The 55,439-nt window shown below is 72.0% G+C and carries 52 protein-coding genes and 2 pseudogenes; 23 read left to right on the forward strand and 31 right to left on the reverse strand.

Annotation, left to right across the window (positions count from 1 at the left end; translation table 11 throughout):
* The 4 genes from ACEPPI_RS13420 to ACEPPI_RS13435 form a co-directional block, all read left to right on the forward strand.
* A partial coding sequence (locus tag ACEPPI_RS13420) for a hypothetical protein (RefSeq protein WP_373915460.1) occupies nt 1-417 on the forward strand: 417 nt, incomplete at its 5' end.
* 179 nt (nt 418-596) lie between these two features.
* Entirely contained in the window at nt 597-1,337 is a 741-nt protein-coding gene (locus ACEPPI_RS13425; protein ID WP_030225711.1) for a response regulator transcription factor, read from the forward strand.
* A complete protein-coding gene (locus tag ACEPPI_RS13430; protein ID WP_373915461.1) occupies nt 1,334-2,413 on the forward strand; it encodes an ATP-binding protein in 1,080 nt (359 codons plus the stop codon). The genes ACEPPI_RS13425 and ACEPPI_RS13430 overlap by 4 nt, the downstream gene beginning before the upstream one ends.
* A gap of 258 nt (nt 2,414-2,671) precedes the next feature.
* Nucleotides 2,672-6,562: a multifunctional oxoglutarate decarboxylase/oxoglutarate dehydrogenase thiamine pyrophosphate-binding subunit/dihydrolipoyllysine-residue succinyltransferase subunit gene (locus tag ACEPPI_RS13435; protein WP_373915462.1), complete on the forward strand. Its 3,891-nt coding sequence runs from the start codon at nt 2,672-2,674 to the stop codon at nt 6,560-6,562.
* A 227-nt stretch (nt 6,563-6,789) separates the two neighbouring features.
* On the opposite strand, the gene ACEPPI_RS13440 is transcribed toward ACEPPI_RS13435, so the two are convergent.
* The 7 genes from ACEPPI_RS13440 to ACEPPI_RS13470 form a co-directional block, all read right to left on the reverse strand.
* Nucleotides 6,790-7,365, reverse strand: a complete 576-nt coding sequence (locus tag ACEPPI_RS13440; protein ID WP_373915463.1) for a hypothetical protein — start codon at nt 7,363-7,365, stop codon at nt 6,790-6,792.
* Nucleotides 7,362-8,615: a hypothetical protein gene (locus tag ACEPPI_RS13445; RefSeq protein ID WP_373915464.1), complete on the reverse strand. Its 1,254-nt coding sequence runs from the start codon at nt 8,613-8,615 to the stop codon at nt 7,362-7,364. Before ACEPPI_RS13445 ends, ACEPPI_RS13440 begins: the two co-directional genes overlap by 4 nt.
* Nucleotides 8,612-9,358, reverse strand: coding sequence for an ABC transporter ATP-binding protein (locus tag ACEPPI_RS13450; protein WP_373915465.1), 747 nt, complete (start codon nt 9,356-9,358; stop codon nt 8,612-8,614). Before ACEPPI_RS13450 ends, ACEPPI_RS13445 begins: the two co-directional genes overlap by 4 nt.
* Nucleotides 9,359-9,452: 94 nt before the next feature.
* A complete protein-coding gene (locus tag ACEPPI_RS13455; protein WP_373915466.1) occupies nt 9,453-9,881 on the reverse strand; it encodes a hypothetical protein in 429 nt (142 codons plus the stop codon).
* 1,019 nt (nt 9,882-10,900) lie between these two features.
* Nucleotides 10,901-11,086, reverse strand: coding sequence for a hypothetical protein (locus ACEPPI_RS13460; RefSeq protein ID WP_373915467.1), 186 nt, complete (start codon nt 11,084-11,086; stop codon nt 10,901-10,903).
* Nucleotides 11,086-11,307 (reverse strand): hypothetical protein, encoded by a 222-nt coding sequence (locus ACEPPI_RS13465; RefSeq protein WP_373915468.1) that lies wholly within the window; start codon nt 11,305-11,307, stop codon nt 11,086-11,088. The genes ACEPPI_RS13460 and ACEPPI_RS13465 overlap by 1 nt, the downstream gene beginning before the upstream one ends.
* A 94-nt stretch (nt 11,308-11,401) precedes the next feature.
* The gene (locus tag ACEPPI_RS13470) at nt 11,402-12,646 is read right to left on the reverse strand and encodes a helix-turn-helix domain-containing protein (protein ID WP_373915469.1); all 1,245 of its coding nucleotides are present in this window, start codon (nt 12,644-12,646) and stop codon (nt 11,402-11,404) included.
* 259 nt (nt 12,647-12,905) lie between these two features.
* Between ACEPPI_RS13470 and ACEPPI_RS13475 the strand changes: the two are divergent.
* Nucleotides 12,906-13,424, forward strand: a pseudogene (locus tag ACEPPI_RS13475) (DUF6879 family protein).
* 101 nt (nt 13,425-13,525) lie between these two features.
* Here the strand turns inward: ACEPPI_RS13475 and fxsT are convergent.
* The 7 genes from fxsT to ACEPPI_RS13510 all read right to left on the reverse strand — a co-directional run bounded on the left by fxsT (nt 13,526) and on the right by ACEPPI_RS13510 (nt 26,504).
* The gene (gene fxsT, locus ACEPPI_RS13480) at nt 13,526-16,528 is read right to left on the reverse strand and encodes an FxSxx-COOH system tetratricopeptide repeat protein (protein ID WP_373915470.1); all 3,003 of its coding nucleotides are present in this window, start codon (nt 16,526-16,528) and stop codon (nt 13,526-13,528) included.
* A gap of 136 nt (nt 16,529-16,664) precedes the next feature.
* The gene (locus ACEPPI_RS13485; protein ID WP_373915471.1) at nt 16,665-18,281 is read right to left on the reverse strand and encodes an HEXXH motif-containing putative peptide modification protein; all 1,617 of its coding nucleotides are present in this window, start codon (nt 18,279-18,281) and stop codon (nt 16,665-16,667) included.
* Complete coding sequence (locus ACEPPI_RS13490; protein ID WP_373915472.1) at nt 18,278-19,543, reverse strand: FxsB family cyclophane-forming radical SAM/SPASM peptide maturase; 1,266 nt, start codon at nt 19,541-19,543, stop codon at nt 18,278-18,280. Before ACEPPI_RS13490 ends, ACEPPI_RS13485 begins: the two co-directional genes overlap by 4 nt.
* A 121-nt stretch (nt 19,544-19,664) precedes the next feature.
* Nucleotides 19,665-19,859, reverse strand: a complete 195-nt coding sequence (gene fxsA / locus ACEPPI_RS13495; RefSeq protein WP_373915473.1) for an FxSxx-COOH cyclophane-containing RiPP peptide — start codon at nt 19,857-19,859, stop codon at nt 19,665-19,667.
* A 74-nt stretch (nt 19,860-19,933) separates the two neighbouring features.
* On the reverse strand, nt 19,934-23,287 hold the full coding sequence (locus ACEPPI_RS13500; RefSeq protein ID WP_373915474.1) for an SAV_2336 N-terminal domain-related protein: 3,354 nt from the start codon (nt 23,285-23,287) through the stop codon (nt 19,934-19,936).
* Nucleotides 23,288-23,293: 6 nt separating this feature from the next.
* The gene (locus ACEPPI_RS13505) at nt 23,294-24,313 is read right to left on the reverse strand and encodes an AAA family ATPase (RefSeq protein WP_373915475.1); all 1,020 of its coding nucleotides are present in this window, start codon (nt 24,311-24,313) and stop codon (nt 23,294-23,296) included.
* An 85-nt stretch (nt 24,314-24,398) separates the two neighbouring features.
* Complete coding sequence (locus tag ACEPPI_RS13510) at nt 24,399-26,504, reverse strand: trypsin-like peptidase domain-containing protein (protein WP_373915476.1); 2,106 nt, start codon at nt 26,502-26,504, stop codon at nt 24,399-24,401.
* Nucleotides 26,505-26,640: 136 nt separating this feature from the next.
* Between ACEPPI_RS13510 and ACEPPI_RS13515 the strand changes: the two genes are divergently transcribed.
* Nucleotides 26,641-26,826, forward strand: a complete 186-nt coding sequence (locus tag ACEPPI_RS13515; protein WP_030190019.1) for a DUF6104 family protein — start codon at nt 26,641-26,643, stop codon at nt 26,824-26,826.
* A gap of 748 nt (nt 26,827-27,574) precedes the next feature.
* Here ACEPPI_RS13515 and ACEPPI_RS13520 read toward each other — a convergent pair.
* Both ACEPPI_RS13520 and ACEPPI_RS13525 read right to left on the reverse strand, forming a co-directional pair.
* Nucleotides 27,575-27,730 (reverse strand): annotated as a pseudogene (locus ACEPPI_RS13520) (methyltransferase); the annotation flags it as partial.
* Nucleotides 27,658-28,047, reverse strand: a complete 390-nt coding sequence (locus ACEPPI_RS13525; RefSeq protein ID WP_373915477.1) for a hypothetical protein — start codon at nt 28,045-28,047, stop codon at nt 27,658-27,660. The gene ACEPPI_RS13525 and the pseudogene ACEPPI_RS13520, both read right to left, overlap by 73 nt.
* A 491-nt stretch (nt 28,048-28,538) precedes the next feature.
* Between ACEPPI_RS13525 and ACEPPI_RS13530 the strand changes: the two genes are divergently transcribed.
* A complete protein-coding gene (locus ACEPPI_RS13530; RefSeq protein ID WP_373915478.1) occupies nt 28,539-29,321 on the forward strand; it encodes a hypothetical protein in 783 nt (260 codons plus the stop codon).
* Nucleotides 29,318-29,884: a GNAT family N-acetyltransferase gene (locus ACEPPI_RS13535; RefSeq protein ID WP_373915479.1), complete on the forward strand. Its 567-nt coding sequence runs from the start codon at nt 29,318-29,320 to the stop codon at nt 29,882-29,884. Before ACEPPI_RS13530 ends, ACEPPI_RS13535 begins: the two co-directional genes overlap by 4 nt.
* Before the next feature lie 220 nt (nt 29,885-30,104).
* Here ACEPPI_RS13535 and sodN read toward each other — a convergent pair whose 3' ends face one another.
* Nucleotides 30,105-30,500 carry a superoxide dismutase, Ni gene (sodN, locus tag ACEPPI_RS13540; protein ID WP_007266490.1) on the reverse strand — a complete coding sequence of 132 codons (396 nt, stop codon included), beginning with the start codon at nt 30,498-30,500 and terminating at the stop codon, nt 30,105-30,107.
* A gap of 173 nt (nt 30,501-30,673) precedes the next feature.
* Here sodN and sodX point away from each other — a divergent pair, with 173 nt between their 5' ends.
* Entirely contained in the window at nt 30,674-31,093 is a 420-nt protein-coding gene (sodX, locus tag ACEPPI_RS13545) for a nickel-type superoxide dismutase maturation protease (protein ID WP_280916342.1), read from the forward strand.
* Here sodX and ACEPPI_RS13550 read toward each other — a convergent pair.
* Nucleotides 30,997-31,626, reverse strand: coding sequence for a CGNR zinc finger domain-containing protein (locus ACEPPI_RS13550; RefSeq protein WP_280916343.1), 630 nt, complete (start codon nt 31,624-31,626; stop codon nt 30,997-30,999). The two genes, sodX and ACEPPI_RS13550, sit on opposite strands and share 97 nt — an antisense overlap.
* A gap of 91 nt (nt 31,627-31,717) precedes the next feature.
* Here ACEPPI_RS13550 and ACEPPI_RS13555 point away from each other — a divergent pair, with 91 nt between their 5' ends.
* Complete coding sequence (locus ACEPPI_RS13555) at nt 31,718-32,488, forward strand: methyltransferase domain-containing protein (RefSeq protein ID WP_373915480.1); 771 nt, start codon at nt 31,718-31,720, stop codon at nt 32,486-32,488.
* Between the two features lie 95 nt (nt 32,489-32,583).
* On the opposite strand, the gene ACEPPI_RS13560 is transcribed toward ACEPPI_RS13555, so the two are convergent.
* The 3 genes from ACEPPI_RS13560 to ACEPPI_RS13570 are packed head-to-tail and all read right to left on the reverse strand — an operon-like array spanning nt 32,584 to nt 35,282.
* Entirely contained in the window at nt 32,584-33,336 is a 753-nt protein-coding gene (locus tag ACEPPI_RS13560) for an amino acid ABC transporter ATP-binding protein (RefSeq protein WP_373915515.1), read from the reverse strand.
* An 11-nt stretch (nt 33,337-33,347) separates the two neighbouring features.
* On the reverse strand, nt 33,348-34,301 hold the full coding sequence (locus ACEPPI_RS13565; protein WP_373915481.1) for an amino acid ABC transporter permease: 954 nt from the start codon (nt 34,299-34,301) through the stop codon (nt 33,348-33,350).
* A 30-nt stretch (nt 34,302-34,331) separates the two neighbouring features.
* Nucleotides 34,332-35,282, reverse strand: a complete 951-nt coding sequence (locus tag ACEPPI_RS13570; protein ID WP_373915482.1) for an ABC transporter substrate-binding protein — start codon at nt 35,280-35,282, stop codon at nt 34,332-34,334.
* Nucleotides 35,283-35,808: 526 nt separating this feature from the next.
* Between ACEPPI_RS13570 and ACEPPI_RS13575 the strand changes: the two genes are divergently transcribed.
* From ACEPPI_RS13575 to ACEPPI_RS13590, 4 genes are all read left to right on the forward strand, one after another.
* Nucleotides 35,809-37,011 (forward strand): NADP-dependent malic enzyme, encoded by a 1,203-nt coding sequence (locus ACEPPI_RS13575; RefSeq protein ID WP_373915483.1) that lies wholly within the window; start codon nt 35,809-35,811, stop codon nt 37,009-37,011.
* Nucleotides 37,012-37,397: 386 nt separating this feature from the next.
* Complete coding sequence (locus ACEPPI_RS13580; RefSeq protein ID WP_373915484.1) at nt 37,398-38,360, forward strand: zinc-binding dehydrogenase; 963 nt, start codon at nt 37,398-37,400, stop codon at nt 38,358-38,360.
* 69 nt (nt 38,361-38,429) lie between these two features.
* The gene (locus tag ACEPPI_RS13585) at nt 38,430-38,639 is read left to right on the forward strand and encodes a helix-turn-helix domain-containing protein (RefSeq protein ID WP_030225748.1); all 210 of its coding nucleotides are present in this window, start codon (nt 38,430-38,432) and stop codon (nt 38,637-38,639) included.
* Nucleotides 38,639-39,187: a Clp protease N-terminal domain-containing protein gene (locus ACEPPI_RS13590; RefSeq protein WP_373915485.1), complete on the forward strand. Its 549-nt coding sequence runs from the start codon at nt 38,639-38,641 to the stop codon at nt 39,185-39,187. The genes ACEPPI_RS13585 and ACEPPI_RS13590 overlap by 1 nt, the downstream gene beginning before the upstream one ends.
* A 7-nt stretch (nt 39,188-39,194) precedes the next feature.
* Here the strand turns inward: ACEPPI_RS13590 and ACEPPI_RS13595 are convergent, their stop codons facing one another.
* From ACEPPI_RS13595 to ACEPPI_RS13605, 3 genes are all read right to left on the reverse strand, one after another.
* Nucleotides 39,195-40,088: a helix-turn-helix transcriptional regulator gene (locus tag ACEPPI_RS13595; protein WP_373915486.1), complete on the reverse strand. Its 894-nt coding sequence runs from the start codon at nt 40,086-40,088 to the stop codon at nt 39,195-39,197.
* A gap of 1 nt (nt 40,089) precedes the next feature.
* Nucleotides 40,090-41,010 (reverse strand): DUF4097 domain-containing protein, encoded by a 921-nt coding sequence (locus ACEPPI_RS13600; RefSeq protein WP_373915487.1) that lies wholly within the window; start codon nt 41,008-41,010, stop codon nt 40,090-40,092.
* Between the two features lie 154 nt (nt 41,011-41,164).
* Nucleotides 41,165-42,097, reverse strand: a complete 933-nt coding sequence (locus ACEPPI_RS13605; RefSeq protein ID WP_373915488.1) for a LysR substrate-binding domain-containing protein — start codon at nt 42,095-42,097, stop codon at nt 41,165-41,167.
* 214 nt (nt 42,098-42,311) lie between these two features.
* Here ACEPPI_RS13605 and snpA point away from each other — a divergent pair, with 214 nt between their 5' ends.
* Entirely contained in the window at nt 42,312-42,971 is a 660-nt protein-coding gene (gene snpA / locus ACEPPI_RS13610) for a snapalysin (protein WP_373915489.1), read from the forward strand.
* Here snpA and ACEPPI_RS13615 read toward each other — a convergent pair.
* The 5 genes from ACEPPI_RS13615 to ACEPPI_RS13635 all read right to left on the reverse strand — a co-directional run bounded on the left by ACEPPI_RS13615 (nt 42,968) and on the right by ACEPPI_RS13635 (nt 47,162).
* Entirely contained in the window at nt 42,968-43,165 is a 198-nt protein-coding gene (locus tag ACEPPI_RS13615; RefSeq protein WP_373915490.1) for a hypothetical protein, read from the reverse strand. The two genes, snpA and ACEPPI_RS13615, sit on opposite strands and share 4 nt — an antisense overlap.
* Nucleotides 43,166-43,203: 38 nt before the next feature.
* Nucleotides 43,204-43,788 (reverse strand): dihydrofolate reductase family protein, encoded by a 585-nt coding sequence (locus ACEPPI_RS13620; protein ID WP_373915491.1) that lies wholly within the window; start codon nt 43,786-43,788, stop codon nt 43,204-43,206.
* A gap of 150 nt (nt 43,789-43,938) precedes the next feature.
* The gene (locus tag ACEPPI_RS13625) at nt 43,939-44,541 is read right to left on the reverse strand and encodes a GNAT family N-acetyltransferase (protein ID WP_373915492.1); all 603 of its coding nucleotides are present in this window, start codon (nt 44,539-44,541) and stop codon (nt 43,939-43,941) included.
* A gap of 132 nt (nt 44,542-44,673) precedes the next feature.
* Nucleotides 44,674-45,756 (reverse strand): family 2 encapsulin nanocompartment cargo protein polyprenyl transferase, encoded by a 1,083-nt coding sequence (locus ACEPPI_RS13630; RefSeq protein ID WP_373915493.1) that lies wholly within the window; start codon nt 45,754-45,756, stop codon nt 44,674-44,676.
* Nucleotides 45,756-47,162: a family 2B encapsulin nanocompartment shell protein gene (locus ACEPPI_RS13635; RefSeq protein ID WP_373915494.1), complete on the reverse strand. Its 1,407-nt coding sequence runs from the start codon at nt 47,160-47,162 to the stop codon at nt 45,756-45,758. Before ACEPPI_RS13635 ends, ACEPPI_RS13630 begins: the two co-directional genes overlap by 1 nt.
* Before the next feature lie 225 nt (nt 47,163-47,387).
* On the opposite strand from ACEPPI_RS13635, the gene ACEPPI_RS13640 reads away from it, so the two are divergent.
* The 5 genes from ACEPPI_RS13640 to ACEPPI_RS13660 all read left to right on the forward strand — a co-directional run bounded on the left by ACEPPI_RS13640 (nt 47,388) and on the right by ACEPPI_RS13660 (nt 51,349).
* Nucleotides 47,388-47,867, forward strand: coding sequence for an Rrf2 family transcriptional regulator (locus tag ACEPPI_RS13640; RefSeq protein WP_373915495.1), 480 nt, complete (start codon nt 47,388-47,390; stop codon nt 47,865-47,867).
* 124 nt (nt 47,868-47,991) lie between these two features.
* A complete protein-coding gene (locus ACEPPI_RS13645; RefSeq protein WP_373915496.1) occupies nt 47,992-49,188 on the forward strand; it encodes a globin domain-containing protein in 1,197 nt (398 codons plus the stop codon).
* A 132-nt stretch (nt 49,189-49,320) separates the two neighbouring features.
* Entirely contained in the window at nt 49,321-49,911 is a 591-nt protein-coding gene (locus ACEPPI_RS13650; protein WP_373915497.1) for an N-acetylmuramoyl-L-alanine amidase, read from the forward strand.
* Nucleotides 49,912-49,957: 46 nt separating this feature from the next.
* Complete coding sequence (locus tag ACEPPI_RS13655) at nt 49,958-50,410, forward strand: GNAT family N-acetyltransferase (protein ID WP_373915498.1); 453 nt, start codon at nt 49,958-49,960, stop codon at nt 50,408-50,410.
* Between the two features lie 15 nt (nt 50,411-50,425).
* A complete protein-coding gene (locus ACEPPI_RS13660; RefSeq protein WP_373915499.1) occupies nt 50,426-51,349 on the forward strand; it encodes a 1-aminocyclopropane-1-carboxylate deaminase/D-cysteine desulfhydrase in 924 nt (307 codons plus the stop codon).
* On the opposite strand, the gene ACEPPI_RS13665 is transcribed toward ACEPPI_RS13660, so the two are convergent.
* Complete coding sequence (locus ACEPPI_RS13665) at nt 51,331-52,911, reverse strand: Na+/H+ antiporter (protein ID WP_373915500.1); 1,581 nt, start codon at nt 52,909-52,911, stop codon at nt 51,331-51,333. The genes ACEPPI_RS13660 and ACEPPI_RS13665 overlap by 19 nt on opposite strands.
* Before the next feature lie 44 nt (nt 52,912-52,955).
* Between ACEPPI_RS13665 and ACEPPI_RS13670 the strand changes: the two genes are divergently transcribed.
* The 3 genes from ACEPPI_RS13670 to ACEPPI_RS13680 all read left to right on the forward strand — a co-directional run bounded on the left by ACEPPI_RS13670 (nt 52,956) and on the right by ACEPPI_RS13680 (nt 54,845).
* On the forward strand, nt 52,956-53,216 hold the full coding sequence (locus ACEPPI_RS13670) for a UBP-type zinc finger domain-containing protein (RefSeq protein WP_373915501.1): 261 nt from the start codon (nt 52,956-52,958) through the stop codon (nt 53,214-53,216).
* Between the two features lie 214 nt (nt 53,217-53,430).
* A complete protein-coding gene (locus ACEPPI_RS13675) occupies nt 53,431-53,844 on the forward strand; it encodes an anti-sigma regulatory factor (protein WP_266842211.1) in 414 nt (137 codons plus the stop codon).
* A 17-nt stretch (nt 53,845-53,861) separates the two neighbouring features.
* Nucleotides 53,862-54,845 carry an RNA polymerase sigma factor SigF gene (locus tag ACEPPI_RS13680; RefSeq protein ID WP_373915502.1) on the forward strand — a complete coding sequence of 328 codons (984 nt, stop codon included), beginning with the start codon at nt 53,862-53,864 and terminating at the stop codon, nt 54,843-54,845.
* Between the two features lie 52 nt (nt 54,846-54,897).
* Here ACEPPI_RS13680 and ACEPPI_RS13685 read toward each other — a convergent pair whose 3' ends face one another.
* On the reverse strand, nt 54,898-55,359 hold the full coding sequence (locus tag ACEPPI_RS13685) for a hypothetical protein (RefSeq protein ID WP_373915503.1): 462 nt from the start codon (nt 55,357-55,359) through the stop codon (nt 54,898-54,900).
* Nucleotides 55,360-55,439: the final 80 nt, after the last annotated feature.

The following is a 55,439-nucleotide window of genomic DNA, read 5'->3' on the forward strand; positions in this document are numbered from 1 at the left end:
TCGGCCGGGGCGACGGCCGGCGCCGGCGCGGGGACCCCCGCGTCCCCCGGCCGCCCGGCCCCGTCGGCGTCCCCGAGCCTGGATCCCGCCGCCGAGCGGCTGGTCACCGTCACCCGTACCGGCGGGTTCGCCGGCCGTACGGTCGTCCTCACCGTCCGGGGCGACGGCTCCTGGACCCGGACGGCGGGCACCGCGCGGCCGGAGGCCGGGCGGTGCCCGCCGTCCGGTCTGGAGGCGCTGCGCACCGCGCTGCGCGCCGCGGACCTGCCGCACCTGCCGGCCGACGCGACGACGGACCCGCCGGTCTACGACGGGTTCGCCTACACGTTCGTGTATGAGGGGTCCACGGTGAGCTCCGACCAGGGCTCGCTGACACCCGGACTGGAGCGGGTCCTGGAGGCCCTGCCGGGTTTCTAGGGCCGTGCCGGGCGGGTCCACCGGGCCGTCGGCCCTTTCCGGCCACCGCCCCGCGCGTTGTCCGGCAACACGGTGCACGGCCCGTTCACCCGTCCGTTCCCTGTCCGAACCGCACATAGCCGCAGGCCGGTGCCTCCTCTACGCTGCACCCCATCACGCGGGATCTTCAGGGGCGGGACATGGAACAGACACACACCACCCACAACGGCGCCGCGGCCACCCCGGGCGCCCAGCGGCGCGTGCTCGTGGTCGAGGACGACCGCACCATCGCCGACGCCATCGCGGCCCGGCTGCGGGCGGAGGGCTTCCAGGTGCAGACGGCCTACGACGGGCCGGCGGCCGTGGCCGCCTCCGAGAGCTGGCTGCCGGAGCTGCTGGTGCTCGACGTCATGCTGCCGGGCTTCGACGGGCTGGAGGTGTGCCGCCGGGTCCAGGCGCAGCGGCCCGTGCCGGTGCTGATGCTCACCGCCCGGGACGACGAGACCGACATGCTGGTCGGGCTCGGGGTCGGGGCGGACGACTACATGACGAAGCCGTTCTCCATGCGGGAGCTGGCCGCGCGGGTCCACGTCCTGCTGCGCCGGGTGGAGCGGGCCACGCTGGCCGCGACCGCCCCGCGCGGGGCCACGCTGCGCCTGGGCGACCTGGAGATCGACCACGCGCAGCGGCGGGTCCGGGTGCAGGCGGAGGACGTGCACCTGACGCCGACCGAGTTCGACCTGCTGGTGTGCCTGGCGGGGACGCCCCGCGCGGTGCTCTCGCGGGAGCAGCTGCTCGCGGAGGTCTGGGACTGGGCGGACGCCTCGGGCACCCGTACGGTCGACAGCCACATCAAGGCGCTGCGCCGGAAGATCGGCGCGGAGCGGATCCGGACGGTCCACGGCGTCGGGTACGCCCTGGAGACCCCGGCGCAGGCGTGAGCGACCGGCCCCCGGGACCGGGGTTGCGGCCCTACTCGCCGTTCTCGATCAAGACGAAGCTGGGCACGCTCGTCGTGGTGTCGGTGTTCATCACCACGGGGCTGCTGATGGTGGCGCTGCGCACGGCCACGGAGGTCCGGTTCATCACGGTCTTCTCGGTGATCGCCTCGATGCTGATCACCCAGTTCGTGGCGCACAGCCTGACGGCCCCGCTGGACGACATGACGACGGTCGCCCGCGCCATCTCCCACGGGGACTACACGCGCCGGGTGCGCGGCGCCGGACGCCGCGACGAGCTGGGCGATCTGGCCGCGACGATCAACCTGATGGCCGATGACCTGGAGGCCGTGGACAGGCACCGTAGAGAACTGGTCGCGAACGTCTCGCACGAGCTCCGCACGCCGATCGCGGCGCTGCGGGCGGTGCTGGAGAACGTCGTGGACGGGGTCTCACAGGCCGATCCGGAGACGATGCGCACGGCCCTGAAGCAGACGGAACGGCTCGGCCGGCTGGTGGAGACCCTGCTGGACCTGTCCCGGGTGGACAACGGGGTGGTGCCGTTGAAGGCGCGCCGTTTCGAGGTGTGGCCGTACCTGTCGGGGGTGCTGAAGGAGTCGGGGCTGGCGGCCGCGGGGCGGCCGGGGCTGACGTCCGGTTCGGGCGGGCACACCCGCAATGACGTGCACCTTCACCTGGACGTGTTCCCGCCGGAGCTGACGGCGCACGCCGATGCGGAGCGGCTGCACCAAGTGGTGGCGAACCTGATCGACAACGCGGTCAAGCACAGTCCGCCGCACGGCCGGGTGACGGTCCGCGCCCGGGCCGGCGACGCGCCCGGGAGTCTGGCCCTGGAGGTCGTCGACGAGGGTCCCGGAATTCCGGAGGCGGAGCGGCACCGGGTCTTCGAGCGGTTCAACCGGGGCGCGGCGCGCGGCGGCGACGGGGGCACCGGACTGGGTCTGGCGATCGCCCGCTGGGCCGTCGGCCTGCACGGCGGGCGCATCGGCGTGGCCGAATCGTCACGGGGTTGCCGAATCCTTGTCACTCTTCCGGGCAGCTCACCGGCATCGTCTTGACGTAGGGTTCTGGTGGGAAGGACATGATCTCGGCCACATGTGCCCGGGGTCGTCAGGGGTGCGAAGCCATGGAGGCCGCAACCTGGGTGCCCCCTACCCGAACCACGCTTGTTTCCCGCCATTCCACGTGGTGAAACCCGCCGTTCGATGTGACCTGCGCGACGGAAGTCCCGCCCGGCCTGCAAGGCACCGTCCGGGAGGCGTAGCCTTTATTCCCGCTGTCCATACCTTGTGAAGCGGAAGAGGGCGGTTGCCGCCGTGTCGCCACAGTCCCCCAGTAACCCGAGCACCACGACCGAAGCAGCAGAGGGCGGGAAGACCCCTGCCTCAGGCTTCGGCGCGAATGAGTGGCTCGTCGACGAGATCTATCAGCAGTACCTCCAGGACCCGAACTCGGTCGACCGGGCCTGGTGGGACTTCTTCGCCGACTACAAGCCGGGGGGCGCTGTCGCTCCGGTGAAGGCGGACGGTCCCGGGAAGTCCACGACGACGGATGGCGCCTCCGCACAGGCCGCCACCTCCGCCGCAGCCCCTCAGGCCCCTGTCGCCGCCGCCACGGGGGCGGCGCGCGCCGTGCCTCCCGTCGCCGGCAACGGCTCCCCCGGGGCGGCCGCTCCGGCCGCCCCGCCTGTGTCAGCTCCTGCCCCTGCTCCTGCCACCCCCTCTGGTGCCCCTGCTGTGACTGTCACCTCCCAGGCCCCGGCCGCCGCACCGGCCGCGCCCGCCCCCTCCGCCGTAGCCGCCCAGAAGGCCGCGCCCGCCACCGAGGCCCCCTCCGGCCCCGAACTGGTGACGCTCCGCGGCCCGGCCGCTGCCGTGGCCAAGAACATGAACGCCTCCCTCGACGTGCCGACGGCCACCTCCGTCCGCGCCGTCCCGGTGAAGCTGCTGTTCGACAACCGCATCGTCATCAACAACCACCTCAAGCGCGCCCGCGGTGGGAAGATCTCCTTCACCCACCTCATCGGCTACGCGATGGTCCAGGCGATCAAGGCCATGCCGGCCATGAACCACTCCTTCGCGGAGAAGGACGGCAAGCCGACCCTGGTCAAGCCGGAGCACATCAACTTCGGTCTCGCGATCGACCTGGTGAAGCCGAACGGCGACCGTCAGCTCGTCGTCGCCGGCATCAAGAAGGCCGAGACCCTCAACTTCTTCGAGTTCTGGCAGGCCTACGAGGACATCGTCCGCCGTGCCCGCGTCGGCAAGCTGACGATGGACGACTTCACCGGCGTCACCGTCTCGCTGACCAACCCCGGCGGCCTGGGCACCGTGCACTCCGTGCCCCGCCTGATGCCCGGACAGTCGGTCATCATGGGCGTCGGCTCCATGGACTACCCCGCCGAGTTCCAGGGCACCTCGCAGGACACCCTGAACAAGCTGGGCATCTCCAAGGTCATGACCCTGACCTCGACCTACGACCACCGGGTCATCCAGGGCGCGGCCTCCGGCGAGTTCCTGCGCATCGTCGCGAACCTGCTGCTCGGCCAGGACGGCTTCTACGACGCCGTCTTCGAGGCCCTGCGCATCCCGTACGAGCCGGTCCGCTGGAACCGTGACATCGACGCCTCCCACGACGACGACGTCACGAAGGCCGCCCGCGTCTTCGAGCTGATCCACTCCTACCGGGTCCGCGGCCACGTCATGGCCGACACCGACCCGCTGGAGTACAAGCAGCGCAAGCACCCCGACCTCGACATCACCGAGCACGGCCTCACCCTGTGGGACCTGGAGCGCGAGTTCGCGGTCGGCGGCTTCTCCGGCAAGTCGATGATGAAGCTCCGCGACATCCTCGGCGTGCTGCGCGACTCGTACTGCCGCACCACCGGCGTCGAGTTCATGCACATCCAGGACCCGAAGCAGCGCCGCTGGATCCAGGACCGCATCGAGCGTCCGCACTCCAAGCCGGAGCGCGAGGAGCAGCTGCGCATCCTGCGCCGCCTGAACGCCGCCGAGGCCTTCGAGACCTTCCTGCAGACGAAGTACGTCGGCCAGAAGCGCTTCTCCCTGGAGGGCGGCGAGTCCGTCATCCCGCTGCTCGACGCGGTCATCGACTCCGCGGCCGAGGCCCGCCTCGAAGAGGTCGCGATCGGCATGGCCCACCGCGGCCGCCTGAACGTCCTCGCCAACATCGTCGGCAAGTCGTACGCGCAGATCTTCCGCGAGTTCGAGGGCAACCTCGACCCGAAGTCGATGCACGGCTCCGGCGACGTCAAGTACCACCTGGGCGCCGAGGGCACCTTCACGGGCCTGGACGGCGAGCAGATCAAGGTCTCGCTCGTCGCGAACCCCTCGCACCTGGAGGCGGTGGACCCGGTCCTGGAGGGCGTGGTCCGCGCCAAGCAGGACGTCATCAACAAGGGCGGCACCGACTTCACGGTGCTCCCGCTCGCCCTGCACGGCGACGCGGCCTTCGCCGGCCAGGGTGTGGTCGCCGAGACGCTGAACATGTCGCAGCTGCGCGGCTACCGCACCGGCGGCACCGTGCACGTGGTCATCAACAACCAGGTCGGCTTCACCGCCGCCCCGGAGTCCTCGCGTTCGTCGATGTACGCGACCGACGTGGCCCGCATGATCGAGGCGCCGATCTTCCACGTGAACGGTGACGACCCGGAGGCCGTGGTCCGCATCGCGCGGCTCGCCTTCGAGTTCCGCCAGGCGTTCAACAAGGACGTGGTCATCGACCTCATCTGCTACCGCCGCCGCGGTCACAACGAGTCCGACAACCCGGCGTTCACCCAGCCGCTGATGTACGACCTGATCGACAAGAAGCGCTCGGTGCGCAAGCTGTACACCGAGTCCCTCATCGGTCGCGGCGACATCACGCTGGAAGAGGCCGAGCAGGCGCTCCAGGACTTCCAGGGCCAGCTGGAGAAGGTCTTCGCGGAGGTCCGCGAGGCCGCCACGCAGCCCCCCGTCAGCGTGCCGGCCCCGGCGCAGGCCGCGGCCGAGTTCCCGGTGACCGTGAACACCGCGATCTCCCAGGACGTCGTCAAGCGGATCGCCGAGTCCCAGGTCAACATCCCCGAGAACGTCACCGTCCACCCGCGCCTGCTGCCGCAGCTGCAGCGCCGCGCGGCGATGATCGACGACGGCACCATCGACTGGGGCATGGGCGAGACCCTGGCCTTCGGTTCGCTGCTGATGGAGGGCACCCCGGTCCGGCTGTCCGGCCAGGACTCCCGCCGCGGCACCTTCGGCCAGCGTCACGCGGTCCTCATCGACCGGGAGACCGGCGAGGACTACACGCCGATGCTGTACCTCTCGGACGAGCAGGCCCGCTTCAACGTCTACGACTCGCTGCTCTCCGAGTACGCGGCCATGGGCTTCGAGTACGGCTACTCGCTGGCCCGCCCGGACGCGCTGGTGCTGTGGGAGGCGCAGTTCGGTGACTTCGTCAACGGCGCGCAGACCGTCGTCGACGAGTTCATCTCCTCGGCCGAGCAGAAGTGGGGCCAGACCTCCGGCGTCACGCTGCTGCTGCCGCACGGCTACGAGGGCCAGGGCCCGGACCACTCGTCCGCGCGTCCCGAGCGCTTCCTCCAGATGTGCGCGCAGGACAACATGACGGTCGCGATGCCGACCCTGCCGTCGAACTACTTCCACCTGCTGCGCTGGCAGGTCCACAACCCGCACCACAAGCCGCTCATCGTCTTCACCCCGAAGTCGATGCTGCGTCTGAAGGCGGCGGCGTCGAAGGCGGAGGAGTTCACGACCGGTTCGTTCCGTCCGGTCATCGGCGACTCGACCGTGGACCCGAACGCGGTCCGCAAGGTCGTCTTCTGCGCGGGCAAGGTCTACTACGACCTGGAGGCCGAGCGGGAGAAGCGCGGCATCACCGACACCGCGATCGTCCGCATCGAGCGGCTGTACCCGCTGGCCGGCGCGGAACTCCAGGCGGAGATCGCCAAGTTCCCGAACGCGGCGAAGTACATCTGGGCCCAGGAGGAGCCGGCGAACCAGGGCGCGTGGCCGTTCATCGCGCTGAACCTGATCGACCACCTCGACCTGGCCGTCGGCGCCGACATCCCGGCCGGCGAGCGCCTGCGCCGCGTCTCGCGTCCGCACGGCTCGTCCCCGGCGGTGGGCTCCGCGAAGCGCCACCAGGCGGAGCAGCAGCTCCTGCTGAACGAGGTCTTCGAGGCGTAAGCACTGCGCTGAGTTGAGCTGAGCAGTTGGAAGGCCCGGCCCCGATGGGGGCCGGGCCTTCCGGCTGTCCGGGGGGCGGGGTCTTTGCCGCCTGCCTGCTGGACGTTTCGCCTCCTCTCCCCACCGGCGGCGAGTTAGACGGGGCGGGCCGCCCTGTCAAGGGCGCTCACTACCGTCACGTCGCTACGCGCTGGCCTTCAGCCACCCGGACACAGAGGGCTATCGGGTCACTGTGTTCTGAGGCGGGGGCGTACGCCGAAGGCTAGGGCCAGTGCGAAGGCGACGGCAGTCGCCACAGCGGCCGGTATGTCCTGTGTCGGGTAGAGAGGGAGAGCCCACCAAGATCCCTGGAAATGTCCTTGCGGGTCGAATTGTCGGCCGAGCATCAGGCATGTGGTGATGTAGAGGAACCCGACGGCGATGGCCGTCGACTCATTGGTCAGCCGGCGGACGGCGAGGGTGAGGGCCATGACGAAGATGATGTTGCGTGCGACGTCGAAGCCGGTGAAGGGACTGCACGCCAGTGTCAGAATCGCCGTTGCCAACAGAGACAGACGGTCCCAGATGTGCACGGGAGTGACGGCAGTCAGCTCGACCTGGGAAAGCCGCCGATCCATGCAATAGATCATGGCAGCGGTGATGACGACCGGCAGGAAGTACGACAGCTTCCCGGCACCGGCTCCTATGACCAGTTGCGGCAGAGGGACCACGCTGCGCCCCGCGATCACACAGAGGACGGCCGCCAGGAGGACGGCCGGTGGCATTAGCCACCAGCGGCGGACAGTCAGGGCGTAGAGCTTCATTGCGGTGCCTGGCAGTGCTTCTGAGAGCGTGCCTGTGCGCGGAACCAGTCAGCTTGGTCGCCTACCGAACGCTTGCGCACGGCGTCGAGTTCGGCCGACATCTCTGGGGGCACCATCTGCCGCATCTGGGTGGTGTCCGCTCCCATGACGAGCATGGCCCACGCACTGGCTGCGGACCCGGGCATATTGCACGGCTTGGCCACTCCCTGGTCTCTGGCGGTGCCCGCCAGGACGGTCTCGGCCAGATCGCTCACGGTGTCGCCGCGGGTGACGACGGTGCCCCTGCGAGGGAGGTACCACTCGTAGGGCCAGATACCAGGTGTCACCGGGACGCGTGCAGACTGGAGCCGCAGTTCGTCGGGGAGTGCGATCCCGGCCCTGGCCAGTGCCGCCAAAGGCGGGCGTATGTCATCGCTGGCCTTTCCGACGTAGTCCGCGTACTCGACGGGAAAGCACACCTTCGGTGAGGCGCCGGCGCAAGTGTATTGGAGGGCGCGGGGTTCGTCGGGACGGACGTAACCCCAGTCGATGACGGCGCCCCGGCCCACGACGAGGGAAGCCGCCAGAACTGCGAGACCGACGAGCACCCCGGCGACACGGGGCTTGAGCGTGATGGCGATCCAGACGGCGAGGGCCATCACAGTGGTGAAGGCCCAGGGAATGAGGTAGGCGGCGGGAGCACGCACGTCGGTGACTGTCGAATTCTCGATGATCGTTCCGAACAGGTGGCGGTACCAGGGAGTGGCCAGGCTGGCGGGGAAGAGGAGGAGGATCCAGCCCAGGATTCCCGCCAGGGGCGCAGCGATGCTTCGAGGCGCAACGGTGCCGATGGCCCAGCCGATCGCCATCCATCCGAGCGGGATGACCACCAAGTGGGCAACGGCGAGCCATCCTGCCCCCGACGGCGGTACGCCCTGAAGCTGCCAGCCGAGGGCCACCATGGTGGTGACGAGCACGACGTGCAGGGCCACCGTGGGAAGGAGTGCGTACAGGACACGTTGGAGAGGGCTGCGTACCGAGCTCTTGACAAATTCGGTGAGGGCGCGCTGCCGACCCGCCTCCCAGGCTGCCGACGCGGCTACGGCCGCTGTCACGATGGGGAGGGACTGGCCAGCGTATTCACCACTCAACACCCCGAAGTCGGTGCCAGCGGTGACCGCATTGGCCTGGACGACGACACCGGCATAAAAGAGGGCCGGAAGCACCAGCCAGGGTGCCGCCGAGGAGCGGAGGTTCGCTGTTTTGATCACGACCCGCCCCCGAGGATGGTGGTGTAGGCGCTCTCGAGCTGCCGACCGGGGACCGATCCGGGAGTGGCATGCGCTGCGAACTCCTCGACTGCTCCCTGGAACCTGGGTCGGCCGGCCTCGAAGACGACAACCTCGTCGAAGGCTTCGTGGAGATCTCCGATGTCGTGTGTGGAGACGATGACGTGCACGCTTCCTCGCAGGGACACCAGCAGGTCGAGGAACCGCCGTCGCTGCTGAGGGTCGAGCCCGACCGTGGGCTCGTCGAGCAGCAGGACCTCAGCGTCGTGGCCCAGGGCCCCGGCGATCGCCACACGCTGCTGCTGGCCGCCGGAGAGTGACTTGATCCGGTGGTCTCGGTGCTTGCTCAGTCCGACGCGATCCAAGGCGGCCGGGGCTGCGGTCCATGCGGCCCGCTCGTTCATCCCCTTGAGCCACCCGATGTAGGCCACGTGCTCACGACAGGTCAACCCCGGCAGAAAGCCAGGGCGCTGGGGAAGCCAGGAGACTTGCTTCCGATAGTCCCTCGCCCGACGCCCCCTCGCCGAATCCAGGCGATTCAAGCAAACCCGACCACGCTCCGGTCGCCAAGCCCCCGAGCCGAGAGTGAGGAGAGTGCTCTTCCCCGCTCCGTTCGGGCCGAGCAGAACAGTGTGCCCCGAAGAGAAATTGAGATTCAGTCCGTTAATGACGGGCTGGTTTCGTCGACCGTACCGAAAGGTGCAATCATGGAATTGCAGGGGCATATCGTCCTCGCGTGCATGACGGGGTGCCACCCCCGATGGAGGAAAGGATCCTCCATCGGGGGTGAAAATTGTCTTCAGGGTTACACGTTCAGGGTCAGTACGTCACGGTCAGGGACCTGACGCTGAGCCTGGCCCAACCGCCATTGTTGACGACGAAATAGAAGTCTCCGGCTCCCTTGTTGCCCCAGTTGCCGGTAGAGACGGCGTTCGAACCGGAGAGGCAGTTGGTGAACGCGGCAGTCGAGTAGTACGGGTCCGGCTGCAGCTTGATGTCCTGGGCCAGGGTGACATTTACCACCGAACTATCACTGGTGCAACCCGTGAACTGGATGGTGTGGGTCCCGCCGCTGGTGTACCAGCGAGAGGACTCGAAGTTCGGGCCCACGTTGGTCATGTAGCTGGACCAACTGGCAGCCTGGGCCGGGCCCATGGTGACCGCGAGGATCGAGGCCGCACCCACAGAAGCGAGTCCCGCTCGACGTACGAGCGCCTGAACCGTGCCAGCGTTTCTCCTGATGCTCACTGAAAACTTCCTTCGTTTTGCATAGTTGAGGCAGAAGTGTTGCAATGGCGCTTCAGAGCGCTCCCCCCAAATATCGGAATGGCTCCGCTACAGACCAGAAACCCCGCACCTGATAGGCCGGCTACCCGAGAGGGGGTTTACCCCTCCTCGGAAGTCATTGAACTGCGCGGAGGAATAAATGACTTCAGGCCGTTCAGTGCACCCTGTACGCGTGCGCAGTGCTGGGCCGTCTCTCATCTCACGCCAACATCCGTGAACCGAATGCTTCTCCCACCTTCATCCCACCTGCGGGACTCCGAGGTCGGAGAGACAGGGCTCTGATTCATGAAGCAGCTCGCGCCCGGCAGGTCGTACTCACGGCACTGCGGCTGGACTCATCTGGGCCAGGGTTTGCGACTTTAGCCCGTTGACTTTGGGATGCCAGTCATTTCCCTGCCCCCCTGCTGGCTGTCCATGACCGTACCGCCCAAGATCCCTAGGTGCATCGACTTTTTTGGCCACAGCGAAGTGGTCGATCTTGGAGTGCCCAGGTGGCCAGTTCAGCCGTATTAAGGACCTTTACGCGCCCACTGGCTGAAAACAGCCGAATGAGGCCCGGATCAGTCGAGTCAGGCTGATTATTTATTGGCTGGTTAGAGTCTGTTCAGGAGGTCTGAGGACATCGTGGTCGACTTCTGCGCGCTGCCCGACGCCGGCCGGATCGCTACGCGACTGCGGCAGTCTGGCGGCGATCCGGCCGTCGTGGCTCAGGTCTCAGGCTTGGAGCATGCCGCGCACGCGACGTTCCGGGAGGCGCCCGTTGCAGGGTCCACCATGACGGTCATGCCGGACCCGTGGGGGCAGACTCGGCGGGGCCGCCTCCCGGGTCGGTGCTCGACCCGGGTCGTGGCAAAGGTTGCCACCACCGCCTGGAACCTTGGGTCGACCCACACCCTCGGACGGGCCTCGTCAGGATCTTCACTCACCGCAACTCCCTTTGGGCGGAACGTAGTCACCCGGCTGTAGAGGAGCGGCCATGGTCAGCCGAGCAGTGCGCGCCGGGCTCGCAGTTCGGGGTGGTGGCGCATGATCAGGACGTTCATGTCGCTGACGCGCGAGCGGTCACGCTCCACGTGGGCCTGGAAGCGGACCAAGACGTGGGCGGCGCACTCGGCGCAGGAGTCCGGGGGAACCGGCAGCCGCGGGAACAGGTCGGGGGCCTCCATCAGACGGCCTCGATGTTGGCCACGGCCGTGGAGATCTCCCGGCCGGACGGGCCGCGGACGTACGCCAGCCTCACCCAGCGCTCACGGACCGGTGTGTCGGAGACGTCCTCCCGGACCACGGCCATGAGCACCCCCTCGACGCCGGACGCGATGTCCCGCACCCGCTTGTGGAGCAGCGCGTGAGGGACGTCCTCGAAGGATCGGGGTACTGCTTCATGCATCACGCGGTCTCGCTCCCTGCCGTCGTCATCGGGTGGTGTGACGACGGTAGGGGTGGACCGGTATGGGCAGGGGCACAGTCCGTGCCCGTTCTCTTCAGGCCGTCAGCAGCCCCAGCCGGGATGCAAGTTCAGACGCTCGTCGACGGCGTGCAGGGCTCTTCGACTCGGCCTCCTCCAGAACGATCCGCTTCGCGTACCCGTTGTACTGCACGGTCTCCGGCGCAGTCTCGTGAGCCTGCGCCAGCGTCGCCAGCGCCACGCCCGGCTGCGCGTCGAGGTGGTATGCGCGGGCCTGCTCGATCCGGTGCCGGGCCCGCCGCGGGCGCGATGGAATCGCCTCCGCCTCCGCCCGTGCGGCCTGGCGCGCCGACTCCCCTCCGGCGTGCAGCTCGACGGCCACGGTGACCGCGTGCGCGCCGATGACAGCCCTGGAGAAGCTCGTCACGGGGTGGAAATACCCACGGGGCAGGGACTCGGCCAGGGCCCGGGCGTCGTCCCAGCACCGCCACGCGGTGCCGGTCTCCCCGCGGCGGGCGGCCGTCAGCCCTGCCTCGACGGTGAGGGCCCCGGCGACCGCGCGGACGTCCATGCTGGCTTCGGGGAGGAGGGGCTCCAGGTAGCGGAGGGTCTCCAGGGTGACGGCGTCGGCCGCGTCGAGGTGCGCGCGCTCGCGGTGAGCCTGCGTGGTGAGCCACGCGGCGAGGCCGATCGCGTGCGGGTCCTCGGAGTCCCGCGCGGCCATCATGCCGCGCTCCGCCACCCGCCATACCAAGGGGGCGTCCGGCTGGTAGGCGCAGAAGAACTGCGCGAGGAAGTACACCTCGGCGAGGCGCGCCTGGGCTGCTTTGCGGTCGGCCACGGTCTCGGCCTGCCGGACCGCGGACTGCGCGTCCCGGACCAGATCCGGCAGCAGGGCCCCCACGACGTCGCGGTGGTTCGGCGCGGAATGCCGGGCCGACCACGCACGGGCGAGGCGCGCGGTCAGGTGCGCGGCAGGCGGTGCCTCTCGACTGTCGCCGAGCTGGAGCGTGTTGAGGGCCTCGCGGACCGCGGCAAACCGCGGGTGCCCGGGGCCGGTGAACAGACTGACCTGCATGGACTGGTCCCCCGTGAGGTCGGACAGGTCCCGGACACGCAGCACCTCGGCGATACGGAGGACGACGGGCAGGTGCGGAGTACGCAGACGGCCGGTCTCGACGGCCTTGACCCATGACCCGGATCGCGCGAGAAGGCCGCCGAGTTGGTCGCGAGTGAGGCCACGGCGCTGGCGGAGGATCTGCATTCTCTGCCCGAAGACCAGCGGGTCCGTGTACGGGTCCGGGAAAGCATCAGGTGACATCGCGGCCTTGCCCCTCTCCTAGCAGCTCGACACTGACAGGGTATGGGGCAGGGCCGGTTCCGTGTGATCCAGAACGCACGAAAGCGTTGCTCCCGGGCTATGGCGTCCCCGCACGGGCTCGCCTTGAGGCGCTCTTGTGCCGGTCACTGGAAAGGACAAGGCTCGTGCACGTCGGTGCAATCCGCTCGGTAGAGGAGCGATCAATGGCCCTGGAGTTCCTGGGAATTTGGCCGTCCTGGACCGGACAGTGAGGTCACCGGTGGCAACAGCGGTACGTGAGGCACTCGCCAAGGCGCAGCGCTCTGCGATGCACCTTGAAATGCGGGACTGCTACATGCGGGACGACCCGGAGTTCATCCGGTGACAGCAAGGGCACCGGTACGACCCGGACGACCGCGCGTCGTGGTGGCGGTCGTGGCTGGACGTCGTGGCCGAGGCGACGGGTCGGGGCGTGGTCATGCGTCGTCTGCGCGTCGTTTCCGAGCCGCTGAGCGACTACGTGCGGTACGAGTACGACGGGACGTTCTCGAACGTCGCGGCGGGCGAGGACGTGCGGTGGCTGCCGCGGTCCCGTGCGCGCGGCCTGCCGCTGCCCGTGTTGGACGGATGGGTCACGGACGAGGAAACCGTGATCCTCCACCACTTCAGCGGCGAGGGCCAGTGGACCGGTCCGCGTATGGAGGTCCACCACGCCCCGGCGCTGGCCGCGCAGTACGCGACGGCGTACGAGGCGGCGTGGGAGCGGGCCGTCCCGCACACGGAGTACCGGCCGGTCTGACGCGTACCCGCCATGGCCCTCTCTGCATCCTCCAGCGCCCAGAGCGCCCAGCGCTGCGGGTGGCACCCGTCCAAGTGGCAGGCGGCGGGCCCGCCGCCGGGCTACGGCTGGGGCTCGAAGTCCCAGTACGGGCGGGCCTGCTGGCGGGCCGAGACGGTGTGGACGTGCTGGGGCCCCAGGGTGCGGGTGAGGGCCTTGATGCCCGCTTCCTCGTGCTTGGAGGCCTCCGCGTCCTCCCGTACCGAGCGCAGGTCCGCGGCGAGGGCGATCTGGGCGCTGAGCGCCATCGGGTGGTCGGGGCCGAGGATCCGTTCGGCCCCGCGCAGGGTCTCGCGGCTGAGGTCGAGCGCGTCCTCCAGGCGGCCGGTGATGTTGCGGTGCCCGGTGGTGTTCAGGGCGCAGCCCAGGGTCCAGGGGTGGCGGTCGCCGAGCGCGGCCCGCATGCCGACCAGGGCCTGTTCGGCGAGGTTGAGGGCCTCCGCCCGTTCGCCCTGGGCGCGCAGTACGAGGGCGAGGTTGCCGACGGTGCCGATGCTGTACGGGTGGGCGAGGCCGAGCTGGGACTGGTAGCCGCGGACGACCTCCTCGGAGATCCGGCGGGCCTCCTCGATGTCCCCGTACTCGCGCAGGTAGGTGGCGTAGTCGGAGGCGACCATCAGCGTCCAGGGGAACTCGGCCCCGAACACCCGGGTGGAGCGTTCCAGAACGCCGCGCAGCCGGGCGCCGGCGCCGGGGATGTCACCGGAGCGGCGCAGGCACATGCCGAGGTTGTGCTCGGCGCGCAGGGTCTGCGGGTGGTTGACGCCGAGGACCTGGGTGTTGAGCTTGAGGCCCTGTTCCTGGCGGGCGAGGGCCTCGCGGTAGCGGCCCATCAGGCGCAGGCCCATCGCGCAGCCGATGCCGGAGGAGAGGGTGGCGATGTGGCGGACCCGAAGGACCCGTTCGCGGCGGCGCAGGGTGTCCAGGTCGGTGTCGTAGGCCTCCTGGTAGCGGCCGAGCAGGCGCAGGACGACGGCGACGTTGTTCTGGGCGTTGAGGGTGGTGGAGTCGTCCTCGCCGAGGAGTTCGCGGTAGGTGCCGAAGGCGTGCTCCAGCAGGGTCCGGGCCTGGTCGAACTTGGCGGTGCCGAGCAGGACCCCGGCGTAGGTGCTGGTGGCGCGCAGGGTCTCCAGGTCGCGGTCGCCGCGTTCGGTGACGAGCCGGTCGGCGACCGAGCGGGCGAGGGTCTCGGCCTGCCGGAAGCGGCCGAGCATCCGCAGGGCGCCGCCGTAGTGGTAGCTGAGTTCGCGGACCTGGTCGTGGTCGTCGCCGAGCATGGCCCGCCAGACGCCGTCGGTCTGCTCGGACAGGCGCAGGCAGGTGCGGTACTCGCCGGCGAGGATCAGGTAGCGCAGACAGTGCAGCAGGAAGGTCTGGATGCGGGGGTTGCTGCTGGTCAGGACGCCGGCGGAGTCGAGGTGCGGGATGAGTTCGGCGTAGCGGGGCCAGAGCCTGGAGTCGGTGGGGCGGCCGGGGTCGGCGGCGGCGAGGACCTGGCGGACGGCGCGGGAGAGCTGGTCGGCCTCGTCCTCGGCGAGGTTCTCGCGGACGATGTTGTGGACCATGCGGTGCAGTTGCACGGTCTCCAGGCCACCGCCCTCCTCCACGGAGAGGTCGGAGTACTCCAGGCGGACGACGGAGAACTGGACGAGCTTGTTGAGGGCCGCGTTCCAGCGGATCTGGTCGTTGATCAGGCCGGCGAGGTGTTCGGGCACGTCGTCGGCGGGGAACTCGCGCAGCAGCCGCAGCGGGACCCTGCCGGGGGCGAAGAAGACGAACAGCCGCAGGAGGGCGAGGGCGTCGGGGAAGTTCTCCCGGACGTTGTTGAGGAGTATGGCCAGCGCGGTCGGGAAGGGCAGCGGGTAGTCGTCGGAGAGGGTGACGGCCTCGTGGGAGTCGAGCCTGCGCTGGAGGAGGTTCAGGTAGTCGCCCACGCCGATCGGCGAGTCGGCGAGCCAGCCGGCGGTCTGGTCGAGGGCGAGGGGGTAGTCCTCCAGGGCCTCGGCGAGCTGGTCGGCCTCCTCGCTGGTGAGGCGGCGGGCCCGGCGGCGGATGAAGGTGATGGACTCGGGGCGGGCGTAGAGGGGGACTTCGACGAGGCTGGTGTGGCGGGCGGCCCATTCGCGGTTGCGCGAGGTGATGATCACGTCGCCGGCGCCGGAGGGCAGCAGGTCGGTGAGGTCGTCGGGGCTGTCGCAGCCGTCGAAGACCATCAGCCAGCGGTGGAACGGCGCTCCGCGCCGCAGCGCCTCCAGTACGGCCCGGATCTGCTCGCCGTAGCTGCCGGCGCCGCGCGGCAGGCCGAGGGCGGGGGCCAGGTCGGCGAGGCGTTCGCGCAGGGTGGGGCGGTCCTCGGCGGGCACCCACCAGACGACGTCGTACTCGGAGGCGAAGCGGTAGGCGTACTCGGTGGCCACCTGGGTCTTGCCCACGCCGGACAGCCCGAGCAGGGTCACGGTGGACGCGCCGGGCGGGGCCTCGGTGAGGGCTTCGCGGAGCCGGCCGATGACGTCGTTGCGGCCGGTGAAGCGCGGGTTGCGGCGCGGGACCCGGCCCCAGATCTCGGGCGGGTCGTTGGGGAAGCGGGGCCCGCGGCGGCCGCTCTCGGTGCCGATCCGGTCGGTGGGCAGCTCCAGGCGGCGCAGCACCCGGTACTCGGCCTCGTAGGAGTCCAGGCCCCACAGGTCGGTCTTCTCCAGCGCGGCCACGGCGCTCGGCAGCGGGGCGTCGGTGAGGCAGACGGCGGCGAACCGGTCCGGGTGGGCCTCGGTGACGGCGCGCAGGGCGGTGTTCCACTCCTCGTCGGTGTGGGTGCCGGCGGAGAAGTAACGCTCGCTGAGGACGAGGAGGACCTTGCCTCCCGCCCGGGGGAGGTCGTCCAGGGCCTCGGCGAGTCCGGGACTGGTCTGGGGGTCCCAGCGTTGGAGCGCGACGCGGTGGCCGTGCTCCTCCAGGCGGTGGGCGATCCACACCGCCCAGGGGCGGTTGAAGCCCGCGAAGCTGATGACGAAGCGCTGCGGCTGGGCGGCTCCGTCACGGTCGAGTCGCGTACCGGTACCGGTCATGCGGCCGTCTCCCTGGGGTCCGGGCGGTGGACGGGACGTGAGGCGGTGCGAGGGGCGGTGCGGGGGTGTTGCGGGGGTGTTGCGGGGGCTGTGCGAGCGGCTGTGCGGGCTTGAAAGGTACCGCAGCCCGGGGCCCTCAGACCTGTACGAATGCCGCGAGTTCGGGGTGGGCCTCGCACCAGGCGCGCCGCTCGCGCTCCAGCGCGCGCCGGGCGGTCGCGTGCTGGTCTCCGGGGGGCGGCAGTTCGTCCATGGTCCGCTCGGCGGCCGCCATTCCGTCGACGAACTCCCGCCCGGTGAGGGTCAGTTGTGGCTGTGCCCGCAGTACGGGGAGGACCGCGGCGACCTGTGCGCGCACCCGGGCGTGCTGGGCCCAGGCGCCCCGGGCCCCGTACAGCGCGGCCCGCTGCCAGTACCCGGCCAGCGCCAGGTGCGCGTACGCCCCGTGCAGCAGCCCCTCCAGCGGCCTCGGGTCGCTGCGCCAGGGGGCCCAGAGCCGGGGCGTGCGGTCGGCGGTGTGCAGGGTGAGGATGTCGGCGAGGGCGGCCAGCTTGCCGTGCTGCACCTCGTGGACCAGGGTCGCCGCCAGCGCGGGCGGGGCCTGGGCGCGGGCCAGGACGGAACCGGCGGCCGCGGGGAGGGTGGCACCGCTGGAGCGGGTGCCGCCGGCGAGGGGGACCACGGAGCGCAGCAGCCTGCCGATCTCGTCCGCGCGGGTGGAGTCGTAGCGCTCCAGCAGGGTGAGGGCGCCGGACCACTGGGTGTCCCAGCGCTTGTGGCCCCTTGGGGTGAGCCGCCGGGCCGGGCGTACGGATGCCGGGTGCGCGGCGGGCGGGGCACGGTAGGGGTCGAGGTCGTCGAGGGCGGTCCGGCCGCCGGGCAGGGCGTGCAGCGGGAGGGTGGCGCAGGCGTCCCAGGAGCGTTCGGTGAGGGCGAGCGGGCCGGGCCGGTCGGGGCGCAGCAGCCCGAGGGTGGGCAGTGCGAGCCGGCCGCCGACGGGCCTCAGGGTGGCTTTGAAGCCGATCCCGGCGCGCAGCGCGGCGGCGACGGCGAGCGCCCCGAGGTGGGCGAGGTCGGGCGGGGGTCCCTGGGGCGCGTGCAGGCGGCGCAGGGTCTCCTCGGCCCAGACGCCGGTGGCGGGGTAGTGCAGGACGTCGCGCACGGCCTCGGGGTCCTGCCGTTCGGCCTCCTCCAGGAGCGCCCACCGCTCGGCGGCCTCCGCGCCGGGCGCGGCGTCGAGGACGGCGCGCAGCAGCAGGAGCCGCTTGGAGCGGCGCACGTCGCGCACCAGGCGGGTGCCCTCGGCCGAGGGCTCGGTGGAGGCGAGGGCGCGCAGCGTGTGGGAGCTGACGGTGAAGCGCGCGAGCCCGCCGCCGGGCTCCGCACGGGCGCCGCCGTCCCCAGGGGCCACGCCCGGATCCCGGCCCTGCCCCCGGTCCTGGTCCTGGTCCCGGCCCCGGTCCTCGTCCCGGCCTTGGCCCCGGCCCGGACCCTGACCCTGCCCCTGGTCCCGGGCCTGGTCCCCGAGGCCGCCCTGGACCCGGCCGTGGCCCCCCGCCTGCGCGGGCACCTGCCCCCGGGACGACTCCCGGTCGGGGGGATCCTGGGTGCGGCCGAGCACCCGGGGCGGGGCCTGGGCCTGGGCCCGGTCCTCGGGGAGGATGTCGTTCGGAGGGGTTCGGGAGGCCGTTCGGGCCCGGGAACGGGCGTCGGCATCGGTTTCGGTTTCGGCCGCTCCCGTGTGGTGGGTCATGAGGCGGCCCGTCCCGTCGTCGCGGCCAGGTGCAGGGCCCCGGCGATGTGCCGGATGACGGCCTGGAGGTCGGTGCAGTACACGGACGGCTGGCGGAAGCCCTCCCCCGCGCGGTAGCGGTGCGGGTAGTGGCCGCCCCCGCACACCTCGACGAGTTCGCAGGAGCGGCAGCCGGGTGCGAGGGCCTCCCGGCCCAGCTGGCGGGCGGCGAAGCCGGGGTGGTCGAGCAGTTGGTCGAAGCTGTGGGTGTCGACGGTCATGCCGGTCGCGGCGGCCCCTTCGTAGGCGGACTTCAGCGAGTCGGCCTGCTCGATGGCGCCGTCGGTCTCGACGACGGCGGTGGCGGCCGGGGCCAGGCCGAGCGTCTCGGTGGCGGTGGGCAGGCCCAGCAGCAGCGCGATGACCTCCTCGAAGATCCGGATCCGGGTCCGCCGCACCCCGTCGTGCCACCAGCGGTCGAAGACGGCCAGCAGCCAGTCGCCGTACGGGGTCCCGGGCCCCGGACGGCCCGGTGGCGGGGTGCTCCAGTTGGCCAGCGGCAGCAGCAGGCCGATGGCGGGCGGCGCGAAGTCGAGCAGGGACTCGTACGTCTCCACCGGGTCCTGCGCCAGGTCCACCACGCACAGCACCCCGGCATAGCCCTCGGGGTGCCGTGCGAGCAGCCGCAGCCCGCGCGCGGCGGCGCCGAAGCCGGGCCGCCCGCCGTGGTCCACGCGGCGGGTGTTGTGCGCGGGCAGTCCTCCGTCGAGGCTGACGCCGACCCGGATCCCGGCGGCGGCCAGGGCGGTGATCCGGCCCCGGGTCAGGAGGGTGCCGTTGGTCTGCACGCTCGCGGTGACGCGGGTGCGGGGTGCGTGCCGGGCCACGGCCGCCCGTACCGCGTCGACGGGCGCCGCGAGGGCGGCGGGCGCCGCCAGGAGGGGCTCTCCGCCGTGCAGGACCAGGTCGACGCGGGGCAGGTCGTGGGCGGCGGCGTGCTCGGCGATCCGTTCGGCGGCGCGCAGGGCGGTGGCCCGGGTCATGACGGCGGGGCGGGTGCGCCAGCTCTGGTCGGCCATCTCGTAGACGTAGCAGTAGGTGCACGCGAGGTTGCAGCGGCTGTGGGTCTTGAGGACGAACTGCCTGATCGGCTGGGGACGGTGGCCGGCGGCGCGCAGGGCCGGCACGTCGAGGCGGGTGTACGGCCAGGGGGCGTGGCGCGCGTGCCGGTCGAGGGCCCGGTGCGCGGGCAGCACGGGACCGCTCGTGATCGCTTGGCTCATCCGCCCGCACCTCCCTCCCCCGGCTCATGCCGGGGGGACCCCCGGGACGGTCCATCCCTGCCCCTCGGACGGGCCCGGCTAACGGCGGAAAGTGGTCAACCCGCGTGGGCGGGACGTGCGGTCAGGCGACGCCGGAGTCGAAGGCGTTGAGGATCTCGGCGGGGTGGGTGACCCGCTCGACCATGCTCTCGATGACCTCGGCGAGCACGGGATGGCCGATCCCGCGCAGGGCGGCCAGGTCGAGCCCGGAGAGGTCCGGGAGCCGCCCGGGACACGGGCGGGTCGGTGCTGCCGCTTCCTGACGTCCGGTCACCATGGGCTGCCCGTCCCCCTGTCGTCCCGCTCTTCCGGTCCACTGCCTCTTCCCGCCGCCCGGCGGGGGGAAACGGTTCACAGGCCCTCCTCCAGGGCGCGGATCCGCGCCGTGAGCGCCTCGGCGGACCACGGCACCCGGGATGGTGCGGCCTCCACCGCTCCGGCCGCCGCCTCGCACTCCACCGTTTCCGGTTCGGGCGCCCCGTCCCGCGCCGGGTCGAGGCGTCGGCGCAGTTCCAGGGCGGCCCGGTAGGCGTCGAGTGCGGCCCGCGGGCGGGCGAGGCGTTCCAGTACCTCGCCGCGCAGTTCCTGGACGCGGACCGCCAGCCGGAGCGCGGTGTCCCGCCGTTCGTCCTGGTCGGCCTCCAGCGCGGCGCGCCAGGCCCGGCGGTAGGAGTCCGCGGCCCGGTCGAGGCGGTCGACGGTGCGGGTGTGGGCGTGGATCTCCTGCTGGACGTCGCCGTGGTCGCGCCAGGCTCGGGCCCGTTCCAGGGGGCGGTGGCTCTGCCGGACGGCGAGTTCCAGCAGGTACTCCGCTTCCCGGAGGTCGACCAGGTCCCCCTCGTAGGCGTGCCGCAGCCGCAGCCCGGTGGCCAGTCGCAGCAGCCGGGGGGCGGCGCCCGGGTCGGACTGGGGCACCGCCGAGCGGCTCTCGCGCAGGACCCGTACGGCGGTGGAGGCGAAGCGGCGCCCGCCCTCGGCGCGCGTGCGGTCCAGGAGTACGTCGCCCCACTCGGGCAGCAGCTCCGCGAAGGCCTCCCCGTCCCGGGGGATCAGCCTACGGGCGCGCCCGTACGCCTCCGAGGCCTCCTCCAGGTCCGCCGGATCCGCGTCACGGGCGTACCGGGCCCGGTGCACCCGGGCCAGGCACAACAGGGCGGCGAGCCGCGCGTCGGGCTCGACGGCGGCCTCACCCAGGGCGCGGGCCAGCTGCCCGGCCGCCTCCTCCAGCCGGGCGGGCAGGTACCGCAGGGCCTCGGCCAGCTCCACCCGGACGTGGGCGGTGCGCGCGGCGGCGGTTTCGGCGGGGGACACTTCCCCGGCGGCAGGAGCCCCGGCGGTGCCCGTGCCGGTGTCCGGGGCGGTGGCGGCGGCCCGCTCGGCGACGAGCGCGGTGAGGCCCCGTGACAGGTGCGCGGCGGCCTGCTCGGCCAGGGCGGCTCGCTCGGTGGGGTCCGGGGTGCGGGGCAGCAGGGCCAGCAGGACGCGCCCCAGCGCCAGGGCCAGGGCGGGTTGCGGCCCCGTGCCGGGGGCGGTGTCCGGGCCGGTGAGGGCCTCCAGTGCGGACCGGGCCTCGTGCAGCGGGCCCGGGTCGTCGCGCAGCGCGCCCAGCCGGATCAGGGTCTGCGCCCGGCGCACGGCGCAGTCGCGGCGCAGGGCGGGGCCGGCGGCGGCGCCCGCCGCGGCGAACTCCCGGTCGGCGGCGGCCAGCAGCTCCGGGTCGGGCCCGGCCGCCAGGGCCCGCTCGTACAGCACCCGGCCCCGGGCCGCCCGGGCGGGCGGGGAGCCCAGCCCGGCCACCGCCCGCTCGGCCTCGTCGAGGAGTTCGGGGTCCCGCTGGACGGCCCACAGCCGCAGCAGTGCCCCCGCCAGCTCGGTCTCCGCCTCCTCCGGCGGGTCCTCGGGCCCGGCCGGGGCCGCCACGGCCCGCCGCAGCAGGGCGGCGGCCTCGTACAGGGCCCGGGCGTCGCCGTCCGCGAGGCGGTCCCGGGCGGCCAGGAGCCCGGGGGCCCGGCCCGCGGGGGCGGGTGGGGCGGGCTCGGGCAGAGGGGCGTCCGGGTCGTCTTCGGGGGGACCGGGCAGGTAGCGGCGTACGACCTTGGCCGAGACGTGCGCGAAGGCCTGCGGGAGCCGCCCGGCGGGCACCCGGCCGGGGTCGTCGGCGGGGGCGTCCGGGGGGACGCCGGTGAGCTGGGAGACGGCGAGCGCGGGGAAGTCGCGCACGCCGCGGCCGAAGTGCGCCCGTACGTACTCGGAGCAGTGCTTGAGCACCAGGGCGGCCTCGTCGCGTCCCAGCGGCCCCAGCAGCACGTCCTGCACCCCGGGGACGAACTCGTACCAGTTCCCCGGGGGTTCGCCGCTGCGCCGCAGCAGCCCGCCGAGCAGCACCTCGGCCAGGTCGGAGGGTTCCGAGTCCGGCAGCATCGTGCGCTGGACCAGACGCATCACGGGCAGCGTCAACGGCGCCGCCGCCAGGTACACGGCGAGCTGTACGGCACCGGGCGAGGCGGAGGCGCGGAAGCGGCGGACAAGCTCGTGGGGCGGCCGGGCGGTGCGGGGCAGCGGGACGGGGGCGGCGGGGTGCCGGGCGAGGACCCGGCCGACCTCGGCGGGCACCGGGCCCGTGCCGAGTCCGGCGACGAGCCGGGCCCAGGCGCCGAGGGCGGCGGCGTGCGGCGGCAGCACGGGGACGGTGAGCCCGCCCGTGGGCTGTCCGGGCCGTGGCGGCCGGTCGGGGCGGAACCTCAGCTTCAGCCCGCCGCCGACGGCTCCGCCACCACCCTCGGCGTGCTCCAGCACCCCGCGCTCGGTCGGCAGCCAGCTACGGTTCCACAGCCGCTGCGGCAGGGGCTGCACGATCACGCAGGGCGTGCACTCGGCCCAGCGGTGGAGCAGCCGCTGGGCCTCACCCTCCCGCCACACCGGGCCGGTGCAGTCGGAGACGACCATGGTCAGTGCCCGCCCGGTGGGGTCGCGCAGCTGGTCGCCCGAGCGCAGGGCGGCGGCGGGCGAGGGGCCGCGTCCGACGGCGGCCGTACCGTCCGCGAGGCGGTGCAGGTAGTGCGCCTGGACGTCCCGGAAGGCGCCCAGCCGCTCGCAGACCGACCGGAGTTCCTCGAACATCTCCTGCCAGACCGCCATGGAGGGGGAGGCGTCCATCACCAGCCTGACGGTGGCCTCGCGCCGGGTCTCCGGCCGGAGCACCGGGATGACCAGGCCCGGGGCGCGGGCGCTGGCCTCGGCGGTGGCGGCCTCGTCGAGGACCGTACGGACGGGCAGGCCGGGGGGCCGGTGGCGCTGGAGGGCGCGCAGGGCCCGCTGGATGTCGAGGATGCGGGGCAGCGCGGCGGCGCCGGGCACCCGGACCGGCACCCCGCCCCCGAGCGGGATCTCCGCGTCCGGGTCTCCGTCGGCGGCGTGCCGCGCCCCGGCGGCGTAGAGCCTGACCGGATCCTCGGTTTCCGGTTCCTCCCGGCGCGGCGGCGGGGGCGGCCGCTCCCCCGGGTCCTCCCGTCCCCGCCGGTCCGGATCCGCCGGGACCGGATCCGGACCGGCGGGGACGGGCCGGGCACGGGTGCGGGTACGCCCGGCCAGCCAGAGGGCGTCGGACAGTTCCCCGGCGGACGGATCGAGCCCGGCGGCCCGCAGCAACCCGGCCAGGGCGCGGATGTCGGGCTCCACGGGCCCTTGGTCAGCGGAGGCGGCCACGGGCCCTCACCTCGGACGGTCGAGGCGCTGGATGAGCAGGTCCGCGAGGTCCTCCCGGGTGGGCGGGGCGGCGTAGTGCGTCAGGTAGATGGCGTTGAGCAGCTGGTCGGCGGCGACGAGCTCGGAGCGCGAGCGGCTGAGGAACTCCCGGATCAGGTCGGCGCCCAGCCGGGCGGCGTCCTCCCCCAGGTGCGCCCGGACCATGGTGGCCAGCCGCTTCTCCCCGGGCTGCCCCAGCTTGAGCTGGATGCACCGGCGCAGCAGCGCCGCCGGGAAGTCCCGTTCGCCGTTGCTGGTCAGGATGATGAACGGGAAGGCCCGGCAGCGCACCCGCCCGTCCCGGACGGTCACCCTCGCCCCGTCGTCGGTGAGCACCCGCACCTCCGGCTCGGAGTCGGCGACCCGCTCCAGTTCCGGGAGGGTGAACTCGCCTTCCTCCAGTACGTTCAGGAGGTCGTTCGGCAGGTCGATGTCGCTCTTGTCGAGCTCGTCGATCAGCAGGACGCGCGGCCGCTCGGTGGGCAGCAGCGCCGTCCCCAGCGGCCCCAGCCGGATGTACTTCCCGATCCCCCCGGCCCCGATCCCCCCGGCCCCGCCGCCCCCGCTCGCGGCGATCTGCACGTCCTGGAGCCGGGCCAGCGCGTCGTAGCGGTACAGCCCCTCCTGGAGCACGGTCCGCGACACCACGGGCCAGCGCAGCACCCGGCCGAGCTTCAGCTCGTGGGCGACGGCGTGCGCGAGGGTGGACTTCCCGGTGCCGGGGTAGCCGGTGACCAGCAGCGGCCTGCGCAGGTAGAGCGCCGCGTTGACGGCCTCCAGCTCCTCCGGCTCGGGCCGGTGCAGTTCGGCGGCCTGCCGGTGGGCGCCGAGGCGGCGCGCCACGTTGTCGGCGGCGGTGGCGGCCGCCCCGCCGGGCGGTTCGACGGGGCCGCCGTCGAAGTCCCGCCACGGCGGCGGATCGGGCAGCGCCCCGATCCCGTCGTGGGGTTCGCCCACTCCCCGGTAGATGAGCCATTCGTCGTTCACGGCCGTCCCCTCCCACGCAACGCGACTCGCCCGCACCGGCTCCCGCTCCGCCGGCGCCCCTCCCGCCGGCCACCTGCCCGCCGGTTCACAGATCCCCCTGCAGCGGCTCGTCCTCGGGCAGGGCCCGCGCCGGGTCCTCCCATACGAGGGCCAGCCCGGCCGCCCAGTAGGCGTCGGGATCCGCCCCGTACGCCCGCCCGCGCAGCGCCTGGACGCGCAGCGGCAGCACCGCGCCCCGGCCCGCCTCGGCCAGTTCCTCCCGAACGCCCCGGTGGTAGGGCGCGCAGGACACCCCGGGGTCGGCCGGGGGCCGCCGGCACACCACCACCCCGTAGCCCGCGTCCCGCAGGACGTGCAGCGCGCCCAGGGTCGGTTCGGCGCCGGGCGCCCGGCAGAGCACCGGCACGGTGTTGTCGGCCAGCCCCGCGAGCCACTCCGGCGAGGGGCTGCGGGGTCGCCCCCGCGCGCAGTCGGCGCGCTGGTCCAGGAGCGGCCCGGCCTGCACGCGGGCCCAGCGCGGGCCGGCCGCCTCCCCGGCCCGTCCCGGGGGCAGGCGGAAGACCACCGGCCGCTGGACGCCGACCGGCACCCCGCCGGAGACCGTCCAGGCGTCCACGGCGAGCCCGAACAGGTCGGGCGCCACCGCCACTTCGAGGAGCGCGGCCGACTCGTGCGTGTCGCACCGGCGGAAGCCCTCGGCGAGCGGGGCCCGCAGTGCCTCGGGCAGCGCGGCGAGGGTCTCGCGTACGCCCGCTTCCACCGGGGTGACCCGGCCGGGGCGGGCCGGTCCGGCGAGCACCGAGACCCGCCAGTCGTAGACGTCCTCCCAGCCGTGCGCCCACACCTCCAGCAGCACCGAGGGCCCGGAGGGCAGTCGCCGGTCCCGCCGGACCGGTCCGTGCGCCGCCCGGCCCACGGCGGCGCGCCGGCGCCGTTCACGCTCGGCGAGGCCGCGCTCGTGGCGCTCGGCGAGCTCGCGCCGCAGCGGGCGCCACAGCCGTTCCGCGGTGGCGCGGACCCAGTCCCACAGTTCCTCGTCGGCCCCGGGCGCCGGGGGTTCTCGGTGGTCGGCCACGCTCACGTCGGTGGCGTACCGGAGCATCGCGGCGGCCTCCCCGCCCGCGCCGGGCGGGTCGTGGAGCAGCCCGAGCCCGTCGCGCCAGCTGAGCGGGGCCGGCAGGGCGGTGTCGGGCTCCTCGCCGCGGGCCCGCTCGGCCAGCTCGCGTACGGCCTCCGAGGAGCCGGGCGGCGGCAGTTCGGCGAGCAGCCCGCACAGGGTGGTGCGTTCGCCGGGGGTGAGCCGCGCGCGCCCGCCGTACGGGTCCCCGTCCGCGGCGGCGAGCTCGTCGTGCACGTCGGTCCAGGTCCGGCGGCTGTCGAGGTCGCTGACGTGGCGGTCGTAGTGGTAGAGGTCGTGGGCCTGCATGACCCTGCGGTACAGGCCGGTCTGTCCGGTCGCGGCCATCGGCAGGGTCCGCAGCCGGTCCACGGACACGGCGAGTCCGCCCCCGCCGCCGTGCCGCCGGGCCTTGACCACGCCGATGACCTCTCCGCGCGCCAGGTCCACCACGGGCCCGCCGGACATGCCGGCCTCGATCTCGTCCTCGTCTCCGAGGCGGATCGCGGCGCCGCCCGCGGCGGTGCCGCGCAGCCGGGTGGTGCGGCCGGTGATCTCGCGGATGCCGAGTTCCTCGGTGCAGCCGAAGTACGCGGCCTCCTCCAGCCGGGGTCCGGCCCGGTCGGTCAGCCACACGCAGGCGTGGGAGATCGGCGAGAGCACCCGGACGAGCGCCAGGTCGGGCAGGTCCCACAGGGCGCGCCGGCCGGGCCGCCGATCCTCCAGCCGTTCGGGCAGGACGCACTCCACGCGCCCGGTGACCGTCCCGATGCCCGCGTCGGCCCGGGAGCCCGGGGGGCCGGAGCCCGTTCCCGCCGGTCCCGAGAAGAAGCTGATGCCGACCTCACGCCCCGCCAGACGCACCGCAGCACCCCCTTCACCGACCACGTGCGCACACGTCAGGACCCAGCCGGGGGCGATGAAGAAGCCGCTCCCCCACGTGGGTCCGGTCCAGTCGTTGCCGGGGTTGTCATACCCGCCCGGGGGCGCGTGGACGCGTACCGTGGCGGCCCGGACCAAGGGCTCCAGGAGCTCGAAGGCGCGTACGGGGCCGGCCGTGCGCCCATCAGGCATCCCTCGACCCCCGTCCCCCGCTCACCCCACCGGGACCTCCACGCTAGCGCCGTGGCGGGGACGGCGGGAGATGTCGCCGGGGCCCGGCTTATCCTGGCGGGAAACACCCCCATCACCACACGGCACGGAGCCCGACTTGTACTTCACCGATCGCGGCATCGAGGAGCTGGAGAAGCGGCGCGGCGAGGAGGAGGTCACCTTCGAGTGGCTGGCCGAGCAGCTGCGCACCTTCGTCGACCTGAACCCGGACTTCGAGGTCCCGGTGGAACGCCTGGCGACCTGGCTGGCCCGCCTGGACGACGAGGACGAGGACGAGGAGTAGCCACGGGGAGCGGCGCGGACCCGCAACGGTCTGCGTCGCCCGTACGTCCGAGGGGCCCGACGGCAAGCCCTTCCCCGGCTCCCCCGTGACCGGCAATCACACGGAACGGAGCGCTCCGCCCCGAGTTCGAGCCGCTCTCTGGCCGGAACAGACGGGTAGCCCCTGCCGGAGAGCGTCCGGCAGGGGCTTGGGTCAGGACCCGACGAGCTGGGCAGGGTCGTCCAGCCACACGTATTGGCCGGACCGGTCGACCGTGACGCCGAAGCGGGTGATGCGGTCGGCCTTGCAGCTCGTACCAGGTGTACGCGGCTGTCACTTCCGCCCAGAGGTCGCGCGGTCCCCACGAGCGGACCGCGTCCTCCTCCCACCAGTCGCCGTAGCGGACGATCGTGGCCGAGGTGCCGGCCTCGTCCACGAACTGGACCTGCCGGTCACCGCCATTTCCACGGTGCGAGAAGGAGACGTCCGGGACCTGGAGGCCGATGGCGAAGTCCTGGAGGTGTCCGGATCCCAGAACCTGTGCGGGATCGATCGGCGACTGCCGGCCGATCGACTCGTCGGGGGCCCGGAGGTCGACGGTCGGCCGCTCGGAGCGGATCCACATGTACGAGGATTCGCCGACGAACGCGCCGTCCGCCTTCGTGCCCGGAGCATCGACGCGGAGCCGCAGGAGTCCCGCGTTGCTGTAGGCCGTCCCGAACGGGGTGAGGATCACGCCGTTCCGCCCGGACTGCTCGATCCAGGCGTACGGAACGCGCCGGAGCGCCGCTGTACTGATGATCCGGCCGAACGGCTCCGCGTCGGGCGCGCCCGCGAGGCCGTCGCCCACGATCAGCTCGGGGTCATAGCCGGCCGCCTTGAGGTTCTCGGCGCCCGTGCGGGCGAGCTCCTGGTCCACCTCGATGGCGACCACCCGCGCGGAGCCGACTCGCTCACACAGCAAGGCCGTGTGGTAACCGGATCCTCGACGAGCGCGTAGTGGTTCCGGCCGCGCGAGTCGTGGATGAGGGGCCCCTCGAAGGCGAGGGCCAGGGCCATGTCCACGACGCGGTGCTCGGAGCTCTCGGTGGCCGCGTAGGCGAGGGCGTCGGGAATGCGTACGGCCTCGAAGCGGGCGCCGAGCGGCAGTACGGCGATGCCGTGGTCCTGCCATTCGGCATGGGCGTCCGCAGGCTCGGGCAGACAGCTCGCGTACCAGTCGGCCGTTCTCTTGGAAGACATGGCGGTTCCCTAGCTTCGTCAGCGGGCGAACGGTCGGCGGGCGTTGCCCGCCGCCTCCCACACCTACGAGTCAACGGCTCCCGGACTGCCGCCGCCGGACCTTCAGCCGGACTTTCGGCCGGACTTTTCGCGTCGAGCGGACTTTCACGGACCCCCGAAGCCGCTACGGTCAGAAACCTCAAGCTCACCGGAGGTGACGGTGCAACCCGATCTGACAGCCTTCGCCCACGCGTGCGTCGTCCAGGGCTGGGAGAAGCCGGCGGACTTCTTGCGCGCTTTCCAGGTGACTGCGGACATCCTCGGCGAGCCCGTGACGCTGACGGACCGGCAGGTTCGGCGATGGCGACAGCCCTACCCGCCCGCGCCTCGCGCTAAGGCCTGGCGGACATTGCACGCCATGTTCGGAGTTTGTCCGACCGAACTTGGATGACGCGTACGGCGGCGGAGACGTCCGCTCCCTGGCTGTGCGCCACCTACGGCGCGTCCGCCGTGTGATCAATACCGGCCAATACCCGGACACGATCGGCCGGCAGCTCCAGCTCCTCTCAGGCGAGATCGCCGAACACTGCGGCTGGCTCGCCTACGACGCCGACGACCAGGAGGGCGCGCGACGCTACTTCGGCGAAGCCCTCACCACGGCCACGATGCTGAAGGACACGAACCTCGAGATTTTGATCTTTTCCTCCATGAGCCTCCAGGCCTGCCACGAGGGCAGAGCACGTGACGGCCTCGACCTCGCCCGCGCCGCCCAGGATCGCGCGACGAGCCTCGGCTCCCCCGTCCTCCAGTCCCTCATCGCCGCCCGGGAAGCACGCGCCCTCGCGATGATGGGGGACGGTCCAGCGGCGAGCTCCCGGCTCGGCGTGGCGATGAAGTCCATGTCCCGGAAGGGCCGCCCGTCCCCCGAGTGGACGGCATTCCACGGGCCGGCGGAACTTGAGTACGCACAGGGCCTCCTCTGCAGCGAGCTCGGCCACCACGCCGCCGCCACCCGCTTCCTCAGCGCGGCTCTCCAGCACCAGGAGACCACCTACGGCCGGAACAGAGCCCTCTACCGGATCACCCTGGCCAAGAACCTCATTGCCGCCGGGGAGGTGGACGAGGGAGCCGCGCATGCGGTAGGCAGCTTGGAGCACCTGGAGGAGGTCGAATCCGGGCGCGTCACGAAGCGGCTGGCCGAGGTGGCCGGCGTGCTGTGGACCGTCGAAGCCGCCTCCGCCCGGGAGGCTGCTGGAGAACTGGCCGAGCATGTACAGGCAAGGGGGGCGGCGTGACGTCCGAGGTGAAGTACGAGCGATTCGAGGGGCCCGAGGCCGCCGGAGCCCTCGATGCGTTCCTTCCTGCCTACGAGGAGGTCTACGCCGAGCCGCCCTACAACGAGGGCCCCTCCGACGTCGCGCAGTTCATCGACCACTACCTCGTTCACGTCCAGCGGGCCGGGATGCGGCTGATCACCGCCCGCGACGGCGAGGAGGTCATCGGCTTCGCCTACGGGTACCTGCTCTCGGCTGGCACCGGGTGGTGGGGCAACCTGGACAGGGAGCTGCCGGAGGACTTCACGCGCGAGGACGGCGCCCGTACGTGGGTGATCATGGAGCTGGCCGTCCGAAAGCCCTGGCGCCGCCGGGGCGTCGCCGCAGCGCTTCACGCCGCCCTCCTCGACGGACTCGCCGCGGAGCGGGTCACACTGACTGTCCGGCCCGAGCCGGAGGCCGCTCCCGCCCAGACGGCGTACGCCGCGTGGGGGTACCGGGCTGTCGGGACGTCCCATCCGTGGGAGGGCGCCCCGTTCCACAAGGCCATGGTCCTCGAAATCGCTCCGGCCGCCGCACCCTGACCGAAGCAGTCGGGGAACGACGAAAGAGCCCCCTCCCGGCCCGAAGGGGCTCCTTCGTTCAGCGGCTGTGTACTACCTGGCGATGAGGGCGATGGCGCCCGTGATGGCACCGCCCAAGCCGGCGTTGCGAAAGCCCAACGGCCCGGCCGCGGAGAGCGGTCGGGCCGTTGTCATTTGCGCTCTGACCGGCAGCGCAGGAAGATCCCTCGGGCGCCCAAGATCAGGCGGCCTTGGTCTCCCAGAAGATGCGGTCGATCTCGGCGATGAGCTCCAGGGCCTTCGCGCCGGTCGCCGGGTCGTTCGACGCCTTGGCGGCCGAGAGGGCCTTCAGGGTGTCGTTGACCAGGGTGTGCAGCTGGGGGTACTTCTCGAAGTGCGGGGGCTTGAAGTAGTCGCTCCAGAGCACCGACACGTGGTGCTTCGCGAGCTCGGCGCGCTGCTCCTTGATGGTGATGGCGCGGGCGCGGAAGTCGGCGTCCTCGTTGGCCTGGTACTTCTCCTGGACGGCCTTGACGGACTCGGCCTCGATGCGGGCCTGGGCCGGGTCGTACACACCGCAGGGCAGGTCGCAGTGGGCGGAGACCTTCACCTTGGGGGCGAAGAAGCGGGAAAGCATTGGAGTGGGTCCTCCTCGTGATCGTCTTCTCAAGGGTGGAGATTACTCGCTGAGAAAGCGGAAATCGCGGGCGCCCCCATGGGCTTAGGACAAAAGTCCATGGGCGGTCGAGGAGTGGTGAGCGAACGTACGGGACCGTACGGCAGCATGCGGGGAGGACGAGGAGGCCGGACATGACGGAGAACAGGCGCACACGGGGGCGCATCGGCATCACCGAGGTGACGGGCCCGTCGATGGCCCCGACCCTGGCGGACGGGGACCGGCTGGTGGTCCGGTACGAGGCGCTGGTCCGGCCGGGTGACGTGGTGGTCTTCCGCCATCCGCTGCAGCAGGACCTGCTGGTGGTGAAGCGGGCGGCCGAGCGCCGGCCGGGCGGCTGGTGGATGCTCGGCGACAACCCGTTCAACGAGACCGGGGACAGCACCGATTACGGCGCGGTCCCCGAGGAGCTGGTGCTGGCGGTGGCCCGGCTGCGGCTGCGGCCGCGCCCGGACGGTCAGCGTTCGCTGAGGGCGTGGCTGTCCTGGGCGGCCTCGGCGGTGCGGCCGATGCGTGCGGACTCCTCGGCCTCCAGCCGCTTGCGGGCGCGGTAGGCGGCGACGTTGGCGCGGGTGGCGCAGCGGTCGGAGCAGTAGCGCCGGGAGCGGTTGGTGGAGGTGTCGAGGTAGGCGTTGCGGCAGGGCGGCGCCTGGCACAGGCCCAGGCGGTCGGGGCCGTGCTCGGTGAGGGCGAAGGCCAGGCCCATCGCCGCCATGGCGGCGTAGCCGGCGGAGGCGTTGGAGGGGTGTTCGGCGAGGTGGATGTGCCAGTCGGGGCGGCCGTCGGGGCCGACCAGCTCGTGGCCGGAGACCTGGGGGCTGACGGGGAACTCCATGAGGAGGGAGTTCAGCAGGTCGACGGCGAGGACGTGGTCGCCGCCGTCGGCGGCCTCGAAGACGGCGCGCAGTCGGCCGCGCACGTTGCGGAAGCGCGTGACGTCGGTGTCGGTGACCCGGCGGGCCATCTGCACGCTGGCCCCGAAGAGGGCGCGGACGTCGTCCACCGAGGTGAGCGCGTCCTTGTTGCGGGCCGGCTCCTCGGTGTTGACCAGGCGCACGGCATAGTCCGAGTAATGGGCCAGTTCCACTTGTAGTCCTTACGGATGCGGATTAGTGTCAGCAGCGGCCGAGGTAACGGCTGGTACTGGTTCGAGGGTATTACGTACGGAGGGGTTCTCGATGACGGATACGGCGACCGGGTCGTTCGGTACGGACTGGCAGGCCTGGCAGGACAGCTGGGACCGCCAGCAGGAGTGGTACATGCCCGACCGCGAGGAACGGTTCCGGGTCATGCTGGACATGGTGGAAGCACTGGTCGGCCCCGCCCCCCGGGTACTGGATCTCGCGTGCGGTACGGGAAGTATCACGGACAGGCTCTTCAAGCGGTTCCCGGAAGCCACCAGCACGGGGCTGGATCTCGACCCCGCGCTGCTGACGATCGCCCGGGGCCACTTCGCGGGCGACGACCGGGTCACCTTCGTCACCGCCGACCTCAAGGACCCCGACTGGCCCGCGGCCCTCCCGCACGAGTCCTACGACGCGGTCCTGACCGCGACCGCGCTGCACTGGCTGCCCAGCGCCGACCTGGCCGTCCTGTACGGGCGGATCGCCCCGCTGGTCCGCCCCGGCGGGGTCTTCATGAACGCCGACCACATGCCCGACCCCGCCACCCCGCGCATCGACGCCGCCGACCACGCCCACCGGCACGCCGGCATGGACCGGGCCCGCGCCCTGGGCGTCCCGGACTGGCGTGAATGGTGGGCCCTGGCCGCGGCCGACCCGGTCCTGGCCGAGCCCACGGCGGCCCGGTTCGAGATCTACGGGGAGCACGCGGACGGCGACACCCCGGACGAGGCCTGGCACGCCCGGACCCTGCGCGGGGCCGGCTTCGCCGAGGCCCGCACGGTCTGGCGCTCCCCCTCGGACGCGCTGGTCCTAGGCCTGAAGTAGGAACTTCACGACGGCGCCGGGCGGCCGGCCCGCGCCGGGGCACGGCGAAGGGGCGGTACGGGAATCCCGTACCGCCCCTCACGCGCGTAGCGCGGTTACAGCACCTTGGACAGGAACGCCTTCGTCCGGTCGTGCTGCGGGTTGCCCAGGACCTCGCGCGGGTGACCGGACTCGACCACGACGCCGCCGTCCATGAAGACGAGGTTGTCGCCGACCTCGCGGGCGAAGCCCATCTCGTGGGTCACCACGATCATGGTCATGCCCGATTCGGCCAGGTCCCGCATGACGTCGAGGACGTCACCGACCAGCTCCGGGTCGAGCGCCGAGGTGGGCTCGTCGAAGAGCATCAGCTTCGGCTCCATGGCCAGCGCGCGGGCGATCGCCACGCGCTGCTGCTGACCGCCGGAGAGCTGGGTCGGGTAGTTCCCGCCCTTGTCGCCGAGGCCGACGCGGTCCAGGAGCTTGATCGCCCGCTCGCGGGCCACCGCCTTGGACTCGCCCTTGACCATGACCGGGGCTTCCATGACGTTCTCGATGGCCGTCATGTGCGGGAAGAGGTTGAAGCGCTGGAAGACCATGCCGATGTCCCGGCGCTGGGCCGCGACCTCGCTGTCCTTCAGCTCGTAGAGCTTGTCGCCCTTCTGCTTGTACCCGACCAGCTCGCCGTCGACCGAGAGCCGGCCGGCGTTGATGCGCTCCAGGTGGTTGATGCACCGCAGGAAGGTGGACTTGCCGGAGCCGGACGGGCCGACCAGGCAGAAGACCTCACGGGGGGCGACCTCCAGGTCGATGCCCCGCAGGATGTGTGCGGCGCCGTACGACTTGTGGACGCCTTCGGCCTTGACCATCGGCTGGGCGGTCACTTCGCCACCTCCGTACGGCGGAACATGTTCAGGTTGGCCTTGAGCCGCTCGAACGGGGTGGGGGGCAGGCTGCGCAGCGAGCCGCGGGCGTAACGGCGCTCCAGGTAGTACTGGCCGACGCTGAACACGCTCGTCAGTGCCAGGTACCAGATGGACGCGACGAAGAACATCTCCATGACCGCGCCGGCGGTGCTGCCGATGTTGGAGCTGGCCCGCAGGAGTTCGGTGTACTGCACCGCCGAGACCAGGGAGGAGGTCTTCAGCATGTTGATGAACTCGTTGCCGGTCGGCGGGATGATCACGCGCATCGCCTGCGGGAGCACGATCCGGCGCATGGTCTGCGTCTGGGTCATGCCGAGCGCGTGCGAGGCCTCGCTCTGGCCCTCGTCGACGGACTGGATGCCCGCACGGACGATCTCCGCCATGTAGGCGCCCTCGTTCAGGCCGAGGCCCAGCAGGGCGACCATGAACGGCGTCATGACGTCGACGGTCTCGTTCTTGTAGATCGGCCCCAGGTTGATGTACTGGAAGATCAGCGGGAGGCTGAACCACACCAGGAGCTGCACGTAGACCGGGGTGCCGCGGAAGAACCAGATGTAGAGCCAGGACACGAAGCTCGTGACCGGGTTCTTCGACAGGCGCATCACCGCGAACAGGATGCCGAGCACGAGGCCCAGCGCCATGGACGAGATGCTGATGATGATGGTGTTGCCCATGCCCGCGATCACGGCGGGGTCGAACAGCTTGTCGCCGACCGTCGCCCAGATGATCTTGCCCTGGGAGAAGGCGTAGACGAGCCACCCGAGGAGTACGGCGACGGCCACGGCGCTGATCCAGCGGCCGTAGTGCCGTACGGGGATTGCCTTGATGGCCTCGTAGGGGGTGGTGCCCGAGGCGCCGGGCCCGGCCGGCGGCGTCGCGGCCGGACCCTTGTCGATCTTGTCAGTCACAATGACTGCCCTTCAGTGGAGCGCTCGGACTTACTTGCCCGCGTTGATCGTGGCGGACTGCACGGCACTGCCCTGGACGTTCCACTTCTCCAGGGCCTTGGCGTAGGAGCCGTCCTTGATGCTGGCGTCGAGGGCTTCCTTGAGCGCGTCGCGCAGCTGGGTGTTGTCCTTGGAGACCGCGATGCCGAAGAGGCCGACGTCGGACTGCTGGCCGCCGACCTCGAAGTCGTTGCCGCCGCCCGAGGTCTTCGCGATGTACGCGGCGACCGGGTAGTCGTTCAGGTCGGCCACGGCGCCGCCGGCCTTGACGCGGGTCTGGGCCTCGGCGTCGGTGTCGAAGGCCTCGATGGTGAGCTTCTTGTCACCGCACTTCTCGGCCTGCGCCTTGAAGGTGTCCTCGTAGATCGTGCCGCGCTGGACGGCGACCGTCTTGCCGCACAGGTCGTCCAGGGACTTGATGTTGTCCGGGTTGCCCTTCTTGAGGATCAGGGAGACGCCGGAGGAGAAGTAGTCGACGAAGTCGACACCCTTGCCGATCTTCTGACCCTTGTCGTCCAGGCCCTCCTGGCGCTTCTTGTTGTCGGTGATCGAGGAGATCGCCACGTCCTGGCGGCCGGTCTCCAGGGAGGTGATCAGACCGTCGAAGGTGCCGGAGGTGAACTTGAGCTCCACGCCGAGCTGCTTGCCGAGCGCCGCGGCGATGTCGGGGTCCACACCGACGATCTTGCCGTTCTCCACGAACTCCATCGGCGCGTAGGCCGTGTCGGAGCCGACCTTGATGACACCGGCGTCCTGGATCTTCTTCGGGAGCTTCGAGAACAGCGGGGCGCTGTTGTCGGTCTTGCCCGAGGGGGTCGAGGAGCCCTTGTCCGTCTGGTCGCCACAGCCGGTGAGGATCAGGGCGCCGGCGACCGCGATCGCGCCGACCGCGGCGATCCGGGACCGGGCGGCGGTCGTACGACGGGTGGTGCTTGCGGTCATGAGCTGGTTCCTCCGGCAGGGGTGGAAAAGCATCCGAGAGGGGTCGCGCACGCACCATCGAGTGCCGCGTCCCTGTGTGATTACGGCATCTTGCCATTCGGACTGACGCATTCAGGCTGCCCATCAGGTCAAAATCAGATAACGGGCGCTGCCGACTACCCAACAGGACTGCGGGCAAGGCCCCTCGGAGCCGCACAAATCGCCGTGACCAGCCCTTTTACCCTCACTATTTACGGCGCGTCTCACCCATTGGACAGAGAGGTTTGGACTTTTAGCCAAAAACAGGACAAGCGGCCTACAGTTGAGCGGGAATCGACTCGTCTGGGCACGCGTTCTTCGGGTAGAACAGATCCTTACACCCCTCATCCGGGGCTCAGGGCGCGCGTGCGGCGCGCCCGCGCGTACGAACCTCCCCTTCGCGGAGGCGGGCCAACCGCCGACGCGGAGTACGGACGCGGTGCCCGCCCACCCCTTAACCAGGAGTGGCCACCCTCAACGATTCAAAGGACTTAAGGGGTCACACGAAGTGGCAGCGGAGATCGTCAACCCTCGCAGTGACAGTGCGACGGACAACAACCCCGACGCGGTGTTCGCACTGCACCGGGGCGGCAAGATGGCCATCCAGGCCACGGTGCCGGTGAACGACAAGGACGACCTGTCCCTGGCGTACACCCCCGGCGTGGCAAAGGTGTGCACCGCCATCGCCGAACAGCCCGAACTCGTGAACGAGTACACCTGGAAGTCGAACGTGGTCGCCGTCGTCACCGACGGTACGGCCGTGCTCGGGCTCGGTGACATCGGTCCCGAGGCCTCCCTCCCCGTCATGGAGGGCAAGGCAATTCTGTTCAAGCAGTTCGGTGGAGTGGACGCGGTCCCGATCGCGCTCGCCACCAAGGACACGGACGAGATCATCGAGACGGTCATCCGCCTCGCGCCGTCCTTCGGCGGGGTCAACCTGGAGGACATCTCCGCCCCCCGCTGCTTCGAGATCGAGCGCCGCCTCCAGGAGGCGCTGGACATCCCGATCTTCCACGACGACCAGCACGGCACGGCGATCGTGACGCTGGCCGCCCTGCGCAACGCGGCGAAGCTCACCGGCCGCACCCTCGGCGACCTGCGCGCCGTGATCGCGGGCGCCGGCGCGGCGGGCATCGCCATCGCCAAGATCCTCGTGGACGCGGGCATCGGCGACGTCTGCGTCACCGACCGCAAGGGCGTCGTCTCGGCGGACCGCTCCGACCTGACGGACGTCAAGGCGGAGATCGCGGGCCTGACCAACAAGACGGGCCTGGGCGGCACGCTGGAGGAGGCCCTCGCGGGCGCGGACGTCTTCATCGGCGTCTCCGGCGGCACGGTCGGCGAGGAGGCCGTGGCCACGATGGCGAAGAACTCCTTCGTCTTCGCCATGGCCAACCCGAACCCGGAGGTCCACCCCGACATCGCGCACAAGTACGCGGCGGTCGTGGCCACGGGCCGTTCGGACTTCCCGAACCAGATCAACAACGTGCTGGCCTTCCCCGGCATCTTCGCGGGCGCCCTGAAGGTGCGCGCGACCCGGATCACCGAGGGCATGAAGATCGCCGCCGCCGACGCCATCGCCGGTGTCGTGGGTGACGAGCTCGCCGCCGACTACGTGATCCCCTCGCCGTTCGACGAGCGCGTCGCCGCGGCCGTCACGGCCGCGGTCGCCGCGGCGGCGAAGGCCGACGGAGTGGCCCGCCTGGCCTGAACGCCACGTTGAGCACCACGCGAAGAGGCCCGGCCGGGATGATCCGGCCGGGCCTCTTCGCGTGCGCGTCGTTCCCTCGCAGAACGCACCCTCCCGGCCCCCGAACCGGGAGGGGTCGTTCCGTCTTTCCTTGCCTGGCGCGCGAGAGAACGCGGGAACGCAAAGTGAGAAGGCGACGAGAATGACAGGCTCATGACGAGCGCGTCGCATGGCTTGAATCCTACCTCGATCCAGACCCCCTCCCGACGTTCCGTTTAGTCCTATCCAGCAGACAAACCACCTGGTACGGAGGGAACTTGAGGGGGAAAGTGCACCTTCCGCTCCGGCGTGGCGACACGCCTCGACCCCTGGCCAGACGGGTCTACCGACCGGTAGCCTCTGGCCGCATGTTCGCTGCCTATGCCGCCCGAATCGACCGAGACCAGCCGCTGAACGGCCTTGTGCTGGGCGACCGCCCGGCACCCGAGGCCCGCCCAGGCTGGGTGACCGTGAACGTCCGCGCCGCCTCCCTCAACCACCACGACCTGTGGTCGCTGCGCGGAGTCGGCCTGGACCAGGAAAAACTGCCGATGATCCTCGGCTGCGACGCCGCCGGAACCGACCAGGACGGCAACGAGGTCGTCCTGCACTCCGTGATCGGCCAGAGCGGCCACGGAGTCGGCCCCGACGAGCCGCGCTCGATCCTGACCGAGCGCTACCAGGGGACCTTCGCCGAGCAGGTCACCGTCCCCGCCTGGAACGTGCTGCGCAAGCCCGCCGAGCTCTCCTTCGCGGAGGCCGCCTGCATGCCGACGGCCTGGCTGACGGCCTACCGGATGCTCTTCACCAACGCCGGAGTGCGCCCGGGTGACTCCGTCCTCGTCCAGGGCGCGGGCGGCGGGGTCGCCACCGCCGCGATCGTCCTGGGCCGCGCGGCCGGCCTGCGGGTCTTCGCCACCAGCCGCGACGAGGCCAAGCGCAAGCGGGCGGTGGAACTGGGCGCCGTGGAGGCCTTCGAGCCCGGCGCCCGGCTGCCTCAGCGGGTGGACGCGGTCATCGAGACGGTGGGGGCCGCCACCTGGTCCCATTCGGTCAAGTCCCTGCGGCCGGGCGGGACCCTGGTCATCTCGGGCGCCACCAGCGGCGACCGGCCGGCGCACGCCGAGCTGACCCGGATCTTCTTCCTGGAGCTCAAGGTGGTCGGCTCCACCATGGGCTCGAAGGACGAGCTGGAGGACCTGCTGTCCTTCTGCGCCGCCACCGGCGTGCGGCCCGTCATCGACGAGGTGCTGCCGCTCGACCGGGCGCGCGAGGGCTTCGAGAAGCTGGAGGCGGGCGACCTCTTCGGCAAGATCGTCCTCACCACCTGACCGCACCCCACGGCAGCCGTCTGTCAATCTAGGTTGACAGCCCTCCCCTGTCAACCTAGATTGACATGCATGACGGAAGCCACCGACCTCGCAGAACGGGCCGGAGACCAGGACCCCCGCGTGGGCCTGCACGCCGTGGCCGCCCTCCGCAGGCTGCTGGAGCAGCTGGAGGCCGTACAGGTGCGCAGTGCCCGCGCACAGGGCTGGTCCTGGCAGGAGATCGCGGCCGAGCTGGGCGTCAGCCGGCAGGCCGTACACAAGAAGTACGGGAGGCTGTGATGTTCGAACGCTTCACCCGGGACGCCCGCGCCACCGTGAAGGGCGCGCTGGACGAGGCCCGGCGGTCCGGCGCCGCCACGGTCACCGAGGAGCACCTGCTGCTCTCCCTCATGGAACTCGGCGCCCTGGACCCGCTCGGCGTGGACCGGGAGTCCGTACGGGCCCGGCTCGCCGAGTCCCGGCGGCGGGGCGGGATGTCCAAGGCCGACGAGCAGGCCCTCGCGGGACTCGGCATCGACCTCGGCGAGATCGTCGCCCGCATCGAGGAGACCCACGGCGCGGGCGCCCTCGCGGCCCCGCCGCCGCGTCGGCGCCGCATCCTCCCGCCGCGCCGCCGCAACCCGGAACCGGACCACCGCGTCCCCTTCACGGCGGACGCGAAGAAGGTGCTGGAGCAGTCCCTGCGCATCGCCCTGGGCCGCCACGACAAGCACATCGGCACCCTGCACCTGTTGCTGGCGCTGCTGTCCCGGCCGGGCGCGGTCTCCGAGGTCCTCGCGGACCACGGGATCACCTACGCCGCGGCCGAGACGGGCCTGGCGGCCTGACCGTCCCCTACGCTCCCGGCCGCAGCCCGGCCTCGATGCGGGCGGCGGCCGCCGCCAGGTGGGCACGGGCCTCGGTCAGCTGGGCGGGGGTCACGCCGTGGTCGCGCGCCGCGTCGCGGACCTCGTCGCGGAAGCGGTCCAGCAGCCGGTCCAGGTCCCTTGCCGGGTCGGCGGTGGGCGCGAGGTCCTCGGCCCACCCGGCGCCCGAGGGGCCCGGGGCACCGGCCGACTCCGTGGGGGCGGTGCCCGCGGACCCTCCGCCGAGCCAGGCTCCGGCGAGGCTCCCGAAGACCCCGCCGGGCTTGGCGAACTGCTCCTGGAGCTGGGCGGCGATCCGCTGGACCTCCTCACGGGCCCGCTCCTGGGCCTCCTTGGCCTGGCGGCGTGCCTGCTGGGCCTCCTCACGGGCCCGGCGGCTCTCGTCCTTCGCCCGGCGGGCCTGTTCCTTCCACTCCTGCCGCGCCTTGCGGAGCTCCTCCTTGGCGGCCTTCCAGGACTCGTCGTCGACTTGGGTGGCCGTGGCGGAGGCGGCGGCCCGCATCTCGCGCCGCAGGTCGCCGGCGGCGCCCCGGACGTCGTCGCGGATCTCGGCGGCCAGCTCGGAGACGGAGTCGCGGATCTCCAGCTCCAGGTCGGCCAGTTCACCGCCGCGGTCGGCCAGTTCGGCCCGGCCCGCCTCGGTGATGGAGTACACCTTGCGCCCGCCTTCGGTCGCGTACGTGACGAGTCCCTCCGCCTCCAGCTTCGCCAGCCGCGGGTAGACGGTGCCCGCGGAGGGGGCGTAGAGGCCCTGGAAGCGCTCCTCCAGCAGGCGGATCACCTCGTACCCGTGGCGGGGCGCCTCGTCCAGGAGCTTGAGCAGGTAGAGGCGGAGTCGGCCGTGGGCGAAGACGGGCGGCATGTCAGAGCACCTTCTTGTCGAGCTGGAGGGGGGCGTCCGCGTCGGCCTGCGGGCGGCGCAGCAGGGCGATGGCCCCGGAGACGGTCGTCGCCCGCAGGGTGCCGGCACCCGTGCCGAGCGTGCCGGTGATCCGCTTGGCGCCGAGCTGCCCGGAGACCCGCAGGTCCTCGAAGGCGTTGGAGACCCCGCCGGTGGCGGTGTTGGCCTCCACCTTGGCGTCGGCGGGGTGCGGCAGGCGGATCGCCACCTCGCCGGAGACGGAGTTGAGGAAGATCTCCACCGGCTTGGGGGCGTTCGGGTCGGGGGCGAGGTCGATGAGCATGTCACCGCTGACCGAGTCGGCCCGTACGTTGCCGCCGAAGCCGTCGACCACCGTCAGGCCGCCGGAGACGGAGTGGAAGCCGAGCTCGCCGGTCAGGGACTGGGCCTCGACGCTGCCGGAGACGGTGTGCGCCTTGACCCGGCCGGACAGCCCGACGAGGGTCGCGTCGCCGGAGACCCCGTTGACCTCGGTGCCGCCCGCGATGCCGGAGACGAAGACGGTGGCGCTGACGGTGGCCAGCTGCACGTGGGTGCCGGCCGGCAGGGTCAGCGTCACGGTCACACTGCGCTCCCAGGCCTTGCGGCCGTCCTCGGAGGCGCCCTTCCAGGCCTTCCACGGCTTGCCCTCGAACCACTTCTTGAAGCCCTGGGAACCGTTCCAGGGGAGGTCCTCGTAGGACAGGGTGAGGGTGCCGTCCTCCTGGACCACGTGCAGGGGCGGCCCGTCGACCTCGGCGACCTCCAGCCGCGCCGGCCCCCCGTCGACGGCGGCCACCACATTGACCGTGCCACCGACCACACGGACGCGCAGGTCGGTCACCGGCTGCTCGAAGGTGAGCTTCTGCGGTGCGGCGACGGACCACGTCATCTGCTCTGCCATGGTGCTGCTCCTCCTCGTGGGCTGACGCACGCAACATATCGCGTCTTCTGTAGAACACGATATATCGCGGCATGCCGAAGTCAAGCACCGCGCACAACGAGGACCGTCCCCGCCGGGGGCGGGGAGGGAGCGGGGGACGAGCCGCGACGACGGGTCAGGCGGCCAGCAGCGGGCTGTCGTGGTGCCGCAGCCAGGCCCGGTACGGCGGCGTGCGCAACGCCGCCTCGCGATAGGCCGCGCGGAGATCCTCGTAGACCTCCGCGTGCGCCCCCGGCCGCGTGGCGAGCAGCAGCCGCACCGCGAGCGGGTCCCCCGACAGCGGCCGGATGGCCATGTCGTCCCGGGGCCCCGACGTCGGCTGGCAGGGCGCGACCGCCTCGCCGGAGACGATCAGCGAGGTCGCGGTGTGGTAGTCGGCGTGCAGCACGGGCGGATCGAGGCCCGCCCCGGCGAAGACCCTGCGCAGTCCGTCCCATTCGCCGTCGACGGACGGGTCGACGGTCCAGCGGTCGCGGGCCAGGTCCTGTAACTCCACCACCGACGACCGCGCGGCGGGGTGGTCCCGCGCCATGGACACGAACTGCGGCTCGCGCTCCATCAGCACGTGCAGCTGGAGCCCCTCCGGAACCCGCAGCGGGCAGCCCTCGACCTCGTGTACGAACGCCACGTCCAGCTGTCCGGCGGCCACCATCCGCAGCAGCGCGTTGGCCGACACGTCGACGACCAGCGAGGTCTCCGTGTCGGGCGCGCGCCGGTGCAGCCGGCGCAGCCACCCCGGCAGGGCGCGGCTCGCGGTCGAACCGAGCCTCAGCCGGGGCCCGTGCGCCGCCGCTCGGGCCTCGGCGACCAGCGCGGCCATCTCCGCGAGCAGGGGCCGGGCCCGGCCGAGCACCGTGCGCCCGAACGGCGTCGGACGGCAGCCGGTGCGCTCCCGCAGGAACAGCTCCCCGTCCAGGGCCCGTTCGATCCGGCGCAGCTGGGTCGTCAGCGAGGGCTGGCTCACGCCGAGTTGCCGCGCCGCCTTGTGCAGGCTGCCGGCGTCGGCGATGGCGCAGAGCGCCCTCAGGTGCCTGACCTCAAGCTCCATGCCCCGAGGGTAGGGGGCGGCCGACGGACCGCACCAGCCACCTATAGCCCCCCGAATCCCGCCATTCTCACGCCAGTTGCCCTGTCGAAAACTTCCCGATAGGTCGGCGCTATCGGGTGCTGACATCATCCCCGCGCCCCTTCGGCTCCCGCAGACTCCGGTACCGGACGACCCATCCACCCCCCACCGCACCGGCTGAGTAGGAGCCCCCCACATGCGCCACTCCCGCAGGATCACGCTGTCCGCGACCATCGGCCTCGGCATCGCCGCGGCCCTCGGCGGCGTGGTCCCCACGGCCACGGCCGCGAACGCCCCGGCCGGCAACCCGGCCGGCTACGCCGCCTATGAGCGTTCCGCGGAGAACCAGGCCGCCAACAGCGCCTTCTTCGAGGCCGTGAAGCGCTCGGTCGCCGAGCAGCGCGCCGCCAACCCCGGCCTGGCGGCCGTCACCGTCACCTACAACACCCGCAACGCGCCGAGCTTCCGCAGCGTGATCGCCCGTTCCACCCAGATATGGAACGGCTCGGTGGCCAACGTGAAGCTCCAGGAGGTGTCCTCCGGCGGGAACTTCTCGTACTACGAGGGCAACGACTCCCGCGGTTCGTACGCGAGCACCGACGGGCACGGACGGGGTTACATCTTCCTCGACTACGCCCAGAACCAGCAGTACGACTCCACCCGCGTGACGGCGCACGAGACCGGTCACGTGCTGGGCCTGCCGGACCACTACTCGGGGCCGTGCAGCGAACTGATGTCGGGCGGCGGTCCGGGCACCTCGTGCACGAACCCCAACCCGAACAGCGCCGAGCGCTCGCGCGTGAACCAGCTGTGGGCCAACGGCCTGGTCGCCTCGGGCATGGACACCAAGGGCTAGCCTCCGGCGGCGTACCGCGTGCAGTCCGGGTTCCGGCAGGGACCCGGACTCCACTCCGGCACGAAGATGCCGAGGGACTTGCGTCGTCTGAGCAGGGTGTCGACGGCGCGCCCGCAGGCCTGGCACGTCAGCTGCTCGTGCCCGGCCCGCGGGGCCACCGTCCCGCGCGCCCGCTGTTGCTGTTCACCGGCCATACCTCCACGGTAGGCCGGTTCCGCACGGGCGGCGCGGTTCAGCGCTTGACGTCGTACGAGGTGATGACCTGGCCGCCGCCGAGGACGGTGCAGCCGGTCAGCTCCAGCGGACGCACCCCGAAGCCCGCCCGGGACATCGGCATGCCGGTCCCCACGACGACCGGGTAGGTCTTGACGATGTACTCGTCGATCTCATCGGCCAGCTGTCCCGCGAGGTCGGCGCCGCCGCAGAGCCAGATGTCGAGCCCGTCCTGCGCCTTGAGCTCGCGAACCTTGGCGGCGACGTCCCCCGAGATCAGCCGGACCTGCGGGTCCGGCGAGGCCACGAGGGAGCGCGAGACGACGTACTGCTCGCGCAGGTGGCCGTAGGGGCTGGTCATGCCGGCCTTGAGGCCCGGCTCGTAGGCGCCCCGGCCCATGAGGACCGTGTCGAACCGCTTCGGGGCGGCTTCCGCGATCCCGAGCCGGGCCCGGCCGGCGGAGGCGATCGTCTCGGGGTACTCGGCCGTCAGGTGGCCGATGAACTCCGGGTCGAGGTGGGCGTAGATGAAATCGGCATCGCCGTCGGGGGCTCCGATGAACCCGTCGACCGTAGCGGCGATGAAGTACGTGAGCTTGCGCAAGCGATTCCCTTCCGTCAGGCGGTGCCACCGCTCCGGGGCACGTCGATGAAAGTACTTCACCTGAAGTACTTCAACAAGCCCCTTTCCCGTGGGGGTTCTCTTCGGGAGCCACCGGGAGCCACCCGGCGGTCCCCGTCCCGGCCCGGCGGCTCAGCCCAACGGCTTGCGCCACATCGGCCACATCAGCGGCCCCTCCGGCAGCCGTACCGCCTCGCCCGTGAACTCCCAGCCGAGCCGCTCGTAGAGCACGCGGCTGCGCTCGCTGCTCGCCTCCAGGTACGCGGGGACGCCCTCGCGGTCGCAGCGCTCCAGGACCGGCCGGATCAGCTCCGTGCCCAGCCCCTCGCCCTGGCGCCCCGGTGCCACCGCGATCATCAGCAGATACTCGTGCTCCTCCGCGGTGGGGTGCACCGCGCCCGTGAGGCGGCCCACCAGCTCGCAGCGCTCGTTGCCGGGATCGGCGACCGCCCGCATCTTCGCCGGGACCTCGTCCTCGACGGGCTCCGCCTCCGGGTCCTCCGCCGGGATCCGCAGCCACAGCGCGGCCGCCGAGCCGTCCGCCGCGTAGTCGATCCGCCCCTCCGCGAGCGCCACGTCCACGAAGACACCGAGGAAGCGCCCGTGCACGGCGGCCCGGTGCTCCGGATCGGGGAAGACCCAGCAGCTCACCGGGTCGCTGCGGAAGGCCTCGTCCAGCAGCCGCGCCACCGCGTCCCGGTCCGACTGATCCGCCTGGCGTATCTCCAGCACCACAGGTCACACCCTCCACTCAGGTCTCAACAACACTGAGTGATCCTAGAGTTGGGCCACCTGCGCAGAAAGGCCCGTTCCGGCACCTCCCGGTACCGGAACGGGCCCTCCCCCGTACGTCCCTGCCCTACGCGCTCACTTCGTACGGCGCGTCACGAACTCCGCCAGCGCCAGCAGCCCGCCCGCCGCCGCGAGGTCCGGGACGGCCCGGGACAGCTCCTGCACCGCCCGGCCCATCCGGTCGGCGGCATGGGCCTGCGCCCAGTCCCGCCCGCCGGCCCGTTCCACCGCGCGGGCCGCGGCTCGCACGTCGTCCCCGGCCATCGGGCCCGCGTACAGATCGGCCAGCTCCGCCCCGGCCGGGGTGCCCGAGGTGAGGGCGGCCACGACCGGGAGGGACTTCTTGCGGGCGAGCAGATCGGCCCCGGCGGGCTTCCCGGTGTGCCCCGGATCCCCCCAGATGCCGATCAGGTCGTCGATCAGCTGGAAGGCCAGCCCGGCCTCCCGGCCGAAGGCGTCCATCGCCTCGACCTCCTCCGGCCCGGCCCCCGCGTAGAGCGCGCCCAGGGCGCACGCGCAGCCCAGCAGGGCCCCGGTCTTCGCCGTCGCCATGGTCAGGCACTCGTCGAGCGCGACGTCCGGGCGGCGTTCGAAGGCGCAGTCCGCCTGCTGTCCGGCGCACAGCTCGATGACGCAGGCCGCGAGCCGGGCGGAGGCGGCCGCCGCGGCCGGGTGCGGATCCTCGGCGAACAGCCGCAGCGCGAGCGCCATGACGGCGTCGCCGGTGATGATCGCGTCCGGTATCCCGAAGACGGTCCAAGCCGTGGGACGCCCGCGCCGGCGGACGTCCTTGTCGATGACGTCGTCGTGCAGCAGCGTGAAGTTGTGCGCCAGCTCCACGGCCACCGCCGCCCGTACGACCCCCCGCCCAACAGGCTCACCGGGCTCACCGGGCTCACCGGGCTCACCGGCGAGCGGGCCGCCCAGGGCCTGCGCGGAGGCGAGGACGAGCGCGGGCCGGATGGCCTTGCCCGCACCGCCGTCCGCCGGGCGGCCCTGCTCGTCCTCCCAGCCGAAGTGGTACATCGCCACCCGCCGCATGGACCCGGGCAGGCTCTCGACGGTCCTGCGCAGTTCCGGGTTGACCGTTTCTCTCGTTCGCTCCAGCAGGGCCGCCGCCTCCTGCCCCTCGCCCGCGGCGAGGGCGTTCGCGGTCATCAGCGCCAGCGGCCGATCTCGACGTTCTCCAGCACGCCGAGCGCGTCCGGCACCAGCACCGCGGCGGAGAAGTAGGCGGTGACCAGGTACGAGATGATCGCCTGCTCGCTGATGCCCATGAAGCGCACCGACAGGCTGGGCTCGATCTCGTCCGGGATGCCGGGCTGGTGCAGGCCGATCACGCCCTGCTCGTCCTCGCCCGTGCGCATGCACAGGATGGACGTCGTACGGGCGTCGCTGACCGGGATCTTGTTGGACGGGAAGATCGGCACCCCGCGCCAGGCCGGCACCCGGTGGCCGCCGACGTCCACCGATTCCGGGTAGAGGCCGCGCTTGTTGCACTCGCGGCCGAAGGCGGCGATGGCCTTGGGGTGCGCGAGGAACATCTTGGAGCCGCGCCGCATCGCGAGGAGGGCGTCGAAGTCGTCGGGGGTGGGCGCGCCCTCGTGGGGCTGGATGCGCTGGTCGTAGTCGGCGTTGTGGAGCAGGCCGAAGTCGCGGTTGTTGAGCATCTCGTGCTCCTGGCGCTCGCGCAGCGCCTCGACCGTGAGCCGCAACTGCTGCTCGGTCTGGTTCATCGGCTGGTTGTACAGGTCGGCGACGCGGGTGTGGACGCGCAGGACCGTTTGCGCAATGGAGAGTTCGTACTCGCGCGGGCGGGCCTCGTAGTCGACGAAGGTGCCGGGCAGGACGGCTTCGCCGCGGTGGCCCGCGGAGAGGTCGATCGCGGCCTCGCCGTACGTGTTGGTGCGCTGGGCGGGCGCGGACCGCGCCTGGTCCACGTGCGCGCGCAGCGAGTCGACCCGATCGGCGAGGAGCTGGAAGTCCTGGCGGGAGAGGACGAGGGCGGTGCCGGAGGTTGCGGCGCGGGCGGTGTACTCCCAGATCGCCTCCTCGTCCGTGAGGGCTCCGTCGCCGAAGTAGGCGCCGTCGGCGACGGTGCGCAGGACCGCGTCCTCGCCGTAGGGGCCGGGGCCGATCTGGTCGATGCGGCCGTGGGCGAGCAGGAAGACCCGGTCGGAGGGGCTGCCGAAGGAGGTGAGCTCCTCACCGGCTCCGAAGTCGACCTGGCGGCAGCGGGCGGCGAGTTCGGTGAGGACCTCTTCGTCGTCGTAGTCGCGCAGCAGCGGGAGTTCGCCGAGCTCGGCGGGGATGACCTGGACCTGGGTACCGGTCTTGATGAACTCCACGATGCCGTTGCCGACGGAGTAGCTCAGGCGGCGGTTGACGCGGTAGGCGCCGCCCTGCACCGAGACCCACGGGAGCATCTTCAGGAGCCACCGCGAGGTGATCTCCTGCATCTGCGGCGCGGACTTGGTCGTGGTCGCCAAGTTCCGCGCGGCCGAGGTGCCGAGACTGCGCTGCGGTGTCTGGGGTTCGGTTTCGGAACCCGCCTGGACCGACATGTCTTTCCCTTTCGATCACTCCATGGTCTGCGGGACGGAACACTTCCAGCACGCAACGTGGTGGGACCATTACACAAAAGGGTGGGACTACTCCGTGTGGGTCTGGGCATCCTCTTCGGTTGAACGTCTTCACAGGACCCCCTCCGCACCCCACCGTTTCCGGCCACTTCCCACGCCCCCGCTCCATAAGTTGTATCTGTGATGCAAGTTTTCTAACCTGGGGTCATGCGGCTGACGCGATTCACCGACCTGGCGCTGCGCGTCCTGATGCGCCTGGCCGTCGAGAACGAGGAACTCCCCACCACCCGGGAGGTGGCGGCGACGATGGAGGTCCCGTACACCCACACGGCCAAGGTGGTCGCCCGCCTGCAGCACCTCGGGCTGATCGAGGCGCGGCGCGGCCGCGGCGGCGGGCTCGCGCTCACCCCCGCCGGACGCACCGCGTCGGTCGGCGCCCTGGTGCGGGACCTGGAAGGGGACGGTGACGTCGTGGACTGCGACGGGACGGTCCCGTGCCCGCTGCGCGGGGCGTGCGTCCTGCGCGGCGCGCTGCGCCGGGCCCAGGAGGCCTTCTTCGCCGCCCTGGACCCGCTCACGGTGGACGGGCTCGTGGCGGCCCCGACGGGGCCGCTGCTGCTGGGGATCTCGGGCGGCGGCCGGAGCCGGACCGAAGGTCCCGCCACCGAGGGCCGAATGGCCGATTAGCGGCGCCGCACCGCCCGCCTAGCCTGACCCCGGAGGGCCTCCCGAACGAACGTCCGCATCGCGGAAGCATCCTTCGGTGGGCTTGAATGCGAATCTGAAATACCAATTACACGAGGAGCTCCGCATGCTGTCCGAGAAGTCGACCGCGACCGTACGCGCCACCCTGCCCGCCGTCGGAGCCGCCATCGGCGAGATAGCGGAGCTGTTCTACGAGAAGCTGTTCGCCGCCCACCCGGCCCTGATCCGGGACCTGTTCAACCGCGGCAACCAGAACGCCGGACTCCAGAAGCAGGCCCTCGCCGGTTCCGTCGCGGCCTTCGCGACCCACCTCCTGGCGCACCCGGACACCCGCCCCGACGTGATGCTGAACCGCATCGCGCACAAGCACGCCTCCCTCGGCGTCACCCGCGAGCAGTACCCCGTCGTCCACCGGCACCTCTTCGAGGCCATCGCCGAGGTCCTCGGCGACGCCGTCACCCCCGAGGTCGCCGAGGCCTGGGACGAGGTCTACTGGCTGATGGCGAACGCCCTCATCGCCATCGAGGAACGGCTCTACGCCGAGCAGCGGGTCACCGCCGGCGACGTCTGGCGGGAGTGGACCGTGGCCGCCCGCGTCGAGGAGACGGCGGACTGCACCACCTTCCGCCTCACCCCCGCCGACGGCGCGCCCGCCCCCTCCTTCCGGCCCGGCCAGTACGTCTCCGTCCAGGTCGAACTCCCCGACGGCGCCCACCAGATCCGCCAGTACAGCCTCTCCAGCGCCCCCGGCTCGCCGGTCCGCTCGATCACCGTCAAGCGCGTCCACGGCCCGGCCGCCGGCGGCCCCGACGGCGAGGTCTCCAACCACCTGCACTCCCGGGTCCGCACCGGCGACACCCTGCGCGTCTCGGCCCCGTACGGCGACCTGGTCCTGCGGGACTCCGCCGCGCCGGTGCTGCTGGCCTCGGCCGGCATCGGCTGCACCCCGATGCTGTCGATGCTGGAACACCTCGCCGAGACCGGGCACGCCGCCCCCGTCACCGTCCTGCACGCCGACCGCACCCCGGCCGACCACGCGCTCCGGTCCGACCACCGCTCCCTGACCCACAAGCTCCCCGACGCCTCGGCCCGCTTCTGGTACGAGGCCGACGCCGAACCGGGCGACGCCACCGGGCTCGTGGACCTGGAGTCCGTGGCGGTCGCCCCCGGCACCCGGGCGTACCTGTGCGGCCCGCTCCCCTTCATGCGGTCGGTGCGCGCGCAGCTGATCGCGAAGGGCGTCCCCGCCTCGGACATCCACTACGAGGTCTTCGGTCCGGACCTCTGGCTCGCCTCGGCCTGATGTCCGCTGTCCGGATCGGATCGCACACCGTGCGAATGCCCTAGCGGCGGAACAGCTGCCTCCACTACACCGGTACGTGATGAGACGGACACATACGGTGTCCGTCGCGCACCGCCACACAAGGAGGCGGCCATGTCCGTACCCATGTCCGCGGACCGGTTCCTCGGCGCCCTGCGCGCCGAGGGCCTCACCGTCGTCCAGGTCGGCGCCTGGCGCACCCACAACCGCAACCACAAGGGCCCCTGGGGACCGGTGAACGGGGTGATGATCCACCACACCGTGACCCGGGGCACCGCCTACAGCGTGGAACTCTGCCGCGACGGGGACCCCGACCTGCCCGGCCCGCTCTGCCACGGGGCCATCGGCAAGGACGGCCGCGTCCACCTGGTCGGCTACGGCCGCGCCAACCACGCCGGAGCCGGCGACTCCGACGTCCTGGCGGCCGTGATCGCCGAACGGCGCCTCCCCCCGGACCGCCAGGCCGACACCGACGGCAACCGCCACTTCTACGGCTTCGAGTGCGTGAACCTCGGCGACGGGGAGGACCCCTGGCCGGCCGTCCAGCTCGACGCCGCCGCCCGCGCGGCGGCCGCCGTCTGCCGGGTCCACGGCTGGGGTTCCCGCTCCGTACTGGGCCACCTCGAATGGCAGCCCGGGAAGATCGACCCCAAGGGGTTCACCATGGACTCGATGCGCGCCCGCGTGGCCGAACGCCTCAAGTGATCAAAACCGGTTGACCCCCCGGCCGCCGCCGGGATCCCCTGCACCCATGCCAACCGATCTCCGCATCGTCCCCGTGGCGGCCGACGACGAACAGGCCGTCCACCACTGGCACGACGTCCACAACCTGATCGTCCCCCCGGACGCCCTCACCCTCGCCGAGGTCCGCGAACGCGCCGTGCGCAACCGCCTGGACGTCGCCTACGTCGGCGACACGCTGGTCGGCTGCGCGACCCTGCGCCCGCCCACGCCCGACAACGACGACACGGCCACCCTGATCGCCCGGATCCTCCCCGCCCACCGCCGCCGGGGCCTGGGCACCGCCTTCTACACCCACGTCCTGGAGCGGGCCCGCGCCCTCTCCCCGGCCGCCGTGGAGACGATCGTCCTGGAGTCCAACCAGGACGGCCTGCGCTTCGCCCTCGCCCACGGCTTCACCGAGACCGAGCGCTACCTCCTGCCCGGAGACACCGTCCCCTACCTCACCCTCCGCCTGCCCTGACCCGACAATGGACGGGTGACCCACCCCGAGCTGCTCCCCCGCCCGCCGTCCCCGCTCGTCGAGGCCGCCGACGACCGCTTCGCCGCGCACGGGGTCCGGCTCCTCCTCAAGCGGGACGACCTCGTCCACCCCGAGCTGCCCGGCAACAAGTGGCGCAAGCTCGCGCCCAACCTCCGGGCGGCCCTGGGGGCCGGGCACGAGCGGCTCGTCACCTTCGGCGGGGCCTACTCCAACCACCTGCGGGCCACCGCAGCGGCCGGCCGGCTGCTCGGGCTGGGGACGGTCGGCGTCGTCCGCGGGGACGAGCTCGCCGGACGGCCGCTGAACGACTCCCTCGCCCGCTGCGCGGCGGACGGCATGCGGCTGCACTTCACGACCCGCTCCGACTACCGCCGCAAGGCCGAACCGGAGACCCTGCGGCGGCTGCTGGAGTCGGCCGGGGCCGCGGGCGCGTACGTGGTCCCCGAGGGCGGCAGCAACGCGCTCGCCCTACGGGGGTGCGCCGAACTGGGCCGCGAGCTGCGCGGCGCCTGCGACGTCGTGGCGGTGGCCTGCGGCACGGGCGGCACCCTGGCCGGACTGGCCGCGGGCCTGGACCCGGGCCAGCGGGCCCTGGGCGTACCCGTCCTGGCGGGGGGCTTCCTGGCACCGGAGATACGTTCCCTCCAGCACGAGGCCTTCGGCGGCCCGGCCGGCGACTGGACCCTGGCCGAGGGCTTCGACCACGGCGGCTACGCCCGGATCCCGCAGCCCCTGGAGGCGTTCGCCGCCGACTTCGAGTCCCGCCACGGCGTCCCGGTGGAACGGATCTACGTGGCCAAGCTCCTCTGGGCCCTCACCACCCTCACCCGCGCGGGCACCTTCCCCCCCGGCACCACCCTGACAGCCGTCATCACCGGCCGCCCCTGGCCGGGACGCGGCTACGTCTCCTCCCGGTAGGCCGCCGCCTCCTCCAGGTCCAGCCTGCGCAGCAGCCCCCGCAGCATCTCGTCGTCGATCCGGCGCCCGTCCCGCAGGGACACGAACACCTCCCGCTCGGCCGCGATCATCTCCCGCGCGAGCCGCCGGTAGACGTCGTCCGCGGACTCCCCCGTCAGCGGGTTGACCTCGCCCAGCCGCTCCCACACCGCGTTGCGCCGCCGCTCCAGCACCGTCCGCAGCCGGTCCACCAGCGGCGGCGGCAGGCTGTTGTTCGCCGGGGACTCCAGCAGCTCCACCAGCCGTTCCTCCGCCGCCCGCGAGGCCTCGCTCTGCGCCTGCGCCTCCGCGAGGGTCTCCGCCTGCCGGTCCTTCGGCGGCAGCTTCAGCATCCGGATCAGCGGGGGCAGGGTCAGCCCCTGCACCACCAGGGTCCCGATGACCGTCGTGAAGGTGAGGAACAGGATCAGGTTCCGGTGCGGCACGCCGATCGGCACCGAGAAGGCGATCGCCAGCGACACCACCCCCCGCATCCCGGCCCACCCCACGATCACCGGCGCCTTCCAGTCGGTGTCCGGCTCGCGCAGCCGGATCCGCTCCGACAGCCACCGCGGCACGAAGGTCGCCGGGAACACCCACAGGTACCGCGCGACCACCACCGCCAGGAACACCACCAGCGCGTACCCGAAGGCGGCCGCGCCCTCGTACTCGCCGAGCCCCTTGAGGACCACCGGCAGCTGGAGCCCGATCAACGCGAAGACCACCGACTCCAGCACGAAGGCGACGACCTTCCACACCGCCTCCTCCTGGAGCCGGGTCGCGAAGTCGACCTGCCAGTTGCGGTGGCCCAGGTACAGCGCGACCACCACCACCGCCAGCACGCCCGAGGCGTGCACCCGTTCGGCCGCCGCGTACGCCACGAAGGGGATCAGCAGCGACAGGGTGTTCTGCAGCAGCGGCTCCTTCAGCCGGGTGCGCAGCTGGTGGATCGGCACCATCAGCAGCAGGCCGACGCCGACCCCGCCCACCGACGCCAGCAGGAACTCCGCGATCCCGCCGGCCCAGCCCGCGCCGACCCCGACCGCCGCGGCCAGCGCCACCTTGTAGGCGGTGATGGCGGTGGCGTCGTTGACCAGGGACTCCCCCTGCAGGATGGTCGTGATCCGGTTCGGCAGCCCGAGCCTGCGGGCGATCGCCGTCGCCGCGACCGCGTCCGGCGGTGCGATCACCGCGCCCAGCACCAGCGCCACCGGCGGCGTCAGCCCCGGCACCACCATGTACGTCACCCAGCCGACCGCCAGCGTCGCGAAGAGCACGTACCCCACCGACAGCAGCGCGATCGGCCGCGCGTTGGCCCGCAGGTCCAGGTACGAGCTGTCCACCGCGGCCGTGTGCAGGAGCGGCGGGAGCAGCAGCGGCAGCACGATGTGCGGATCGAGGGTGTACGCGGGCAGTCCCGGCACGTACGCGGCGACCAGACCGACGGCGACGAGCAGCAGCGGCGCGGGCACCGGCGTCCTGCGCGCCAATCCCGCGACGGCGGCGCTCCCCGCCACCAGCGCCACCAGCGGCAATACCTCCATGCGGTTCCATCCCCACTCGTCGCCCCACCCGTACGCTGGCCATCATGAGCGAGTGCACCCACGTTGCCGAACTGCCGCGCCCCGAGCCCGTCCCGCATGCGCCGACCTGTCCCGAATGTGAGGTGCTCGGGAGCCATCCCGTACAGCTGCGGATGTGCCTGGTGTGCGGGCACGTCGGGTGCTGCGATTCCTCCCCGTACCGGCACGCCACCGCGCACCACACGGAGACCGGCCATCCCGTCATGCGCAGCTTCGAGCCGGGCGAGAGCTGGCGGTGGTGTTTTGTCGACGGTTCGATCGTCTGAAGCGGGGTAGGTCAACCCTCCGCCGGTTCCCCTTATTTGGGCCCGCAGACCTCTAGCCACTGTGCGTACCCGTGGGCTTACCATCAGTCACCGGACAGGAGCGGGGTCGGCCCTGGCGTTCCAAAACGGGCGCCATGAGGGGTGCCGCGACACGATCGCCCGGATCGCGGTAGCGTCACCGGCGAACAGAGCTCGTACCACCTTGGAGGTGAGGGTGTCCCAGATCGCAGGCGAGCCCGGGACCCAGGACTTCGTGGAAGTCCGGCTGCCGGCTGCGGGTGCCTACCTGTCGGTGCTGCGAACGGCCACGGCCGGTCTCGCGGCACGTTTGGACTTCACCCTCGACGAGATCGAGGACCTCCGCATCGCCGTGGACGAGGCCTGCGCGATCCTGCTCCAGCAGGCCGTGCCCGGCTCCGTCCTCAGCTGCGTCTTCCGGCTGATCGACGATTCGCTGGAAGTGACCGTCTCGGCGCCGACCACCGACGGGCGCGCACCCGAGCGCGACACGTTCGCGTGGACGGTCCTGTCGGCGCTGGCCGGCAAGGTCGAGGCCACGGTCGAGGAGAACCGGACAGTGAGCATCAGCCTCTACAAACAGCGCGGCGCGGGGCCAGGCCCGGTGTGAGCGGCGGGGAGATCCCGGTGCGGGGCGGGGATCGGCCCCGGGTACGGCACGAGGTCGACGGGGGCATCCCCGAACAGCAGCACGCCCGGCCGCACCCGGCTGACGCGGATGCGGAAGACGGCTTTTTGGACTCGGCGGAGCGACGGGCGGGCCCTATGAGCGAGAACCAGAACGAGGAACCACAACCATCACGGCCACCGGCGGCTGCCACCACGGCCCCGGGCGCGTCCCCCGCGCTGCCGGATCCGCGGGACCGCAGCGGTGCGCGGGCCCTGTTCTTCGAGCTGCGCGAGCTGCCCGAGGGGTCACCGGAGCGGGCGGAGCTGCGCAACCGGCTGGTGCGGATGCACCTGCCGCTGGTGGAGCACCTGGCGCGGCGGTTCCGCAACCGCGGCGAGCCGCTGGACGACCTGACCCAGGTCGCCACCATCGGCCTGATCAAGTCGGTGGACCGGTTCGACCCGGACCGGGGCGTCGAGTTCTCGACGTACGCCACGCCCACCGTGGTCGGCGAGATCAAGCGGCACTTCCGTGACAAGGGCTGGGCGGTACGGGTGCCCCGGCGCCTGCAGGAGCTGCGGCTCTCGCTGACCACGGCCACGGCGGAACTGTCCCAGCAGCACGGCCGCTCCCCCACGGTGCACGAACTGGCGGAGCGGCTGGGGATCTCCGAGGAGGAGGTGCTGGAGGGGCTGGAATCGGCCAATGCCTACAGCACGCTCTCCCTGGACGTGCCGGACACCGACGACGAGTCGCCGGCGGTCGCGGACACGCTGGGGTCGGAGGACGAGGCACTGGAGGGCGTCGAGTACCGCGAGTCCCTCAAGCCGCTGCTGGAGGGGCTTCCGCCGCGGGAGAAGCGGATCCTGCTGCTGCGGTTCTTCGGCAACATGACCCAGTCGCAGATCGCGCAGGAGGTCGGCATCTCCCAGATGCACGTCTCCCGGCTGCTGGCCCGCACCCTGGCCCAGCTCCGCGAGAAGCTCCTGGTCGAGGAGTAGCCGTCGAGGAGTAGCCGTCGAGGAGTAGCCGGGGAGCGGTGCGCGGGACGGACTATCGGGCCTGGTCTCCGGGTCCGATTCCGAGCGCCCGGGTCGCCGTCGGGTTCACGAGGAGGACCACGACGGCCACCGCGGCCAGGGCCAGGGCGACGGCGGCGATCCGCATCGCGCCGCCGGTGTTCCACAGGGTCCAGGCCACCGGCATCGCCATCAGCTGGGTGATCAGCGCCGGGCCGCGACTCCAGCGGCGGCCCAGGCGCAGCCCGCGCGCCGCGATCAGCGGCAGGGCGGCGAGCCCGAGCAGGGTGATCCCCCCGGTCTCGGCCTGCTGCGGGGAATCGGGGTGGCCCGCGATGCCGACGAACAGCATGTAGAGGCCGAGTCCGGCCAGGGCCAGACCCTCCAGCGCGGTGAGCGCCGCGGCGCCGGTCAGCCGGCCGGGCAGGGTCGCGGGCTCCGCTCCGTCGGCGGCGACGGGGGCGGCGGGGGTGTGGGGGGTCGGCTCTTTGCTCACCCCAGCAGGGTAGCCGCGGCCCGCGGAGCGCCGACGGTACGGTCGATAGAGGTCGCATATGACGGGGTGGGTAGTCTGGC

It is taken from the genome of Streptomyces sp. AB3(2024) (assembly GCF_041862025.1).
In the GTDB taxonomy this organism is placed as follows: Bacteria; Actinomycetota; Actinomycetes; order Streptomycetales; family Streptomycetaceae; genus Streptomyces.

What these genes read in the sequence shown, in the direction of transcription:
- ACEPPI_RS13425 (WP_030225711.1), top strand. Translation starts at nt 597, where the DNA reads ATGGAACAGACACACACCACCCACAACGGCGCCGCGGCCACCCCGGGC.
- ACEPPI_RS13440 (WP_373915463.1), bottom strand. Translation starts at nt 7,365, where the DNA reads ATGAAGCTCTACGCCCTGACTGTCCGCCGCTGGTGGCTAATGCCACCG.
- ACEPPI_RS13450 (WP_373915465.1), bottom strand. Translation starts at nt 9,358, where the DNA reads ATGCCCCTGCAATTCCATGATTGCACCTTTCGGTACGGTCGACGAAAC.
- ACEPPI_RS13460 (WP_373915467.1), bottom strand. Translation starts at nt 11,086, where the DNA reads ATGGAGGCCCCCGACCTGTTCCCGCGGCTGCCGGTTCCCCCGGACTCC.
- ACEPPI_RS13465 (WP_373915468.1), bottom strand. Translation starts at nt 11,307, where the DNA reads ATGCATGAAGCAGTACCCCGATCCTTCGAGGACGTCCCTCACGCGCTG.
- ACEPPI_RS13470 (WP_373915469.1), bottom strand. Translation starts at nt 12,646, where the DNA reads ATGTCACCTGATGCTTTCCCGGACCCGTACACGGACCCGCTGGTCTTC.
- fxsT (WP_373915470.1), bottom strand. Translation starts at nt 16,528, where the DNA reads ATGACCGGTACCGGTACGCGACTCGACCGTGACGGAGCCGCCCAGCCG.
- ACEPPI_RS13485 (WP_373915471.1), bottom strand. Translation starts at nt 18,281, where the DNA reads ATGACCCACCACACGGGAGCGGCCGAAACCGAAACCGATGCCGACGCC.
- ACEPPI_RS13490 (WP_373915472.1), bottom strand. Translation starts at nt 19,543, where the DNA reads ATGAGCCAAGCGATCACGAGCGGTCCCGTGCTGCCCGCGCACCGGGCC.
- fxsA (WP_373915473.1), bottom strand. Translation starts at nt 19,859, where the DNA reads ATGGTGACCGGACGTCAGGAAGCGGCAGCACCGACCCGCCCGTGTCCC.
- ACEPPI_RS13510 (WP_373915476.1), bottom strand. Translation starts at nt 26,504, where the DNA reads ATGCCTGATGGGCGCACGGCCGGCCCCGTACGCGCCTTCGAGCTCCTG.
- ACEPPI_RS13525 (WP_373915477.1), bottom strand. Translation starts at nt 28,047, where the DNA reads ATGTCTTCCAAGAGAACGGCCGACTGGTACGCGAGCTGTCTGCCCGAG.
- sodN (WP_007266490.1), bottom strand. Translation starts at nt 30,500, where the DNA reads ATGCTTTCCCGCTTCTTCGCCCCCAAGGTGAAGGTCTCCGCCCACTGC.
- sodX (WP_280916342.1), top strand. Translation starts at nt 30,674, where the DNA reads ATGACGGAGAACAGGCGCACACGGGGGCGCATCGGCATCACCGAGGTG.
- ACEPPI_RS13555 (WP_373915480.1), top strand. Translation starts at nt 31,718, where the DNA reads ATGACGGATACGGCGACCGGGTCGTTCGGTACGGACTGGCAGGCCTGG.
- ACEPPI_RS13560 (WP_373915515.1), bottom strand. Translation starts at nt 33,336, where the DNA reads ATGGTCAAGGCCGAAGGCGTCCACAAGTCGTACGGCGCCGCACACATC.
- ACEPPI_RS13570 (WP_373915482.1), bottom strand. Translation starts at nt 35,282, where the DNA reads ATGACCGCAAGCACCACCCGTCGTACGACCGCCGCCCGGTCCCGGATC.
- ACEPPI_RS13580 (WP_373915484.1), top strand. Translation starts at nt 37,398, where the DNA reads ATGTTCGCTGCCTATGCCGCCCGAATCGACCGAGACCAGCCGCTGAAC.
- ACEPPI_RS13585 (WP_030225748.1), top strand. Translation starts at nt 38,430, where the DNA reads ATGACGGAAGCCACCGACCTCGCAGAACGGGCCGGAGACCAGGACCCC.
- ACEPPI_RS13590 (WP_373915485.1), top strand. Translation starts at nt 38,639, where the DNA reads ATGTTCGAACGCTTCACCCGGGACGCCCGCGCCACCGTGAAGGGCGCG.
- ACEPPI_RS13595 (WP_373915486.1), bottom strand. Translation starts at nt 40,088, where the DNA reads ATGCCGCCCGTCTTCGCCCACGGCCGACTCCGCCTCTACCTGCTCAAG.
- ACEPPI_RS13600 (WP_373915487.1), bottom strand. Translation starts at nt 41,010, where the DNA reads ATGGCAGAGCAGATGACGTGGTCCGTCGCCGCACCGCAGAAGCTCACC.
- ACEPPI_RS13605 (WP_373915488.1), bottom strand. Translation starts at nt 42,097, where the DNA reads ATGGAGCTTGAGGTCAGGCACCTGAGGGCGCTCTGCGCCATCGCCGAC.
- snpA (WP_373915489.1), top strand. Translation starts at nt 42,312, where the DNA reads ATGCGCCACTCCCGCAGGATCACGCTGTCCGCGACCATCGGCCTCGGC.
- ACEPPI_RS13615 (WP_373915490.1), bottom strand. Translation starts at nt 43,165, where the DNA reads ATGGCCGGTGAACAGCAACAGCGGGCGCGCGGGACGGTGGCCCCGCGG.
- ACEPPI_RS13630 (WP_373915493.1), bottom strand. Translation starts at nt 45,756, where the DNA reads ATGACCGCGAACGCCCTCGCCGCGGGCGAGGGGCAGGAGGCGGCGGCC.
- ACEPPI_RS13635 (WP_373915494.1), bottom strand. Translation starts at nt 47,162, where the DNA reads ATGTCGGTCCAGGCGGGTTCCGAAACCGAACCCCAGACACCGCAGCGC.
- ACEPPI_RS13640 (WP_373915495.1), top strand. Translation starts at nt 47,388, where the DNA reads ATGCGGCTGACGCGATTCACCGACCTGGCGCTGCGCGTCCTGATGCGC.
- ACEPPI_RS13645 (WP_373915496.1), top strand. Translation starts at nt 47,992, where the DNA reads ATGCTGTCCGAGAAGTCGACCGCGACCGTACGCGCCACCCTGCCCGCC.
- ACEPPI_RS13650 (WP_373915497.1), top strand. Translation starts at nt 49,321, where the DNA reads ATGTCCGTACCCATGTCCGCGGACCGGTTCCTCGGCGCCCTGCGCGCC.
- ACEPPI_RS13655 (WP_373915498.1), top strand. Translation starts at nt 49,958, where the DNA reads ATGCCAACCGATCTCCGCATCGTCCCCGTGGCGGCCGACGACGAACAG.
- ACEPPI_RS13665 (WP_373915500.1), bottom strand. Translation starts at nt 52,911, where the DNA reads ATGGAGGTATTGCCGCTGGTGGCGCTGGTGGCGGGGAGCGCCGCCGTC.
- ACEPPI_RS13670 (WP_373915501.1), top strand. Translation starts at nt 52,956, where the DNA reads ATGAGCGAGTGCACCCACGTTGCCGAACTGCCGCGCCCCGAGCCCGTC.